Genomic DNA, 56982 nt, shown 5'->3' with positions numbered 1-56982 from the left:
GGACGGTGCGCAGCACCTCCTCGCGGTTGGGCGCGTTGCGCACGACCGCGGTCGCGAACGCCAGGGGGCCCGCCGCACCCCAGCGGGCAGCGGTCCGGCTCGCGTCGGCGACGGCCTCGGCCAGGCGCTCGACGGCCTCCCCGGGAATGGCGGCGCCCGGCTTCACCTGCTCGGCCAGCCGCAGTCGCCATTTGGCGGTGTGGACCGGCAGCGGTACTCCGGCCTCCGCGTCCGCCACAACCAGCCGGACCGTGTTCGACCCCACATCCACCACGCTGATTCGCATGGGCCCGCGTGTACCCACTTCCCGCCGGTCCCACGCGGTCCGGGCGCCGCGCCGGGGCCCCGGCCGCAGGAAACCGGCCGGGCCCCGCACGCGGGCGGCGCGGGCCGTACCACCCGGACGGCGGGCCGCCGCGGACGCCGCCCACCCTGGGCGAACGCCCGCCCCGGTACTCCCGCGAGGCCGCCGCCGCCGAGGGAGAACGACCGCGCCGGGGCCGGTGAAAAGAGGCCGAGACGCTTCCCGGCAGCGGCGAGGGGCCGCCGTCCCCTGGAAAGTGCCCAGCGGACGGCGGCCCCTCGGACCCGGGCGGCTCACCTACCGGTCGGTCACATGTGGACGACCGGTGCCGCGTCCGCGTCCTGCCGCGGCACACCGCGGCGGAAGAGCAGGAGGGTGATCACGGCGCCGGCGGCGAACAGGCCCGCCGACCACCAGAAGGCGGTGGTGTAGCTCTCGATCGTCGCCTGGGCCCGGACCAGCTTGCCGGCCGCGTCCTTGCCGTTGAGGTAGTCGGTCGCGGCGCTCGCGGCGAGCGTGTTCAGCAGCGCCGTGCCGATCGAGCCGCCCACCTGCTGCATGGCGTTGACCGTCGCGGACGCCACGCCCGCGTCCTCGGGCGCCACGCCGCCGGTCGCCAGCTGCATGGCCGGCGGCATCACCAGACCGAGGCCGACGCCGGTGACGACGAGCTGCGGCAGCACGGCGCTCACGTAGCTGGAGCCGACGCCGATCCCGGTCAGCCAGGCCATGCCCGCGGCGGCGACGGCGAAGCCCAGCGGGACGACGGCCTTCGGACCGATCCGCGGCACCAGCACGATGGTGCCCAGCTGGGCGGTCACCATCAGTGCGCCGACCATCGGCAGGAACGCCAGACCGGTCTCGGTGGGGCTGAAGCCGAGGTTGAGCTGCAGGTAGTAGGTGAGGAAGAGGAACACCCCGAACATGCCGGCGCCGGAGATCAGCACCGCCAGGAACGAGGCGGCGCGGTTGCGGTCGAGCAGGATGCGCAGCGGCAGCAGCGGGTGCGCGGCGCGCGTCTGCCACCCGGCGAAGGCGGCCAGCAGCAGCCCGCCCGCGATCAGGAACCCCCAGGTCAGCGGCGAGCCCCAGTCGTGCGTCTCGGCGTTGGAGAAGCCGTAGACCACGCAGAACAGGCCGCCGGCGACCAGCACCGTGCCCGGCACGTCCAGCTTCGATCCGGCGGCGTCCCGGTGGTTGGACAGCAGCAGCCAGCCGCCCGCGAAGGCGCCGACGGCGATGACGACGTTCACGTACAGCGTCCAGCGCCAGTCGAGCGCGTCGGTGAGCACGCCGCCGAGCAGCAGGCCCACCGCACCGCCGGCGCCCGCGATGGCGCCGTACACGCTGAACGCGCGGGCGCGCTCGCGCGCGTCGGTGAACGTGGTGTTCAGCAGCGACAGCGCGGCGGGCGCGAGCAGTGCGCCGAAGGCACCCTGCAGGGCGCGCGCGGCCACCAGCATCCCGAAGCCGCCTGCCGCACCGCCCAGCGCGGAGGCGGCGGCGAAGCCGACCACACCCGCCAGGAAGGCCGTCTTGCGGCCGAACAGGTCGGCGATGCGGCCGCCGAGCAGCAGCAGCGAGGCGAAGGCCAGCGCGTACGCGGTGACGATCCACTGCCGGTTGCCGTCGGAGAAGCCGAGGTCGGCCTGGGCCGAGGGCAGGGCGATGTTCACGATCGTCGCGTCCAGCACCACCATGAGCTGGGCCACGGCGACGACGGCGAGGATCCACCAGCGCCTCGCCGACGCCGCCTGCCGTGCCTGCGGGGCACCCGTGCGGGTGTCCTCGGCGAGAGTCTTCTGGGGCATGGGAGAACCACTCCAGGGCGAAGGAAGGTAAACGAAACCGTTTCGTACATCGCGTAGCTTAGGGCACGCTCCTCGAAACGGCAACGTTTCGCTATCCGGGCGTCCTCACGCCATCTGGCGGCGCACCAGTTCGTGCAGCCGCCCGCCGGTGTCCGCGAGCAGCCGCGCGGGCGGACCCTGCTGGGTGACCAGGCCGGAGACCGGGGCCATGCCGCGGCTCGGTGGCGACTTCTTCACAGCCGTCACGCCATCGTCGCGCGTCAGGACTTGCGGCCGCGGACCCGGATCCGGCGCTCCCGCACCAACGGCGTGCGGAGGGCTGCCGGGGTGTGCAGATCCTCCGCACGCCGTGCCCCGCTCGGGCGTTCGCTGTGCAGATTCGCTGAAGCCACGATTCCGCCGCCGACGGCGGGCGGAGTGTGACGTGCCGGGTGTGGAGCGTGTCAGCCGAGGAGGGCGTAGACCGTGCTCGCGCGCGCCGCGAGTTCGCCGGACGCCTCGTCGGTCATGGTGATGTCGGCGAACGCCATGCGCCGGCCCAGCTTGGTGAGGACCGCCTCGATCAGGACATCCGAGCCCGTCACCGCCCGCTGGAACGACGTCGACTGCTGGACCGTCGTCATCGGCACGAAGGCCCCCCGCGCGGCCGACACCGCGATCACGGTCGACGTGTCCGCCGCCGCCATCAGCGCCTGCCCCGACAGGCCGCCGCCCTCCCTCGCCAGCCGCTGCGACCAGGGCAGCCGCAGGATCGCCCGGTCGTCGCCCAACGCCTCCACGGTCAGACCGAGTTCGAGGACCCATGGGGCGAAGTTGGCAGTGAGGATCTTGTCGGCCTCGGCCGTGCTCATCGTCATATGGGGGATTGTTCCCGACGCGGCCCGCCGGGATGCGGCCGGTGGCCGATTCGGCATGGTGCGCCGCGGGCCGGCAAACGGAATTGAACGCCCCGCTCGACCCGTGCGTACCAACAGCCATCCAGGCGCCCCGAACAGCTGCCGAACGGCGGCACGGACTCCGGTCCCTCAGGAGGTCGAGAAGTTTGAGTCACAAGCGAATTCCGAAGCGCAAGGCCGCGATCGCGGCGGGCAGTGTCGTGGCGCTCGGCGCGGCCGCCATCCTGCTGCCGAACGCCAACGCGTCCCAGGACGGCGCCTCGAACGGCGCCGCCGCCCCCAAGACCCTGAAGGCGGCGGACGCCTCGGATCTCGCCTCGCGGCTGCAGAGCATGCTCGGCGACGCCTTTGCGGGCTCCTACTACGACGCCGGCAGCAAGCAGCTCGTCGTCAACGTCATATCCGGCAACGGCAACAACGCGGTCGTCCAGGCGAAGAAGGCGGGCGCCACGGTCCGCGAGGTCGACAACAGCCTCGCCGAACTCCAGTCCGGGGCACAGACGTTGAAGGCCGACGCGACCATCCCGGGTACCGCCTGGGCCGTCGACCCGAAGACGAACAAGATCGTGGTCACCGCCGACAGCACGGTCACCGGCGCCAAGTGGGACAGGCTCGAGTCGACCGTGCGGAGCCTCGGTTCGGGCATGGCGACGCTGAAGAAGTCCGCCGGCACGTTCAAGACCTTCGTGTCGGGTGGCGACGCCATCTTCGCCCAGGCCGGCGGCGGCACCGTCCGCTGCTCCCTCGGCTTCAACGTCACCGCAAGCGACGGCAGCCCCGCCTTCCTGACCGCCGGTCACTGCGGAGTGGCGGCGGCACAGTGGTCCGACTCCCAGACCGGCCAGCCCATCGCCACCGTGGACCAGGCCACCTTCCCCGGCGAGGGCGACTTCTCCCTGGTGAAGTACGACGATCCGAATACCCAGGCCGCCAGCGAGGTCAACGTCGGCGGCGGGCAGACGGTCCAGATCGCCAAGGCCGCCGAGGCCACCGTCGGCGCGCAGGTCTTCCGGATGGGCAGCACCACCGGCCTGCACGACGGCACGGTCACCGGCCTCGACGCCACCGTCAACTTCCAGAGCGAGACCGACCCGAACGGCGTGGACACCGTCACCGGCCTGATCCAGACCGACGTCTGCGCCGAGCCCGGCGACAGCGGCGGCTCCCTGTTCACGCAGGACGGCAGCGCGATCGGTCTCACCTCCGGCGGCAGCGGCGACTGCACGACCGGCGGCGAGACCTTCTTCCAGCCCGTCACCACCGCACTCCAGGCGACCGGCGCGACCCTCGGCGACGCCGGCGCGGGGGCCGGTGCGGGCGCCGGTGACCAGGCGGGCGGCGGCGACGCGGTCGGCGGCGGGACGGCCGACCCGTCCGCGACGGCCACCGGCCCGTCCGGCGCCGGCCAGACCGGTGCCGGTGACCAGTCCGGTGCCGGTGACCAGTCCGGCGCCGGGGCCGAGGACGGCTCGCAGCTCACCGAGACCCACTGATCGGCCTCACCCGCGGTTCCGGCCGACAGTGGACGGTCCGGCCCTTCGGCGGGAGGGCCGGACCACGCCGTGTCACGCACCGCCCGGCGGCGCCGGCCACCCCTTCGTCCGGAGCAGCAGCAGCGCCACGTCGTCCAGTCGTTCCCGCGCCGCCGCGCTGTGCTGGAGCAGATGGTCGGCCAGCTCCTCCAGAGGCCGGTCGCCCGCCCGTGCCAGCTCCCGCCCCAGGGTGGTGAGGGCGGTGTCGATGTCGACACCGGGCGACTCGACCAGACCGTCGGTGTACAGGACGAGCACCGAACCGGGGGCGAGGTCCACCTCCGTCGCCGGGTAGTCGGCCGAGCCGTCGACGCCCAGCAGCGGACCGCCGGCCAGCTCCAGGACCCGCACCCGGCCGTCCGGCTCCCGCAGCAGGGGCGGCGGATGGCCCGCGCGGGCCATCACCGCGCGCCCGCCCGCCGGATCGAGCCGGAGGTACAGACAGCTGGCGAACAGGTCGGCGCCCAGGTCGATCAGCAGCCGGTCGGTGCCGCGCACGACCTCCCCGGGCGCCTGGCCGACGGCCGTGTAAGCGCGTACGGCGGTACGGATCTGCCCCATCAGCCCGGCCGCGGTGACGTTGTGCCCCTGTACGTCCCCGATCACCGCCGCCGCCCCGCCCGGGGTCGGCATCAGGTCGTAGAAGTCGCCGCCGATGTCCATGTCCTTGGTGGCGGGCAGGTAGCGCGCGGCGGCCTCGACGCCGGGCAACGGCGGCAGCGAGCGCGGCAGCAGCGCCTGCTGCAGACCGTGCGCCAGCCGGTGCTTGGCGTCGTACAGCAGGGCGCGCTCCAGGGCGTGCGCGATCAGCCCGCCCAGGCTGGTGAGGACCGCCCGCTCGTCCGGGGGGAAGGGGTGCGGCCCGGCGTAGGAGAGCACGCAGACGCCCACCGGACGCCCGGAGGCGATCAGCGGCAGGTACGCCCACGCCCCGAAACCCTCCGGTGCCGCGTACCGTGCCGGGTACAGACGCTCCAGGTCCTCCCGGGACTCGAAGAACGCGGGCACGCCGGTGTTCAGCGCCTGCGCGCCCGGCGCCCGCTCGCTCAGCGGCACTGCCTCGAACCGCTCCGCGAGATCCGCCTTCCGGTGACCGTGCTGCCCCAGCACGTGCAGCCGGCCCGCCCGGGAGCCGAGCACGGCCAGGGCCTGGCTGCCCACGGCGGGCGCGATCTCCTCCGCCACGACCCGCAGCACGTCCCGCACGCCCGCCGCCTCGGTGAGTGCGCCGACCAGCGAGAGCACCTGCGAGATGGTGACCAGCCGGGGCGGGGCGTCCCCGGTCCGCGGACCGGTCCGGTTCGTCTCCGCCACGGCCCGCGCCCGGGTGATGTGCAGGCTGATCCCCGTCCTGCCGGGGTGGAGCCGGAACGACAGCCAGTCGCCGGGCGGGCGCAGCACCACGAACGACGTGCTGTGCTGGCTCAGCAGCGCGGCCCGGTACCGGTCCTCGTACACCGGGTCGTCCAGCCAGGGCACCGCCGCCCATAACTGCGCGCCGAGCAGGGCGCCGACCGGCACGCCGATCAGCTCGGCCGCCGCCGCGTTGGCGTAGCGGACCCGCCCGTGCAGGTCCAGGGAGCACAGCCCGTACGGCAGCCGCGCCGCCATCCGCGCCGCCTCCACCGTGCCCAGCGACTCGGCGACCGCGCTCGTCGGTGCGGCCGGCAGGTCGGGCTCCGCGGGCAGCGGGCGGCTCTCCTGCAGAGCCCGCTCCAGCCGTGTCGCCAGCCGGTCGCAGGCCGCGGTCAGGTGGTTGCGGTCCCGTTCGGTCAGCTCCGGCGTGCGCGAGCCGGGCCAGATCAGGAACAGCGCGCCGTAGGGCCTGGCCGCGGTGGCCACCGGCACCGCGGCGAGCGCGAAGGGATACGGCAGCACCACGGAGATACGGGGATAGCGGCGTGCCATCTCCTCCTCACTGCCCACCCAGACCAGTCGGCGCTCGCGCAGGGCCTCGGCCATCGGGATCGGCGCGTTCAGTCCCACCCGCTCCCACGGCGCGGCGAACGCCCGGGGCAGCCCCGCCATCACCGCCATCTCCAGCACCGGCGCGTCGGCCGCCAGCAGGTACACCGCGCCGGAGTGCGCGTGGACCTCGTCCATCATCGACGCCAGCGCCAGGGAGAGCAGCGGGCGGCCCACCCGCCTCCTCGTCGACGCCGGCGCCTGCCCGTCGGACACACCGACCACCTCCTCGCACACGGCCGGGCGACGGGGTCCAGCCTCGAATCTCCCTCGCGACGGCCGGACGCGCACGGTGCGAGCGAGCCGGTCGGCAGGTGACGGGCAGGTTACCGGCACCCGGGTGCCCGCCACGCGGTGAATCCGCCGCTGTACCCCGAAGGCCCCGACCCATGCCCCTTCAGTCGATGCGTGCCGAGATGCGCGCGCGCCATGTTCGCGCCCCCGCGCAACCCGATGGCCGGTTCTGCGCGCCTGAAGACCGTCATGAGCGCCAACAATGGGGCACGCGCTCTCAACACCGTTAAACCGGCGACGGCAGGCTGAAGGGACGGCAGTGATCCGGGTACTTCTGGTGCACGACGCGTGTCTGGTGCGATCGGTCCTGGCGGAGTGGTTACGGAAGGAACCCGACTTGGCGGTGGAGGAAGCGCCGTGGCACAGCGCCCCGGGGCGGGTGCGGGCCCTGCGGCCCGAGGTCTGCGCGGCGGACCTGGAATCCTCGGACTCCGCCGCCCCGCCGCCGCTCGGTGATCTGTGCCCGGAGCTGCCGGGCCGGCCGGCCCCGAACCTGCTCGTGCTCGCCAGCGCGCACCGGCCCGGTCTGCTGAAGCGGGCGGCCGAGGCGGGCGCGCTCGGCTACGTCGACAAGGGCGGCTCGCCCCACCGCCTGGTGCACGGCATACGGCGCGTCGCCCGAGGGGAGCGTTTCGTCGACGACTCGCTCGGCTTCGGCTTCCTCAAGGCCGCCGAGATGCCGCTCACCCGGCGGGAGCTGAGTGTGCTGTCACTCGCCGCCGCGGGGGCCTCCATCGCGGAGATCGCCGGGAGCCTCCACCTGTCGCACGGGACCGTGCGCAACTACATGGCGGCCATCACGCGCAAGACCGGCGCCCGCAACCGCATCGACGCCATCCGCATATCCCAGGGGGAGGGCTGGCTGTGACCGGCCGTCGGGCGCGGGCCCCCAGCTGCCGACCAGCTCGCGGTACAGCTCCGAGGAGCGCAGCAGCTCGTCATGGGTCCCGTACGCCGTCTCCCGGCCGTCCATCACGAGCACGCGGTCCGCGCGGCGGGCCGAGCTGATGCGGTGGGCCACCACGACCAGCGTTCCGCCCGGCCGGCCGGCGAAGGCGCGTTCCGCGCGTTCCTCGGCCGGCGGATCCAGATGGCAGGTGGCCTCGTCGAGCAGGGCGAGCGGGGCCTGCGACAGGTAGGCGCGGGCCAGCGCGATCAGCTGGCGCTCGCCGGCGGACAGCGCGGCCGGGTCCACCTCGGCGTCGGGGCCGCCGAGCGCCTCGACGAGCGGCGTGAGCCCGACCGCGTCGGCCGCCGCGAGCAGCTCGCGCTCGGACACGGGCCGCCGGCGCAGGTGCCCGAGGTTGTCGGCCAGGGTGCCGGTGAACACGTACGCCTCCTGCGGGATGAGCACCCGCCGGGCCGCGGCCGCCGCCGAGGGCACCGGATGCCCGAGCACGCGGATGGTGCCGCGGCTCGGCTCGAGCACCCCCGCTACCAGGGCGGTGAGCGTGGACTTGCCGATTCCGCTCGGCCCGACGACGGCCAGGTGGGAGCCGACGGGCAGCTCGAGGTCGAGGCCGTCGATCACCGGCGCGGCGCGCGGGCCGTAGGCGAAGGCGACGGAGGAGAGGGTGAGGGCGGGGGCGGGAGCGGGAGCGGGAGCGGGGGCGGGGCCGGGGACGGTGCTGCCGGGGCGGCCGGAGCCCCTGGAACCGGCCTCGCTCCCGCCGGAGCCCGCGCGTGCGCCGGGGGCGGCAGGGCCGTCGGGGGCGTCGCGGTCGTCACCGGAGGTGACACGGTCGTCGTCGAGGGTGACACGGCCGTCATCGGGCGCGTCGCGGCCGTCGGGTGTCGTCAGCCGGCGCAGGACCACCGTCAGACGGGAGCCGCTGGTGCCCAGACCGTGGACCAGGTTGCGCAGGGCGGGCAGCAGGGACTGGGTGACGTACGCGAGCGCGCCGACCAGGGCGCCCGTGGTCACGCCGTGCGCCAGCAGCCAGGGCGCCGCGGCGAGCAGCAGCACGATCGGCAGCTGCCCGCCGACCGCGAGGGACGCCACCCGCAGCACGCCGAAGCGGGCGAGGGAGCGGGCGGCCCGCAGCTCGGCCTCCACCCGCGTGCCGGTGTCGGCGGCGATCCGCGACTGCGCTCCCGTCGCCGTGATGTCCCGCAGCCCGGGGCAGACCTCGCCCAGCCGGGCGGCGAGGGCCTCGTCGGCGGCCAGGAACGCCTCCTGCCGCCGAGCCAGCGGGCGCAGCGTCGCCGCGAACAGGGCCACGCCGGCCGCCAGCGGAGGCCCGACGACCAGCAGCAGCACCGGGGCGAGCGAGAACAGGCCGACGAGCGCGCCCGCGGCCGTGAACACGAACGCCCGCGACACCATCACCAGCCCGGCGAAGGTGTCCCGCGCGATCTCCACCTGCTGGGTGAGGCCCGACAGCGCCGCGCCGTCCGCCCGGCGCACCCCGCGCTCGACCACCCGCCGCACCAGCCGGTCCCGCAGCGGCTCGACGAGCGCCGCCACGGCCGCGTAGACGCGCGCCGTCCCGTACGCGCCGAGGACGACGCCGAGTCCGGCCGCACCGAGCCAGACGAGCCCGACGTCCGCGCGCCCCCGCAGGAACCCCTCGTCGAGGGCGCGCGCCGGGGCGTAGCCGGTGAGGAAGGTCTGCGCCGTCTCCAGCCCCGACCACATGCCGAGCCGCGCCACGACCCGCCACCGGCCGCGCAGGAACCGCAGCCCACGCGGCCACACCCCACCGCCCGCCGACCCGCCGCTCGTCACCCCACCGGTCGCCTTACCGCCGCTCGCCACTTGACCGGTCGCTGTCCCGTCGTCCGTCACCTCGCTGGTCGCTGTCCCGTCGTCCGTCACCTCGCTGGTCGCTGTCCCGTCGTCCGTCACCTCGCTGGTCGCCGTCCCGCCATCCGTCACCTCGCCCGTGGCCGCCCCGGCGCTCGTCACTCCGGCGTTCGTCGCCCCGCCGGTCGCCGTCTCGCCGTCCGTGACTGCGCCGGTCGTCGTCTCGCCGTGCGTCACCTGGCCGGTTGCCGTTCCGTCGCTCGTCACTGCGCCGGTCGCTGTCTCCCCGCTTGTCACCTCGCCGGTCGCTGTCTCCCCGCTTGTCACCTCGCCGGTCGCCGTCCCGTCGCCCGTCACCTGGCCATCCGTCACCTGGCGGTCCGTGCCGTCCATCACCTGGTCGTCCGTCACCCGGCCGTGCGGGCAGTTCGTCGCCTCGCCGTCCGTCATTCCGTCGCCCCGTCCGCGAACACGGCTCGGTACTCCGGCAGTCGCCACAGCCGTGCGTGCGGGCCCACCGCTCGCAGCCGGCCCGCGTCCAGCCAGGCCACCGTGTCCGCGCGGGCCGCGGTCGCGGCGCGGTGGGCGACCAGGAGCCGGGTGCGGCCCGAGCCGCGGTCCAGCAGCGCCCGGGTGATCCGGGCCTCGGTGACGGTGTCCAGGCTGGAGAGCGCGTCGTCGAGGATCAGCAGGCGTCCGTCGTGCGCGAACGCCCTTGCCAGGCCCAGGCGTTGGGACTCACCGCCGGAGCGGGGCGCGTCGGCGCAGGCGGTGGCGTACCCGTCGGGCAGCCGGCGCACGAAGTCGTCGGCGCAGGCCGTGCGGGCGGCCTCGCGGATACGCGCGGGGGAGGGGGAGACGAGCCCGAGGCCGATCGCGTCCTCGACCGTGGCGCCCAGCAGCGCGGGCCGCTCGAAGGCGTAGCCGACGGCCCGGCGCAGCTCCTCGTGGGTCAGCTCGCCGAGCGGTACCCCGTCCAGCAGGACCTCGCCCGCCTCTGGGTCGTCGAGGCGTCCGGCCAGGGCGGCGAGCAGCGACTTGCCCGCCCCCGAGCGGCCGACGACCGCGAGGGTCGTCCCGCCCGGCACGACCAGGTCGACCCCGTCGAGCACGGTGCGCCCGCCGCGCCGGGCGGTCACGCCGCGCAGCTCCAGCCGGCCCGGACCGGCCGGCAGCCGGCGCGAGCCGTGGACGGGGGCGGGCTGTGCGAGCACCTCGCCCAGGCGGTCGGCGGCCGCCCGGGCCCGGGCCAGGCTCGCGAACTGCCCGACCAGCACGCCGACGCCGGTCGCCAGCACCGCGTACCGGGAGGCGGCCAGCACCTCGCCGACCGACAGCCGGTGCCGCACGAGCAGCACCCCGGCCACGGCGACGACGCCGAGCTGCAGCAGCGGCGCCACGGCGACTGCCCGGGCGGCGGCCCGGCCCTGCACCCGCCACATGCGGTGCCCGGCGTCGGACAGTTCGGGCAGGGGCCGCAGCACCCGTGCCGCCTCCTTGTCCTGTGTGCCCGCCGCCCGGATCGTGCGGTGGCCGGCGACGGCCTCCGCGAGCGCGGACGCGATCCGCCCCTGCACCCGCTGGTAGTCGGCCACGCAGCGGGTGGTGTCCCGGGTGAACGCCCGCAGCAGCAGCGTCAGCACGGGCGCCCCGGCGAGGAACACCACCGCCAGCCACGGGTCGATGAGGCCGAGCGCCGCCATCCCCCCGAGCGGGCCGGCGAGCGCGGCGAGCAGCGCCGCCCGGGCGGCCGGAGCCGTCCCGGCCTGCGCCGCGTTGCCGACGAGCCGCGCCACCAGGTCGCCGGAGCCGAATCGGTCGGCGGCCCGCGGGCCCACCGCCAGCACATGGCCGGTCAGCCGGCGGCGCAGCCAGGCCGTGGTACGGGCGTCGACGGTGCCGGCGAGCACGCTCTGGCAGGCGTCGAGCAGCGCCAGCAGCAGCACCAGCCCGGCACAGGCGAACACCCAGCCGGTCGCCGGGGCGTGCGCCAGCAGCAGGTCCAGGGTCCGGCCGAGCGCGGCCGGCAGCAGCAGTCCGCCACCGGTGGCCGCCACGCTCACCAGGCACAGGGCCGCGCAGCGGGCCGCGCTGTGGCGGGTGGCGGGGCGCATCACGTCGGGGGCGTGTCCGTCCTCGGCACGAGTGGTCATACGGCCGCGGCCTCGCATCCGGGATCGCAGGAATGCGCGCAGGACCCCGGGCGGCCCCCTCCCCACGGGAGCGGACCGCCCGGAGCCTCAGGCGCTGGGTCGCGTCAGAGACAGAGCAGAACGCTCGCGGCGCTCACGCAGGAGAGCAGGCTCACCGTGCTCGCGCCGCCGTCGGTGTGCTCCTCGGACTCCATCGTCTGCAGGTCGAGCAGTGCCATGTGGGTTTCCTTTCACTGGGGTTGACCCTTGATTCCCTTGATGGGGACGGGGTTGTGTCACGACTCCGTCAGATCGCGGAGCCGCGTTCGGTGGGCCGCCGCAGGGGCGGCAGGAACGGCAGGTGTGCCTCGGTCTCGCCGTCGAGGGCCGCCGCGAGCGCGAGCAGACACCCTGCCGTTCCGGTGGCGAGGTCCATGGACAGTCGCATCATCTGGTTGCCGGGGAAGGCCAGTTGGCCCTCGTACGCCATCGCGTACCAGCCGAGCGCGTCGATCTGCTCGGCGCGGCGCCGGCCGGTGGCGTCCGGGTGCGTGGTGCGGCTGAGGTGCAGGATCATCCCGGCGCGGCCCTGGAAGAGCCCGGACTGCGCGTAGAAGCGGGACGTGGCCGCGGTCAGGATGCCGGCCCGGGCCTTGTCGAACTCGGCGTCGGCGGCGTGGGCGAGGTAGTCGTCGAGGACCATGCCGACGCCGGCACTGCCGTCGCCGAGGTACGGCAGCGTCCGCCAGCCCTCGTCGACCTCCAGTCCGCCGCCGTTCTTCTGGGCGACGCAGAGATCCAGGTCCCGGCGCAGGGCGACGGCGGCCGCGTCCAGCAGGTCCCGCTCGCCGGTCAGCTCGTACTGCCGCAGCAGGAACAGCGCCTGGCCGCTCGCGCCGCGCAGCAGTCCCGCCCGCCGCCGTTCGGCGGCCGGCTCCCCGAGCCGTCGCACCAGGATCCGCGCGGCCTCGGCCGCCCTTTCCCGCAGCTCCGGCTCACCCGTGCGGCGGGCGAGTTCCCCGAGGACCAGCCCCAGCCCGGCGAGGCCGCCGTGCAGGTCGGAGGACAGGTTCTGCCACCGCTCGGCGAGGATGCCCCCGACGATGTCCAGGGCCCGCTGCCGGTGACCGAGCAGCTCCAGGACGTGGGCGACGCCCGCGAGACCGTCGTACAGGCCGAGCGGCGTGCCGGGCGGGGCGGGGTCGGTGCGGGCCAGCAGCCAGCGCTCGCCCTCCTCGTACCGCTCCGCACCGCCCCGGGCCAGCGCGTACAGCACACCGGCCGCGCCGTGGGCGAGCCCGAGCCCGCCGCCGTCGGAGAACTGGGCGACGTCCCCCGGGAAGAGCCGGTCCTCGCGCTCCGGGGTGGCCGAGGCGAGGATCGCCTTGACCATCGAGTCCCGGCTGTGCGGCCAGTCGCCCGGCCGCACGAACGCCGGCGACCCCACGGCCGTGCCCCTGGTGATCTCCGCGACGGCCTCGTCCAGGAAGCCGGCGGGCACGTCGGGGAACTGCTCCGCGATCACCTCGGCCAGATGCGCCGCCTTTCCGCGGTCCACCACGAACAGCGTCGTGACCGGCAGGAACAGGGCGAGCCGCAGGCACGCCAGCGCGTAACGGTCGACGTCGGTGCCGGTCCGGTCGGGCGGGGCGAAGAAGCCGGGGTGGGCGACGACCTGTCGGGCGCCCTCCGCCACCGGTGCGGCCGCCTCGAAGTCGATCAGGTGCACCGACTCCTCGTCCGGGGCGACCATGATGTTGAAGACGTGCAGGTCGTTGAAGACGATCCCGCGCGCGTGCACCGCCTCCACCGCCCGCTCCACCGCCCGGTGGATGCGCACCGCCCACCGTGTGTACGCGGCGACCGCGTCCGGGTCCGGATCGGGCGAGAGCAGCGGATGGCGCAGGGCGAAGAAGGAGTTGAGCGGGCGCCCCTCGAGGAAGTCCATCACCAGGAACCGGTGGTCGCCCAGGGTGAACCAGTCCCGCACCTCCGGAACCACGCCGGTGCCCGCCACCTGCTCGAGCGCCTGCTTCTCCCGCTCCAGCCGGGCGATCGCGTCGGCCCCGTCGGCGGCCAGCCCCGCGTGCGGCCGGCCTTCCTTCAGCACGACCTTCCGGCCGTCCCGGGTGTCGGTGCCCACGTACACCCCGCCGCCGTTGGAGAAGTGCAGCGCCTTCTCGATCCGGTACGGCAGCTCGCCCACCGTCGTGGTGTTGCGGGCCTCCAGATGCGGCTGAAGGAACGACGGCAGCGTCACCCACTCCGGCACCTGGAACGACGGCGCCCGCCGGTCCGGCACCGCCCGCCCCTCGCCGTCCCGCACCGCCAACACCAGCGATCCCCGCTCGTCCACGACGTAGGTGCGCGCGAACGCGCCGTAGCGGACGTACAGCGGACCGTCGTACCAGCGCAGGTCGGTGAGGATGTACGGCCCCTCGAAGCCCTCCAGCAGCCTGCCCAGCTCGCGCAGCACGAGGTGCAGCTGCTCCTCGTCGGCCGGGTAGACGGTGACGAACTTGCCGCTCGTGTCGCGCCCCGCGTACTTGGTGTTGCGCAGGTGCAGCAGGTGCGGACCCGGCACGAACTTGAAGGGGATCCGGCGCGGCACGCAGTAGTCCCACACGATGCCGGCGATCCGCTCCGCGTTCTCCCGGGTCGCCGAGGCGTGGATCTTCCAGCCCTGCGCCGGGCCCGCGAGCGGGCTCCCGTCCGCGGCCTGCGGCGTCAGTGTCAGCCAGTCGCCGATCCGCGCCGCGTCCCAGCCCTCGGGCACCTCGCGGCGGGCCGTCTCGTACAGCGCCGTGTCCTGCCCGGCCGCGGACAGCCGGTCCGGCGTCTCGTAGAAGTGTCTGTCGGCGAGCGCGTACACCTCGTACCGCTTGTCCATCGATCCCCCCTCGGTGGGCCGGTGTCGAGACTTCCAGCCGGCCGGCGGGCCCGACAGTCACGCCTGTCACGAGTGCACGGTGCGATACGCACGGGTCAAGACCTGTTCGGTCTGTTCGAGTGCCGGGGTGCGGGACGGCCGCAGGACGTTCACGGGGGCTGCGCGGGCGCCGGATACGCGCTGTAATGACGAACGTGGTCAGTGAGGGCGCTGCGGAACGCAGAACCGGAAGCCTGCGTGCCGAAGGTGCCCTGAAGGTGCTCATGACCGGCCCGGACGCGCCCGAACGGGTGCGCCGCGTGCTGGAGCAGGCACTCGTCTTCGCCGGGGCGGCGTTCGCCGCCGTGTACGCCCCGTCCGAGGACGGCGACCTGCTGTGCCTGGCCGAGTCGGTGGGCGTGCCCCGGACCCTGTTCGGGCTCCGCGACGGCTACCCCCGCTCCGGCCGCTCCCCGGTGGCCGACGTCCACCGCACCGGCCGCCCGGTCTTCCTCGGGCCCGAGCAGGTCGCCGAGTGCGCCGACTCCCGGCGCACGCCGTCGCCGGAGTTCCACGTCGCGGTCCTGCCGGCGCGCGCCGCCGACGGGGGCGGCGGCTGCCTGGTCGCCGTCAGTGACCGGCCCGGGGGCTTCGGCGCCGAGGACCGCCGCACCCTCGAACTGGTCGCCGAGGCCGTCGCCCTGCCCGCCCCCGAGCAGGCCGCGGAGGGCGGGGCGCTGCCGCCGGGCGCGTTCGTCCTCGCCGCGGACACCGGACGGATCGAGGTCGGCGACGGCATCCTGGAACTGGTCGGCCTCACCCGGGAGGAGTTCGACGGCAAGGCCGAGACGCTGCTCGGACTGACCGTGCCGGAGGACCTGCCCGCGCTGATGTCCGTGGTGGAGGCCGACCACATGCCCGCCGGCGAGCGCGAGCTGGAGTTCCGGGTGCTCCAGCCCGAAGGCCCGCCGAAGTGGTTGCGGCTGCGCGGGCGGCTGCTGCCCGGCGGGGACGGCCGTCCGGTCCGGTTCGTCGGCACGGTCGTCGACGCCTCCACGCTGCGCTCCGACGTCACCGACGTCGCCCGGGTCCAGCGGCTGGCCGCCGCCCTGGCCACCGCCGGCACCGTCCGCGACGTCGGCCAGGCCGTGGTGGCCGCCCTGCGCAAGCCGTTGCGGGCCGACCGGATCGCGCTGGCCGAGCTGGAGGGCGACCGGCTCGTGGTCACCGTCCTCGACCCGCCCGAACCGGAGTCCTGGCCGGAGCTGTGGCGGCTGGAGTGGCGTTCGGAATGGCCCGACGCCCCGGTGCGCGCCATGCCGACCCTGGCTGCCGCGCTGCGCGAGGGCCGCACCCAGATCTGGCCCGCGGGCGCCGCCCTGGAAGCCGCCCTCGCCGGCATCGGACCCGGCGGCCTCGCCGTGCTGCCGCTGCCCGCCGGCAACCGGATGGCCGGCGCCTGCCTGATCGGCTGGGACGCCCCGCACGACTTCAGCCCCGACGAACGCGCGCTGCTCACCGCCTCCGCCGGCCTCGCCGGGCAGGCCCTGATGCGCGCCCACGCCTTCGACGCCGAGCACGAACTGGTCGGCATGCTCCAGCGCCAGCTGCTGCCCCGCCGCCTGCCCCCGCTGCCCGGCGCGGTCGCCGTCGCCCGCTACCTGCCCGCCACCGCCGGCCTGGAGGTGGGCGGCGACTGGTACGACGTGATCCCGCTGCCCGACAACCACGTCGCCCTCGTCATCGGCGACGTCCAGGGCCACAGCACCGCCGCCGCGACCCTCATGGGCCAGATGCGCACCGCGCTGCGTGCCTACGCCGTCGAGGGCCATCCGCCGGACGTCGTCGTCTCGCACGCCAACCGCCTGCTGGCCGACCTGGAGACCGACCTCTTCGCCACCTGCGCCTACGTCGACATCGACATGGAGGAGGGCTCCGCCTGGTACGTCCGGGCCGGACACCTGCCGCCGGTGCTGCGGCACCCGGACGGGCACGCCGAGGTCCCGGACGCCGAGGGAGGACCGCCGCTCGGGGTGCTCACGCAGGCGCGGTTCCCGATGAGCCCGCTCAGGCTGCAGCCCGGGACGGTGATCGCCCTGACCACGGACGGCCTCGTGGAGTCCGCCGGCTCCGACATCGACGAGGGCCTCGCCCGCCTCGCCCGCGAACTCGCCGCCTGCGACCCCGGCGATCTCGGCGCCGTCGCCGACGCCCTCCTCGGCAGCGCCCGCCGAGCCGACGACGTCGCCCTGCTCCTGCTGCGCTACGACGGCATGGCCCTGCGCCCGCTGCGCGAGACATGGACGGTCTGGCGCGTGCCGGAGGCCGCCGGACACGCCCGCCGCTTCACCCGGCGGACCCTGCGCGTCTGGGGCCTGTCGCGGGACGACCTGGACACCGCGCTGCTGGTGGTCTCCGAACTCGTCACCAACGCCCTCGTGCACACCGACGGCCGTGTCCGCCTCGACCTGACCCTGCTCGGTGGCCGGCTGCGCGTCTCGGTCGCCGACGCCTCCCCCCGCACCCCCGTCAAGCCCACCAGCATCGGCTGGGAGGCCACCGGCGGGCGCGGCATCCTCCTCGTCGAGGCGATGTCGCTGTCCTGGGGGACCGTACCGGTCAGCGGCGGCAAGCAGGTGTGGGCGGAGCTCGCGGTCGGCGGTCCGTGACCCGAACGCCGCCGCCGTACCGGCTGAAGGCGCTCCACACGGGGCCTGTGGTGTCCGTGTGCCGCGTTTGGCCGAATCCCTGCCGGGGACTCGTGAGGACACCGCGGACGAGCGGTGGGTCCCGGCCCCGTGCGGGCGGGGAGGCAGAGCGTGCAACAGAAGGAAGATGAAGTGCCGTGACGTCGCAGACCAGTGACAAGCCCGTCGACCGCGATCCCGAGACCGGCTGGCGGGAAGCCCGCCGCCTGCGGGGGAAGAGGGTCGTGCGGACCTGCGTCCCGGCCGTCGTGGACGACAGCCCCACCCGGACGGCGCAACTGGGCCCGGACTGGAACATAGTGCGGGGCGAGGACTGAACACACCCCGGACGGCAGGCGTCACCGCCGCCGTCGGACGCCCCGGCGCGGCATCGCCGTAACGAACCGGCCACATCTGTCCCGATCCCCTTGCCGGGATCGCGGCTAAGGTGAAGCAGATGAAGGCTCTCGTGCTGTCAGGCGGTGCTGGTACACGACTCAGGCCGATCACGCATACGTCGGCCAAACAACTCGTGCCCGTGGCCAACAAGGCCGTGCTCTTCTACGGACTGGAGTCCATCGCGGACGCCGGGATAACCGAGGTCGGCGTCATCGTCGGGGACACCGCCGCCGAGATCCAGGAAGCGGTCGGCGACGGCTCCAAGTTCGGTCTGGAGATCACCTACATCCCCCAGGAGAAGCCCCTGGGCCTGGCCCACGCGGTGCTCATCGCGCGGGACTGGCTCGGCGACGACGACTTCGTGATGTACCTGGGCGACAACTTCATCGTCGGCGGCATCACCGCCCTCGTCGACGAGTTCCGCCGGAACCGGCCGGACGCGCAGATCCTGCTCACGAAAGTGGCGGACCCCCGCTCCTTCGGCGTCGCCGAACTCGACGCCTCCGGTCAGGTGGTGCGCCTGGAGGAGAAGCCCGAGCATCCCAGGAGCGACCTCGCGCTGGTCGGCGTCTACCTGTTCACGCCGGCGATCCACGACGCGGTGCGCGCCATCCGTCCCTCCTGGCGCGGGGAGCTGGAGATCACCCACGCCATTCAGCACCTGATCGACCAGCACGCCGACGTGCGCAGCACCCTCATCGAGGGCTACTGGAAGGACACCGGGAACGTCGTCGACATGCTCGAAGTCAACCGGACGGTTCTGGAAGGCGTCGAGCGGCGCATCGACGGCGACGTCGACGAGGCGTCGGAGACTGTGGGGCGCGTGGTGGTCGAGGAGGGGGCGCACGTGGTGAACTCCCGCCTCGTCGGTCCCGTCGTCATCGGCGCCGGAACCGTCGTCGAGGACTCCTACGTCGGCCCCTTCACCTCCGTCGCGGAGAACTGCCGCATCACCGACAGCGAGCTGGAGTTCTCCATCGTGCTGCGCGACTCCTCGATCAGCGGGGTGGGCCGGATCGAGAACTCGCTGATCGGCCGGCACGTCGAGGTGACGCCGGCCCCCAGCGTGCCCAGCGCCCACCGACTCGTCCTCGGCGACCACAGCAAGGTGCAGATCCACACATGAATCTCCTCGTCACCGGCGCCGCCGGCTTCATCGGCTCCCGCTACGTGCGTTCCCTGCTCGACGACGACGGTCCGGGCGCGCCCCGGATCACCGTGCTGGACAAGCTCACGTACGCGGGCACCCTCGACAACCTCGATCTCGACCACCCCCGTCTCCAGTTCGTGCAGGGCGACATCCGCGACGCCGAGCTCGTCGAAAAGCTCATGGCCGACGCGGACCAGGTCGTGCACTTCGCCGCCGAGTCCCACGTGGACCGCTCGATCACCGGGGCGCAGGACTTCGTGCTGACCAACGTGGTCGGCACGCAGACCCTGCTGGACGCGGCCCTGCGGCACGAGGTACAGACCTTCGTGCACATCTCCACCGACGAGGTCTACGGATCCGTCGAGACGGGGTCCACCACGGAGGAGGCCCGACTGCGGCCCAACTCCCCCTACTCCGCCTCGAAGGCGTCCTCCGACCTGCTCGCGCTCGCCTACCACCGCACCCACGGCCTGGACGTGCGGGTCACCCGCTGCTCCAACAACTACGGCCCGCACCAGTTCCCCGAGAAGGTCATCCCGCTGTTCGTCACCAACCTCCTCGACGGCAAGAAGGTCCCCCTCTACGGCGAGGGACTCAACGTCCGCGACTGGCTGCACGTCGACGACCACTGCGCGGGCGTGGAACTGGTCCGTACCGCGGGCCGCCCCGGCGAGGTCTACAACATCGGCGGCGGCACCGAACTGACCAACAGGGAACTCACCGGCCTGCTGCTCGAGGCGTGCGGCGCCGGCTGGGACCGGGTCGAGCACGTGGCGGACCGCAAGGGACACGACCTGCGCTACTCCGTCGACTGGAGCAAGGCACGCGACGAACTCGGCTACCGCCCGCGCCGCGACTTCACCGCCGGCCTCGCCGAGACCGTCGCCTGGTACCGGGACAACCGCGCCTGGTGGGAGCCGCTCAAGCGGCGCGCGGCGCTGCGCGAGACGTCATGAGGTGGCTGGTCACGGGGGCCGGCGGCATGCTGGGCCGGGACATGACCGACGTGCTCGACCGGCGCGGTGAACAGGTGACGGGACTGGACCGCGGCGCCCTCGACGTCACCCGGTACGACGCCGTCGCCGACGCGGTCGCGGCGCACCGGCCCGACGTGGTCGTCAACTGCGCCGCCTACACGGCGGTCGACGACGCCGAGACGGACGAGGACCGCGCGCTGCGCGTCAACGGCGACGGACCGCGCCACCTGGCCCGCGCCTGCGCCGCGGCCGGCGCCCGCCTGGTCCACGTCTCCACCGACTACGTCTTCCCCGGCGACGCGACCACCCCCTACCCCGAGGACCACCCGCCCGCCCCGCGCACCGCCTACGGCCGCACCAAGCTCGCGGGCGAACGCGCCGTGCTGGAGGGACTCCCGGACACCGGCGTGATCGTGCGGACCGCTTGGCTCTACGGGGTCCACGGCCGTAGCTTCGTGCGCACCATGATGGATCTCGAAGCCCGTCGCGCCACCGTCGACGTGGTCGACGACCAGCGTGGGCAGCCGACGTGGAGCGCGGACGTCGCCGCACGCGTGGCCGACCTCGGCCCGCTCGTGGGCCGCGGGGTGAGCGGTGTCCTGCACGCCACCAGCTCCGGCGAGACCACCTGGTACGACCTGGCCCGCGAGGTGTTCCACGGCCTCGGCGCCGACCCGGACCGCGTCCGCCCGGTCGGCAGCGCGGCCTATCCCCGGCCCGCGCCCCGCCCCGCCTACAGCGCTCTCGCCCACGGCCGGTGGCTGGAACTCGGCCTGCCGCCGCTGCGCGACTGGCGTGCCGCCCTGCACGAAGCCCTGCCTCACATCCGCAAGGAGTCCCTTCGTGAAACGCCATGAGTTCCTGCGGGAACTGCACAAGGTCAGCGCGAACCGCAACTACCTGGAGATCGGTGTCAACGACGGCCGCAGCCTGAAGCTGTCGCGCGTCCCCAGCATCGCCGTCGACCCGGCCTTCAAGGTGGTCACCGAGATCCGGTGCGACGTCCACCTGGTCAAGGCCACCAGCGACGACTTCTTCGCCCGCGACAACCCCCTCGCGCACCTGCGCGGCGGCCGACACCCGCTGCGCAACCTGCGCCGCGGCCGCGCGCCGTTCGGCTACTGGCGGCGCACCACCCTGGACCTGTCGTTCATCGACGGCATGCACCTGTTCGAGTACGCCCTGCGCGACTTCATGAACGTCGAGAAGCACGCGGACTGGTCGAGCGTGATCGTCTTCGACGACATGCTGCCGCGCAGCGTGGACGAGGCGGCCCGCGACCGGCACACCACCGCCTGGACCGGCGACGTCTACAAGGTCACCGAGATCCTGGGCCGCTACCGGCCCGACCTGGTCACCGTCCTCGTCGACACGCAGCCCACCGGGCAGCTCGTCGTCTTCGGCGCCGATCCCCGCAACAGGGTGCTGCACGACAAGTACGACGAGATCATCGCCGAGTACGAGGTCCCCGACCCGCAGAAGGTGCCGGAGGCGGTTCTGGAACGGGTGCGGGCGGTCAAGCCCGAGGCGCTGCTGGAAGCGGACTTCTGGCGCCCGCTGGTGCGGGCCCGCAACCGCGGCCTGCGGCGTTCCCGCGGCTGGGAGCCCCTGCGCTCGGCCTTGGCCCGGCTCGCCGTCAGCCGCTGAACCGGCTCGCCGTCAGCCGCTGGACGGCCTGCCGCGCAGCTCCTCGTACCGGGCGAGGCAGGCCTCGTACGACGGCAGCAGCCCCGTCCGCTCGGCCTCGGCCAGCGACGGGGCCTCGGCGTCCTTCGGCGACAGCACCGGGGTGACGCCCTCGGGCCAGTCGATGCCGAGGTCCGCGTCGAGGGGGTGCACGCCGTGTTCCCGCTCGGGCGCGTAGCCGGTCGAGCACAGGTACACCACGGTCGCGTCGTCGCTGAGGGCCATGAAGGCGTGCCCCAGGCCCTCCGCGAGGAACACCGCGTGGTGGGTGCCGTCGCCGAGGCGCACCGCCTCCCACCGCCCGAAGGTGGGCGAGCCGGTGCGCAGGTCGACGACCACGTCGAGGACGGTGCCGCGCACGCAGGTGATGTACTTGGCCTGTCCGGGCGGCACGTCCGCGAAGTGCACCCCGCGCAGCACGCCCCGCCGGGAGACGGAGCAGTTGGCCTGCGCGAGCGCCAGGTCGTACCCGGTGGCCTCGCGGAACTCCTCGCCGCGGTACCACTCGTGGAAGGTGCCCCGCTCGTCCGGGAAGACCTTGGGCTCCAGCACCCACGCGCCGGTCATCTCCAGTGATCGCACGCTGTCACGCCCTTCCCGCTCGGCTCCGGTCCGGCTTCCTGCCCAGGGCGACGGCGAGCATCCGCCGCGCCCCGCGGACCAGCCGCCGTACGGCGCCGGGCCGGGGGGTCCGCACCACGCCGACCGACCGGCCGTCGCCGCGCAGGGACAGCGGCAGGGGCAGGAAGCGTGGTTCGGCGGCGTCGGGGGCCGGACACAGGGTGGTGCGCCAGGTGGCGCCGCCGAGCTCCGCGACGGGCAGCGCGGCCTCCAGCAGGGCCTCCTGCCGGGCCGGTGACAGGGTGCCGGGCGCGTCCACGGAGGCGTCCGGCGAGGTGAACCTCAGCAGCACCGCGGTCTCGCCGGGGACGTGCAGCGGCACCGGTGCGCGCAGCCTGCCGCCGGAGACGACGGTGTCGTCGGGGGAGAGGCGGTCGAGCCCCAGGCGCTTGCCGGCCCGGTCGACGTCCAGCGAGAGGTCGCCATGCCGGTCGGTCCAGTACGGCAGCACGACCCGGCCCGCGACGACACCCGCCGGCGCGGCCGCGCGGGCCTTGCGCGGACCCGGCCCGACACGGCACTCCTTGGTCCAGCCGCCCAGCCTCACCCGGGCGTGGGCGTCCCACAGCCCGCCGCGCAGCGGCTCGCCGCCCGCCGCCGCGGCCGGGTCGACGGTGGCCGACGCGCGCAGCACCAGCCGGGTCCGCTTGCCGTCGTCCCCGGCCGGCACGATCTCCCGGGTGAGCTCGACGGGCTGGAAGTACTGGGCGGCGGTGGAGCGTTCGCGCAGCAGCAGGTCCGCGGTGGCCGTGCCGAACCGGGCGAAGGAGTCCGCGCACACCCAGGCGATCGCCTCGGCGACGTCCAGCGGAGCGCCGTCCAGCGGGGCGGGCGCCGCGCCGCCCGGGAACAGCAGCGGCGTGCCGCCCGCGGTGAACTCGGCGGCGAACTCGATCCGCAGCGTGCCGTCCGCCCAGGCGACGCGGGCGGGTTCGGCCGACAGGGCGACGCCGGCCTCCCACTCGGCGAAGGCGACGACGTCGTCGTAGCGGTGGGCGGCGATCAGCGCGGCGACGACCTGCTGCGTGGGCTGCAGTCCGGCGGCGACGCCGGGGCCGAAGCGTTCCTTGGCGACGTGGTGGATCTCCTCGAACAGCCCCCGCCGGAAGTCGTCGGGCTGGGCGAGGAAGCGGCGGCCGCGCAGCCGCTCCACCATCTCCACGCGCAGCCAGCGCCGGTAGAGGCCGTCGCGCAGCGGCCCCGGCTCGGTGTACCGCTCGACGACGTCCAGGGCCTCCCGCAGGTTCTCGAAGTACCCGACCGGGTCGAAACGCTGGAAGCCGGCGTTGGAGGAGTCGTCCCGGCGCACGTGGTAGTAGCAGACGTAGTCGCTGAGCACGCTGACGTTGTCCGCGCGCAGGAACGCCTCGGCCACGAAGACGTGGTCCTCCAGCCGCCGCCGGCCCTCGGGGAAGCGCAGGCCGATGCGGTCCAGGAACTCCCGCCGGAACATCTTGTGCGGGGTGAGGCTGTCGATGAGCGGGGCGTTGGCGACGGAGGCGCGGGGCCGGTTGCGGCGGAACAGTTCCACCGGGACGGCCCGGCCGCGGCCGGCCATCTTGCCGACGACGACGTCGGCGCCGTTGGCGACGCCGTAGTCGTACATCCGCTCCAGGGCCTCGTGGCCCAGATGGTCGTCGTTGTCGACGAACATGACGTACTCGCCCCGCGCGGCGGCGATGCCGACGTTGCGGGGCTTGCCCGACCAGCCGGAGTTCTCCTGGTGGATGACGCTCACCCGGGGCTCCTCGGCGGCGAGCGCGTCGAGCCGGGCCGGGGTGCCGTCGGTGGAGCCGTCGTCGACGAAGATCACTTCGTATTCGTCGGGTGGCAGCGACTGCCTCAACAGCGAGTCGATGCAGTCCTCGATGTAGGTCCCCGGGTTGTACACGGGGATGATGACGCTGACCTTGACCGGCATCGGGCTTCCGAGCCCCCTCGGTTCACTCGCCGTGAATGATCGGATACGGGTGGCCAGATGCTAACTCCGCCGAGCGCCCCGTCCCACTCCGGACCGGCTGTGGGAGCGCCTGCCGGGGCCGCGTCGGCCCTGTGTCCTGGCCGGAGACTCCAGTATCCGGGACGTCGCGTCCCGCTCGCCCGACCGGGGGACCCGCCGCGCGCCGCCGCGGCGCCGGGGGTGATCCGGACGACGGGCCTAGGCTGCGCCTGTGCGTCTGCTCCTGATGTCCGACACCCACCTCCCCAGGCGGGCGAAGCGGCTGCCCGCGCGGCTCCTCGCCGAGATCCCGCGCGCCGACGTGGTCCTGCACGCCGGGGACTGGGTGGACACGGCCACCCTCGACCTGCTGGAGGGCCTCAGCCGCCGGCTCGTCGGGGTGTACGGCAACAACGACGGGCCGCAGCTCCGCGCACGGCTGCCCGAGGTGGCGTACGCCGAACTCGGCGGCCTGCGCTTCGGCGTCGTGCACGAGACGGGACCCGCGCGGGGGCGCGAGGCGCGCTGCGCCGCCCGGTTCCCGGACCTCGACGTGCTGGTCTTCGGGCACAGCCACATCCCCTGGGACACCACCGCCCCGACCGGACTGCGGCTGCTCAACCCCGGCTCCCCGACCGACCGCCGGCGCCGGCCGCACTGCACCTACCTGACCGCCGCCGTCGCCGACGGCCGGCTCACGGACGTGGAACTGCACCGGCTGCCCCCGGGGTAGCCGGGCGGGTCCGGACTTACCGTGGAGTCAGCAGTGTTGACTGTGTCCGGACATGGCTCGACTGTAGTGGACATGCCAAACATATGCGCTCGTCTGCTCGCCGTTCTGGTGGTCCTGTGCACAGCCGTCACGGCGACGGGTGCGCCGCCCGCCGCCGCCGCGAGCCTTCCCGGCTCGCTCTGGTTCGACGGGACGCCCCTGACCGTGGCCGACGGCCGTCTCGTCGACGGCACCGGCCGCGAGATCGTGCTGCGCGGCTACAACGTCTCCGGCGAGACCAAGCTGGAGGAGAACGGCGGGCTGCCCTTCGCCTCCGTCGCCGACGCGAGGAAGTCCGCGACCGCGCTGCGTGCCCTGGGAGGCGGCAACGCGGTGCGCTTCCTGCTGTCGTGGGCCCACGCCGAACCCGCACGCGGTCAGGTCGACACCGCGTACCTGGCCGCCGTCACCGACCAGATGCGCGCCTTCCTCGACGCCGGCATCCGCGTCTACCCCGACTTCCATCAGGACCTCTACTCCCGGTATCTCTTCGACGAGGGCAGCTGGTACACCGGTGACGGCGCCCCCGAGTGGGCCGTGGCGGCCGGGGGCTACCCCAAGGAGTCCTGCGGCATCTGCTTCTTCTGGGGCCAGAACATCACCCAGAACAAGGCCGTGCAGCAGGCGCAGTACGACTTCTGGCACAACGCCCACGGCCTGCAGGACGCCTTCCTCGCCACCGCGCAGACGGTCATGGCGTACGTCGAGCAGCATCTCAGCGACGCGGAGTTCGCCGGCGTCGCCGGCTTCGACCCCTACAACGAGCCGTATGCCGGGAGCTACGACTCGGGCCAGACCAGCCGTGCCTGGGAGCAGGGGCTGCTGTGGCCCTTCTACCAGCGGTTCCGGGCCCGGATGGACGCGGCGGGCTGGCAGGACAAGCCGGCCCTCGTCGAGCCCAACCTCTTCTGGAACGCCAACATCGACTCCCAGAAGCAGGAGGGCGGGCTGCTCGACGCCGGCACGCTCGGCTCCCGCTACGTCTTCAACACCCACTTCTACGACCAGAAGGCCATCTCCGGGATCCTGATGTGGGGCAAGGCGGCCGACGGGCAGTACACGAGCGACTTCGGCACGGTCAGGGACCGCGCCGCGGCCGCCGGGACGGCCGCGGTGGTCAGCGAGTTCGGGCACCCGCTCAGCGGCACGGTCTCGGACAAGGCGCCGACCGTCGTCAAGGCGATGTACCAGGCGCTCGACTCCCGGGTGCCGGGCGCGAGCTGGTGGTCGAAGCCGGCGGGTTCCGGCCCGGTGCTCTCCGGCACGCAGTGGCAGTGGGACATCTACAGCGGACGCCACCACGAGCTGATGAACGGCAATTCCGGCAAGGTGCTCACCTCGGGTGACGCCTGGAACGACGAGGACCTGTCCGCCGTCCGCCTCGACGACACCGGTGCCGTGACGCTGCGTCAGGACGCCCGGCTGCTGGACCGGCTCTACCCGAGCGCCACCTCCGGCGCGACGGCCGCCTTCACCTACGAGGACCGCTCCCGCGACGGCTCCACGACCCTGACCTGGAACCCGGTGCCGAGCTCGCTGCCGAACGTGGCCCAGCTCGTGGGATCCGGACGGTACGGGCTGCTGGTGTGGCGCTCGGGCAGCGGCTCGGCGCCCACCGAGCTGCACCTGCCGGCGTCGTTCCCCACGTCCGCCACCACCGTGGTCTCCGACCTGGGCACGGTGTACGCCCCGCCGGAGTACACCGCGGCGACCCCCGTCGCGGTCGCCGCGGAACCGGGCGGCACGGGCAGCCGGCGGCTGCTGCTCACCGACTCCGACGCGGGCGTTCTGCACTACGCGCTGGTGACCGACGGCGCCTCCGCGCCGTCGGCGGCCCTGCTGGGCGCGGCGCGGTCGGAACTGTCGGCGTGGGCGGCGGCGCGGTTCTGACGCACGGAGGTCCCGGGCCCGGCCCGGGACCCCCCGCACGTGCCGGCCGGCTCGTCAGCCCGCCGACGGCCCCGTCCAGTCCGCCTGCACGTGGCCCAGGCGCACCCGCTGCGGGTGGTCGCCGACGGGGACGGACAGGACCTTCTTGCCGGTGGCGAAGTCGATGGCGGTGACCTGGTCGGCGCCGCTCTCGGAGACGATGCAGTCCTTGCCGTCGCCGCTGACGGTGGCCCAGTACGGCTTGGAGGCGGTCACCAGCTCGCCCTCCTGGAGGCTGGCCCGGTCGACGACCGTCGCGTAGTCGTCCATCGTGCCCGCGACGCACAGCTTGGCGCCGTCCGGGCTCATCGAGATGCCGTGGTGGCGCGAGTCGTTGACCCAGGTGGTGCGGTCCTCGCTGGTCGCCGGGTTCTTCGGCAGCGTCTTCACCCGGGTGATCTTGTCGGCGGCGACGTCGTACTCCAGGAAGCCGTTGAAGAAGGAGACCTGGAAGTACAGCTTGGACTCGTCGGGGGAGAAGACCGCCGGACGGACCGCGTCCGAGAAGTTCTTCAGGCCGATGGCGTCCAGCCGGTCGCGCATGTCGATGACCTTGACCTGCTTGTACGTCGTCGCGTCCACGACCGTGATGTGCCGGTCGCCCTTCGTCCAGTCCGCGGACGGGTCGTCGAGCGAGGTGTTCACGTCGCCGATCGACATGTTCCAGATGTACTTGCCGTCCTTGGTGAAGATGTTCTCGTGCGGCTTGTCGCCGGTCGAGAACTTGCCCAGCTGCTTGCCGGTGGCGATGTCCAGCACGTGCACGGTGTTCGCGGTCGACGCGGACACCGCCACCCGGGTGCCGTCGGGGGAGACGGCCATGTGGTCGCTGCGGTAACCGGACACCGCGAAACGCCAGTTGATCTTCCCGGTGGACAGGTCGATCGACACGACGTCGGCGAAACTCGGCCGGGACACCACGACCGACTTGCCGTCCGGCGTGGAGTACATGTCGTCGACGAACTGGTCGTGCCCCTCGCCGACGCCGTTGCGGATCGCCATGAAGTAGATCCACTTGATCGGATCGGCGTTGATCTCCGCCATCCGCTGGGCCTTGTCGGGTACGACATTGATCCGGCCGACCTTGGCGAAGTCGCCGGTGGACTTGATGACGTCGGCGGTTCCGTCCCAGTTGTTGCCGACGAACATCACCTCGCGCAGGCCGGCGGAGGAGGCGTCCGTGGCGGCCGTGGCTGCGGTGGCGGGAGCGGCGACGGTCAGCGCGAGGGCGGCGGCCACGGAACAAAGGTGCCTGGTTCTGAAAGCAGGCATGACGGCTCTCTCCTCTGGAGTGGGGTGATGGGAGCATGCCGAAGTGCGGCTCGGCTGCACACTGAACATGAGGCACGTTCAGATTTGTACTTACTGGAAAGTAAGGAAGGGGACCCCCGCTCCACAAGACTGTGTGCACGACAAAATCATCCGACCGGCCGAGGAGGCCGAACTCGCGCCGGAGAACGGCCACTTCGCATGCTGAAGGCAGTGGGCGCTGTCGTAGCGCCGCGCTGTCGGCACGGCTGGAGCACGACCGCCACGATCACGGCCGTGGCCACGGCCGCGGCGCACGCCAGCAGCCAGCCCGCCGGCAGGCGGCGCCGCAGGCCGCGGTACCTCTCCTCGTCCTCGCCCCGCACCTCACGCGCACGCCGGGCCGTGTGCCCCCGGCCGGAGCGGACGAGTTCGAGGCGGGCCGGGTGACCGACCGGCTCGGCCGGCGCGGGCAGGCGTACGTGTACGACGCCTCCGGCGCCCGCCGGATGCTCATCATGGACCCGGCCACCGGCGCAGTCCTGGGCATGGAGACCACCTTCACCCGCGACCAGGCCGAGTACGGCGTCGAGGCCGGCGACGTCATGGCTGACAGCGCCTGGATGCGCTGGTCACGCCCGGTCCGGGCGGCCGGCCGGGGCCGTGAGAAGCCTCAGGACGTCGCCAGGAACTGCGTCGCCGCCAGTTCCGCGTACAGCGGGTCGGCGGCCACCAGTTCCCGGTGCGTGCCCACCGCACGCACCCGGCCCGCGTCCATGACGACGATCCGGTCCGCCATCGTCACCGTGGAGAGGCGGTGCGCGACGACGAGCACCGTGGTGGTCCGCGCGACGTCGGCCACGGTGTCGCGCAGCGCCGCCTCGTTCACCGCGTCCAGCTGCGAGGTCGCCTCGTCCAGGAGCAGCAGCCGCGGACGGCGCAGCAGCGCGCGGGCGATGGCGACGCGCTGCCGCTCACCGCCCGACAGCTTGGTGCCCCGGTGTCCCACCAGCGTGTCGAGCCCGGCCGGCAGCCGGGCGACCAGACCGTCGAGGCGGGTCGTCTTCAGCACCCGCGCGACATCCCCGTCGTCCGCCTCCGGATTGCCGAGCAGCAGGTTGTCCCGCAGCGAACCCGACAGGACCGGAGCGTCCTGCTCCACGTAGCCGATCGCCGAACGCAGCCGCGGCAGCTCCCAGTCGGCGACGTCGCGGCCGTCGAGGGTGACGGTCCCGGACTCGGGGTCGTAGAACCGCTCGATGAGGGAGAACACCGTGGTCTTGCCCGCGCCGGACGGGCCCACGAACGCGGTCATCCCCCGGGCGGGCACGGTGAACGTCACCCCGTGGTGGACGTACGGGAGGTCGTCGGCGTACCGGAAGCGGACGTCGTCGAAGGCCACCGCGGCCGGCTCGGCGTCCGCCGTGGGCAGCGGCGCGGGGGCGGCCGCCGGCTCGGCGGGCAGCCGCAGCGCCTCCTGGATCCGGGCGAGGGCCGCGGCGCCCGTCTGGTACTGGGTGACCGCCCCGACCACCGCCTGGATCGGCGACATCAGGTAGAAGACGTACAGCAGGAACGCCACCAGCGTGCCCACGTCGATCGAGCCGGTCGCCACCCGCGCCCCGCCCACCGCGAGCACCGTGATGAACGCGATCTGCATCGCCAGTCCCGCCGTGTTGCCGGCCGCCGCCGACCACTTCGCGGCCCGCACGCTCTGCCGCCACGACTCCTCGGCCGCCGCGTGCAGCGTGTGTTCCTCCCGCTGCTCGGCGCCGGACGCCTTCACCGTGCGCAGCGCGCCGAGGATCCGCTCCAGCGAGGCGCCCATCACGCCCACCGCGTCCTGCGCCTGCCGGCTGGCCCGGTTGATGCGCGGCACGATCACCCCGAGCACCGTGCCCGCCAGCAGGATCACGGCCAGGGTGACCCCGAGCAGCACCGGGTCCACCAGCGCCATCATCGCCACGGTCGCCAGCAGCGTCAGCCCGCCCGTGCCCAGGCCGACGAGCGATTCGGTGGTGACCTGGCGCAGCAGGGTGGTGTCGGAGGTGATACGCGCCATCAGGTCGCCCGGCTCGCTGCGGTCGACGGCCGGGACCCGCAGCCGCAGCAGGTACGACGACAGGGCCCGCCGCGCCCCGAGCACCACGGACTCGGCGGTGCGCCGCAGCACGTACGAACCCAGCGCCCCCACCGCCGCGTTGGCGACCACGAGAACCGACATGGTCACCAGCGCGCCGGTGATCGCCCGGTCGTGGGAGAGGTCGTCGATCAGTCCCTTGGCCACCAGCGGCAGCAGCAGGCCGGTGGCCCCGGTCACGAGCGACAGCACGGCACCCGCCAGCAGGGCCCACCGGTGCGGCCGTACGTATCCGAACAGCAGCCGCCAGGCGGGCGGACCGGGCTGGGCCTCTGCGATGCTCACGGCACTCCTTCGGCGGGCGGGCGGAAGGCATCAGGCTACGTGGGCGGCGCTCGCCCGGGTCGTGCGGGATCTCCGCCGGCGCTCCACGCCGTGCCGTTACCGATCAGTCACGCGTAGGGTCGGGAAGCACGGACATCGGCCCACGGAAGGGTTCAGCACATGGCACAGGAAGTACGCGGCGTGATCGCACCCGGCAAGAACGAGCCGGTGCGGGTGGAGACGATCGTCGTGCCCGACCCCGGACCGGGCGAGGCGGTCGTCCAGGTGCAGGCGTGCGGGGTGTGCCACACCGACCTGCACTACAAGCAGGGCGGGATCAACGACGAGTTCCCCTTCCTGCTCGGGCACGAGGCGGCGGGCGTCGTCGAGTCGGTCGGCGAGGGGGTCACCGACGTCGCACCGGGCGACTTCGTGATCCTCAACTGGCGTGCGGTGTGCGGCCAGTGCCGGGCGTGTCTGCGCGGACGGCCCTGGTACTGCTTCGACACGCACAACGCCGGGCAGAAGATGACCCTGACCGACGGCACCGAGCTGTCCCCGGCTCTGGGCATCGGCGCGTTCGCGGAGAAGACGCTGGTCGCGGCCGGGCAGTGCACCAAGGTCGACGCGTCCGTCGCGCCGCAGGTGGCCGGCCTGCTGGGCTGCGGGGTGATGGCGGGCATCGGCGCGGCGATCAACACCGGCAACGTGGGGCGCGGCGACAGCGTGGCGGTCATCGGCTGCGGCGGCGTCGGCGACGCCGCGATCGCCGGGTCCCGGCTGGCCGGCGCGGCGAAGATCATCGCCGTGGACATCGACGACCGCAAGCTCGAGACCGCCCGCGCCATGGGCGCCACCCACACGGTCAACTCCCGTTCCACCGACCCGGTCGAGGCGATCCGCGAGCTGACCGGCGGCTTCGGCGCCGACGTGGTCATCGAGGCGGTCGGCCGCCCGGAGACGTACCAGCAGGCCTTCTACGCCCGCGACCTGGCCGGCACGGTCGTCCTGGTCGGCGTGCCGACCCCGGAGATGAAGCTGGAACTGCCGCTGCTGGACGTCTTCGGCCGCGGCGGCGCGCTGAAGTCCTCCTGGTACGGCGACTGCCTGCCCTCCCGCGACTTCCCGATGCTCATCGACCTGCACCTGCAAGGACGCCTGGACCTGGGCGCGTTCGTCACCGAGACCATCGAACTCACCGACGTGGAGAAGGCGTTCGAGCGGATGCACCACGGCGACGTGCTGCGCTCGGTGGTGGTGCTGTGATGGCCGCGCGCATCGAACGCCTCGTCACCTCAGGCCAGTTCACGCTCGACGGCGGCACCTGGGACGTCGAGAACAACGTGTGGATCGTCGGCGACGACCACGAGGCCGTCGTCATCGACGCCGCGCACGACGCCGACGCCATCGCCGAGGCCGTCGGCGACCGGCGCCTGACCGCCATCGTGTGCACGCACGCCCACAACGACCACATCGACGCCGCCCCCGCCCTGGCCGACCGCACCGGCGCCACCATCTGGCTGCACCCCGACGACCTGCCGCTGTGGAAGCAGACCCACCCCGACCGGGACCCCGACGCCCACCTGCGCGACGGCCTGGTCATCGAGGCGGCCGGCGCCGACCTCACCGTCCTGCACACCCCCGGGCACGCGCCGGGCGCCGTCTGCCTCTATGACCCGCGCCTGGGCGCGGTGTTCACCGGCGACACCCTCTTCCAGGGCGGCCCGGGCGCGACCGGGCGTTCCTTCTCCCACTTCCCGACCATCATCGACTCCATCCGCGACCGCCTGCTCACCCTGCCGCCCGAGACCAGGGTCCTCACCGGCCACGGCGAGGAGACCACCATCGGCGCCGAGGCCCCGCACCTGCAGGAGTGGATCGACCGCGGCCACTGACCGGCCCGGCGCACCGCACCCGTTCCGCGAAAAGCCGCCTGCGGAAAACCGCCTGCGAAAAGCCGACAGAAGGTGTCCGGCTTTCCCGGCACCCTCGACCGCGAGCCCGCACGGCAGTGCGGACGACAGTCACGAGGAAACGGGAGGCCGGGCATGTCCGGACCGCTGAGGGGCAGGGTGGCGCTGGTCGCCGGGGCGACGCGCGGGGCGGGGCGCGGGATCGCGGTGGAACTCGGCGCGGCCGGCGCCACCGTCTACGTCACCGGGCGCAGCACCCGCGCGCACCGCTCCGAGTACGACCGCCCGGAGACGATCGAGGACACCGCCGACCTCGTCACCGAGGCCGGCGGCCACGGCATCGCCGTACCCGCCGACCACCTCGACCCCGCGCAGGTCCGCGCCCTCGTCGACCGCGTCGACGACGAGCAGGGCCGCCTCGACGTCCTCGTCAACGACATCTGGGGCGGCGAGAACCTCTTCGAGTGGGACAGGCCCGTGTGGGAGCACGACCTCGACAAGGGGCTGCGGCTGCTGCGGCTCGCGGTCGAGACCCACGCGATCACCAGCCACCACGCCCTGCCCCTGCTGCTGCGCCGGCCGGGCGGCCTGGTCGTGGAGATGACCGACGGGACCGCCGACTACAACCGCGACACCTACCGGGTCTCCTTCTTCTACGACCTCGCCAAGGCGTCCGTGCTGCGCATGGCCTTCGCCCTCGGCCACGAACTCGGCCCGCGCGGCGCGACCGCCGTCGCCCTGACGCCCGGCTGGCTCCGCTCGGAGATCATGCTCGACCATTTCGGAGTAGGCGAGGACAACTGGCGCGACGCCCTCGAACGCGTCCCGCACTTCGCGATCTCTGAGACCCCGCGCTACGTGGGGCGCGCGGTCGCCGCACTCGCCGCCGACCCCGACGCGGCCCGCTTCAACGGCCAATCCCTCTCCAGCGGGGGGCTCGCCCGCGTCTACGGCTTCACGGACCTCGACGGCAGCCGCCCGGACGCCTGGCGGTACCTGGTCGAGGTGCAGGACGCGGGCAGACCGGCCGACGTGACCGGCTACCGCTGACCGGTCGGGGGCGGGACCGATCGGGAGCTGGACCGGTCGGGGGCGGGACCGATCGGGGGCGGGACCGATCGGGAGCTGGACCGGTCGGGAGCTGGACCGGTCACGGGCGGGACCGGTCGGCGGCCGGTGACCGAGGACCCGTCAGAGGCGGGCGGCAGGAGGCAGCGGCCAGCGCGCCGAGTGGCCCGGCGGCAGGGCCAGATCCTGCCGCACGGCCGCGTAGTAGGCCTCGCGCCCGGCGCGCTGACGGTCCAGCAGCACCTGCCAGCCCCCCGGGTCCCGCCGGCCCTCCCGCAGGAACGCCTCCATCTCCAGTACCGTGACGACCCACTCCCGGCCCTTCTCCACCACGCCGGGGCTGCCCAGCAGGATCAGCGCCTCCCCGTGCGGGTCCCGGGCGGTCTGCGCCTCGGCCAGCAGCGGCTTCGCCTCCTCGGGCGACAGCGGGTGCGGATGGGGATCGTTCCCGAAGTGCGCGGCCAGCCGGTAGTTCAGCGTGACGGTCTGCTTCAACGACCGCGCCCAGTCGGCGTACGCCGCGTAACGACGCTCCTCCCAGCGGGCGGCCTGCTCCCGCCGGAACCTTGCCTGATCCCCGCGCACGACCACCACGTACGAACCGAGCGCACCGATCACCACGCCGATGAGCGCGGGCAGTTGCTGTATGAACGCGGACATGCGGCGCACGCTACCTGCCCTCTTGATCGCCTGGGGAGTAGCGTCGGCGCATGGCTGACACCAAGCGTTTCGAGGGGTACGGAATTCTCGTCACCGGCGCCGCCCGCGGCATCGGCGCCGCCGTCGCCCGGCGGTTCGCCGCGGAGGGCGCGCGGGTGCTGGCGACCGACGCGGACGGCGCGGAGGCGGCCAGGACCGCGGGCGCGCTGCGCGAACAGGGGCTCGCCGTCGAGGCGTTGGCGTGCGACGTCGCCGACCGGCGGTCCGTGGAGGCGGCCGTCGCCCACGCCGTTGACGCCTTCGGGTCACTGGACGTCCTGGTCAACAGCGCGGCCAACTGCACGCCGGACACCCCGCTGTTCGAGGACGGGACGGACGAGGCGTGGGCCCGCGACCTCGACGTCACCCTCACCGGCGCCTACCGCTGCTGCCGCGCCGCCCTCCCGCACCTCGCCGCCTCCGGTCGCGGCGCGGTCGTCGGCATCGGTTCCGTCAACGGCCTGCAGGACTTCGGCGGCCACGCCTACAGCGCGGCCAAGGCCGGACTCGGCTCCCTGACCCGCACCCTGGCCGGGCAGGCGGCCGCCCGCGGAGTGCGGGTCAACCTCGTCGTGCCGGGCACCGTGCGCACCTCGGCGTGGGAAGGACGCGACGACCACCTCGAGGCGCTGCGCCCGCTGTACCCGCTGGGGCGAATCGGCGAACCGGAGGACATCGCCGCGGCCGTCGCCTTCCTCGCCTCCCGCGACGCGGCCTGGATCACCGGCACCTCGCTGGTGGTCGACGGCGGCCTCACCGCCGTCAACACGGGCTTTCACCAGGTCACCGGAGAGCGCGACGGGATCCAGGGGGAGTGACCCACAGCGTCGTCCACCCGGCTGATCGGTGACCGGCGCCGTCGTGGGGCCTGGTTTGGTCACCGTTTCGTCGCAGCTTACGGTGGTCCGCAACCTCTTGCCTGGGTGGATGGTCCAGGTAAGTGACAAGGACCACTCAGGAAGGGAACGTGCCGCCATGGGGGGCATAGGCAGACGGGCAGCCGTCGCATTCGGGATCAGCGGGCTGGTCGCGCCGCTCGCGCTCACGCTGGGCACCGCGCCGGCGCAGGCGGCCACGAGCTGCACCACGAAGACCGGTCCGTACCAGAAGCAGGTGGAGAAGTTTCTCGGCCTGACCGTGGACGGCAAGCAGTCGTCCACCGACTGCAAGGCCATCCAGGCCTTCCAGAACAAGCACGGCATCACGCCGAACATCGGCTACGCGGGGTCCGTCACCTGGGGTGTGATGGATCTCATGAACAAGCAGAAGGCCGTCGGCAGCAACCCCAACAAGGCCGGCAAGTGCCCGGTGAACAAGGGGCGCATCGCCTGCGTGAACCTCTCGCTCCAGCTCAGCTGGATCCAGGACGGCAACAAGCTCGTCTACGGGCCCGTCCCGGTCCGTACCGGCCGCGACGGGTACGAGACCCGCACCGGCCTGAAGAAGATCTACTGGCGGGACATCGACCACGTCTCGAACATCTACAACGTGCCGATGCCCTACAGCCAGTTCTTCGACGGCGGCCAGGCCTTCCACTCGGTCAACCTCAGCATGTGGAACCCGCCGGGCTCGCACGGCTGCGTCAACATGACCACGACGACCGCGAAGAAGTACTGGTCGCTGCTGAAGACCGGCGACGACGTGTTCGTCTACGGCCGCAAGCCGGGCACCTGACGGCAGCAGCCCCCGGCGGCAGCCGCGGGCAGTCGCCGGGAGACGAGGGCGGCCACCGGGGAACCGGTGGCCGCCCTCGGGCCTGTCGTGCCGCTCATGCCGACGGCCCCTGACACGACGTGATCAGCGCCACGGTCCTAAATGCCGGATTTATTCCCTATTATTCGCACCGTCTTCACGGCAGCCCCCGTATGCTTCACACCATGTCCACCACTGTTGAACCTGTTTCCGATCGTTCGGCGGACGAGGTCAACGAGGAGATCCGGGCCCTTTGGCGCCGGTCGGGCGGGACACTGAGCGTCGAGCAGCGCGAGGAATACCAGCGGCTCGTCCTGGAGTGGGCCGCCGTGGCGGCCCCGCACCCGGTGAAGGCGGCCTGAACGCCCGCTGAAGGCGCTCACGCGTCGACGCGCCGTCCCGGGGCGCCCCTGAACCGATGGGCGCCCTCCTCGCACCGACCTCGGCCGTCTGCCACGGCGTCGTCGATTTCACCGGCGGCCTGCTGTCGCGGCGTGCCCACGTCGTCACCGTCACCCTCCTCGGCCGGCTGGGCGGCCTGCTGGGCGCGGTGGCGACGGTGCTGCTGACCGTCGGCTGACGCCGGGGGCGGCGCGGCCGGACGCCTCAGCCCCACGTCGCCGAGTAGTACCGCTGGTAGGCCTTGCGGTCCTGTTCGGCGCGGAGGTAGCGGGTGGCCGCCAGCGCGATCAGGCTGCCGGCGACCACCAGCAGACCCGGCCCGATGTTCCGGGGGTCGGACAGGCGGGCCAGCAGCGTGGAACCGGCCGCGGTGCCCGTCGCCGGTGCGGAGGAGCCGGGCGAGGCGGCGCCCGGTGCGATCGCGCTGCGCGTCGCGGAGGCGGACGGCGCGGGCGTCGGGGAGGCGCCCTGCCCGGAGGCCGCCTGCTTGGACACGATCAGCTGGACGCCGAGCGCCTGCATCGCCTTCGTCACCGGCTGGAAGAACGTCGTGCCGCCCGTGGTGCAGTCACCGCTCCCGCCCGAGGTCACGCCCAGCGCGATGCCCTCGGAGAACAACGGGCCGCCGCTGTCGCCGGGTTCGGCGCACACGTTCGTCTCGATCAGCCCGGTGACCGTGCCCTCCGGGTAGTTGACCGTCGCGTCGAGGCCCGTCACCTGGCCGTCGTGCAGACCGCTGGTGCTGCCGCTGCGGAACACCCGCTGTCCGACGGCCGGATCGCCCACCCCCGTGATCCGCACCCCGTTGCCGTTGCCGATCGCCACCACGTCCGCGCCCTGGCCGGCCGAACCGTTCGCGTACTGCACCAGCGAGAAGTCGCTGCCGGGAAAATCCTGTTGAACGGTCTTGCCGAGCTGCTGCCGGCCCTGGTCGTCGGCGAACCAGAGGGAGCCGGCGGGTCCGCAGTGCCCGGCGGTGAGAATGAAGTCGCTCTGCCCGTTCGTCACGTTGAAGCCCGCCGAGCAGCGACCGGTGGTCGACAGGATCGGCTGCGCCCCGTTGAGGCGGGTCGTGAACTTCCCGGGGCTGCGTTCCATGCGGACGAAACTGCCGATGCCGGAAGCCACTTGGGTCATCCGCGACCAGTCACCGGCCGAGACGGTGCTGTCCGCCCGCACGACGACCCGATTGGACCGGTAGTCGAGCACCCACGCGGTGCCCGCCACGCGCGGAGCCGAACGCAGCGTCGCCGTCGCCGACTTCAGCTCGTTCATGCTGTGCCGCACCATCGTCGCCGTGGCTCCGGCGCGTTCCACCCGGGCGGCCGCCGCCTTGTCGGTCACCGCGACGACCGGGCGGCCGTCCGCGCCGATCCAGGTGCCCGCCGTGCGGGAGGCACCCAGCTCGGCGACGAGCGCGGCACCCGTGCCCGACGACGACCGGGCCGCGCTGAGGGGAACCGCGGACGTGCCGGCGGGTTCCCCCGCCATGGCGGCCTGCGCCACCATGCCCCCGCCCAGCAGAAGTCCGCCGACGGCCGCCAGCCGTGCCACTCGCCGGACGATCCGTCGTCGTGCGTGCCTCATGCCTGGCTCCCGAAACCCCGAACAGCGCGGTATCCCCGCGGAGCGCTCCGGTCGTCGAGCGCCCTCACTCCATACGAGGCCGGGCCCGCCCGCGTTCACCGCGCGGACGGTCCTCTCCACGCTTCGCGGCGACAGGAGTTCCGGGCCGGCTCGGATGCTGTGGCGCCGGAGCGGAAAGCGGTGCGCCACCGCGTCGGCCGGCCATCCGGACGGCACGGTCGGGATCCGCCGAGGGCGCCGGGCCGGCGGACCGCCCGACGAGCGGCGCCCGGCTGCGCTCGTCGCCCCACACCGACGCCGCATCCACGTACGGCCGTAGCAGCGAGGTCAGCGCGGGGTCCGCCCGGCCGTGCAGCTCGTCGGAGCCGATCTTGCGGGCGATCCCGGCGAGGAAGTCCGCGAGCTGCACCCTCGGGTCCTCCCGGGCGGCCACGAGCCGCAGCCCGTCGAGGGTGATCCCGGACCCGCGGGCCGTCTCCTCGATCCACGCGATGCGGTCCGGCGTCAGCAGGTTCTGCCGGTCGTGCACCAGACGGACCCGGCGTCCGCCCCGGGTCCAGTACGCGGCCGTCCTGACGATGGACGGCAGCAGCGGATTCAGGACGGGGATCAGGGGCCGCCCGGCGAGGATCGCGGCCCGGTGGGCTTCCGCGTGCCCGCGGGCCGCCGCGAACCGCTCCAGGACGTCCGCCGCCTCCGCACCGGCCTCCACGCGGCGCAGCAGGCCGACGGCCCGGAAGAACACGTCGACGGGCTCCCCGCCGTTGCGCACGCGCAGCAGGCGGTTGGCCGCGTCGAGGAAGTCCCGCCACAGCACGTCGCCGAACACCCGCGGTCCGGCCCGGAAGAGGGGGAGGGCCGGCCCGCCGTCGCCCAGCAGCAGACCGGCGGTCCGCTCCACGACGAAGAACGACTTCTCCGTGAGGTGCACATGCGCGGCGCCGTGGATCGGCCCGCCGGGCGCGAGCAGCCACTCCAGCACCGCCCGGTGCTTCTCCCGCAGCAGATGGCCGGCCTTGTACTCCTCCGCGGGAGAGCGGATCCGGTCCCGGATCTCCCGCAGGTGCCCGGCCGCCTCCGGCACGGTCAGCCGCACACTGGCGTGGGCGAACACGTCGGTGTTCCCGCCGGTGAGGTTCTCCCCGTCGGAGCCCGACTCGTCGCAGGCGACCTCCAGGACACCGGCGTCCCGCGCAGGCGCGACCGGCGGTCCGTACGCGTCGTTCCCGCTCACGCCGCAGCCCCCTATCTTGAGCCTCATGACCAGGATCCCGCACGAACCGGCCGGTGAACCGAATCCCCTGCGGGTGCTCTCCCTCGACCGACTGCGGCGCCGTACGAGCATGAAGTGGCGCACCCACCCCGCCGACGTGCTGCCGATGTGGGTGGCCGAGATGGACGTCCCGCTCGCCGAGCCCGTCGTCCGCGCGGTCACCGAGGCGCTCGCCCTCGGGGACACCGGCTATCCGGCCGGCACCGGGTACGCCGAGGCGCTCGCGGGGTTCGCCGCCAAGCGGTGGGGGTGGGACGGCGTCGCGGTGGAGCGCACGGCCGTCGTGCCGGACGTCATGCTCGGCGTCGTCGAGATGATCAAGCTGGTCACCGGGCCCGGCGATCCGGTGATCGTGAACCCGCCCGTGTACCCGCCGTTCTTCCAGTTCGTCGAGCACATGGACCGGCGGGTGGCCGAGGCGCCGCTCGGCGCGGACGGGCGCATCGACCTCGACGTGCTGCGGGACGCGTTCGCGCGGGCGACCGCGCACGGACGCCGGGCCGCGTTCCTGCTGTGCAGTCCGCACAACCCGACCGGCACCGTGCACACCGCCGGGGAACTGGCCGCCGTCGCCGCTCTCGCCGACCGGTACGGCGTGCGCGTGGTCGCCGACGAGATCCACGCCCCGCTCACCGCACCGGGCTTCGCCTTCGTGCCGTACCTGAGCGTGCCCGGCGCCGAGAACGGACTGTCGCTGATGTCCGCGTCGAAGGCGTGGAACCTGGCGGGACTCAAGGCCGCGCTCGCGATCGCGGGCCCCGCGGCCGCCGCCGACCTCGCCCGGATGCCCGAGGAGGTCGGCCACGGGCCCAGCCACCTCGGCGTCATCGCCCACACCGCGGCCCTGCGCGAGGGCACCGTCTGGCTCGACGCGCTGCTCGCCGGCCTCGACGACAACCGGCGCCTGCTCACCGCCCTGCTGGCCGAGCACCTGCCCGCGATCGCCCACCGGCCGGGCGAGGCGACCTACCTCGCCTGGCTCGACTGCCGTGCGCTGGGCCTCGGCGACGACCCGGCGGACGTCTTCCTGGAGCGCGGCCGGGTCGCCCTCAACTCGGGCATCCTCTTCGGCACCGGCGGGACGGGGCACGCGCGGCTGAACCTGGCGACCTCCCCGGAGGTGCTCACCGAGGGCGTACGGCGGATGGCCGCGGCACTCGGCTGAGGCAGCCACGCGCACGCACGCGCAGCCGCGCACGGCCCGCGCAGCCGCGCACGGCTTCGCGCACGGCCGCGGACGGCGGGCGCGCCGAGTCGCCGGCGTCCGCACTGCCTAGACTCCTGTCATGGACGACACACCGCTGAAGCGGCTCGGTGAGGGCAAGTACCTGCTGGTCACCAGCTACCGGAAGAACGGCACCCCGGTGGCCACCCCGGTGTGGGTGGTGCGCGACGGCGACACGCTCGGCGTGTGGACGACCGCCGACTCCTGGAAGGTGAAACGGATCAGGGCCCGCCCGGAGGTCCTGGTCGGCCCCTGCGACGTGCGCGGCAACCCGACCGGCCCGCAGATCCCCGCCACCGCGGAGATCACCGACGAGGCGACCCTCGCCCGCTACCGCGAGCTGATCCGGCGCAAGTACGGCGTCCTCGGCCGCCTCACCCTCCTCGGCAGCCGGCTGCGCCGGGGTCTGGACGGAACCGTCGGCATCCGGCTGACGGTCCAGCCCTAGACACCCGCGGCCCCCAGCCGCGCGACGACGACGTACCACCGGGAGGACTGCCGGGTGTCTGGAGCAGGGCAGCGGTGAGGCGGGACGAGGGTGCGGGGGAGGACCCCGCGCGGCGTGTGTTCGACGCGGACCGGGCGGCCGAGCGCATGGGCATCGAGCTGCTGGAGCACGCCGCGGGCCGGGCCGTGCTGCGGATGACGGTCACCGCGCGGATGCTCAACGGCCACGGCACCGCCCACGGCGGATGCCTGTTCCTGCTCGCCGACGCCGCGTTCGCCTGCGCCTGCAACAGTCACGGCCCCGCCACGGTCGCGGCCGGCGCCGGCATCGGCTTCGTGGCCCCCGCCCACGAGGGCGACGTGCTGACGGCGGTGGCCGAGGAACGCACCCTCTCGGGCCGCAGCGGGACATCCGACGTGACCGTGCGGCGCGGCGACCAGGTGATCGCCGAGTTCCGCGGCCGCAGCCGCACGCTCAGGGCCGCGGCCGGACCGCCGGCGCCGGACTGACCAGCCGTCAGGTCCAGGCCCGGTAGGGTTCGTCGACCAGCTGGAACACCGGCTCGCCGCGGACCGGGTCCTTCGCGGTGGACAGCCGCACCCGGTCGCCGCTGTGGATGCCGATCGGCGGGCCCATGACCCGGCCGCGCACGACGAACCCCTCGGCCATCTCCACCAGCGAGACGTTGCGCGCGGCGGGGGTGTTGCGGTGCACCACCGTGGAGTGGCGGACCGTGCCCACGCCCTCGCTGCGCTCCGTGCGCAGGTCGCTGCCCTGGCACACCGGGCACAGCAGCCGGTGGTACATCGCGGTGCCGCACCAGGTGCAGCGCTGGAAGAGGATGCTGTCCGTGTCCCGCGTGCCGGGATCGAGCACGCCCGCCGCGGAGCCGCCTGCCTGACGGGCAACGTTTCCTGAGTGGTGGTACACGCTGGTCCAACTCCTCGCACTCGGCCGGAATCCCACGTGCGCGAAGCACCCGGGCACGGGTGTGCGCGGTCACCGTGCCACCGTGCACAGCGGTAGGGTATGGCACTCAGTGCCATAGGTAAAGGTACTGGGTTCCCTCTTCTTGCGACTCAGTTCCGGCCCTGAGCGGCTTCGATCTCCTGGACCACCCGCCACAGCGGGGCCCCGCGGCGGGCGACGACGACCACCACGTCCTCGGGCTCGTCGGCGTCGGAGCGGCCGCCGGGGGAGCCGAACGCCGACTGGACGTAGCCCAGGGCGTGGTCCAGCGCGGCGCTCGCGTCGCCCTGCCCGCTCGAACGCAGCCAGGAGCGCAGGGCGTTGTTGTGCGCCGCCACCACGGCCGCGGCGATGACGTCGGCCCGCAGGATGCCGTCGCGGCGGCCGGCGAAGCGGGCGCGCAGGTACTCGGCGAAGGTGCGCTCGTAGCGCCACACCACCGACAGTTCGTGCGAGCGCAGCACGGGCACCTGCTTGGTGAGGCGGTAGCGCTGCACGGAGAAGGAGGGGTTCTCGGCGTACATCCGCAGCACCAGCCGGGCCGCCTCGCAGACCCGCCGCACCGGCTCGTCGTCGTCGGCGCTGCGGGCGAGGAACGCCGTCATGTCGGACAGGCACCGCTCGTGGTCGGGGAAGACCACGTCCTCCTTGGAGGGGAAGTAGCGGAAGAACGACCGCCGTCCGACGCCCGCCAGCGCGACGATGTCGTCCACTGTCGTCTGCTCGTACCCCCGCTCCAGGAACAGCCGGAAGGCCGCCGCGATCAGCGCCTCCCGGATGGGCGGCTTCGCGGGCGCCGTCTCGCCCTTCAGGTCGCGACGGTGTGCCGCGTTGCCGGAGCTCATGGACGGGAACGTAGCACTTGGAGCCGCAAATGGCACTCAGTGCACTGCGGCTGGGGAACTGAGTGCACTCCGCTCCGGGAGCGGGTCCCCGCACCCCCTGACGTAACCTTTCCGCACCCCACGCCCCGCCCGGAACCGCACGCCCGAGGAGCCCGCATGTCCTCCGCCCGAGCCCGCCTGCTGTACGTCACCGACCTGTCGTACCCGGCACGCGGACGCCGCTACTGCGACGAGGACATATACCTCACCTCCCGGCTGCGCGAGGACTTCGACCTGGCCCTGGCCCACCCCCGCGACGCGGCCGCGCTGATGGACGTCTTCGACGCCGTCGTCGTCCGCAACAGCGGACCGGTCCTCGGCCACCAGGACGCCTACGACGCCTTCCGCGCGCGGGCGGCGGCCCGCGGGACCCGCGTCTACAACCAGCTCACCGGCAAGGCGGACATGGTGGGCAAGCAGTACCTCGTCGAACTGACCGCCGCCGGGTACCCGGTCATCCCCACCGTCGACCGCGCGGCCGACCTGCCGCTGCTGCCCGCCGCGGACGCGTACGTGGTCAAGCCCGAGCGGGGCGCCGACTCCGCGGGCCTGTCCGTCGTCCCCGCCGGCCGCCTGCCCGAGCTGACGGACGGCGGCGTGCTGGTCCAGCCGCGCGTCGACTTCTCCTACGAGGTCTCCTTCTACTTCGTCGACGACCGCTTCCAGTACGCCCTGTACGCGCCGCGCCCCGACCGGCGCTGGCAGCTCGAGCCGTACGAACCCACCGCCGCGGACCTGGAGTTCGCCCGGCGCTTCATCGCGTGGAACGCCATCGGTCACGGCATCCAGCGCGTCGACGCCTGCCGTGCCCCGGACGGCGGACTGCTCCTCGTGGAACTGGAGGACCTCAACCCCTACCTCTCCCTGGACGCCCTCGACGAGGCCCGCAGGGACGCGTTCGTCACCGCCCTGAAGGAGTCCCTGCACCGCTTCCTCGCCGCGACGGTCTGACCGTCGGCTGAACTCCCGGCGCTCCGGCCGCGTATGTCTTCCCGGGAGACGGGGACCCCTGCCACGGGACGGAAGGAGAGCACTGTGCCCACACCGCGCGCATCCGGCTCACCGGGCGACCGGCCACCCCTGGAACCGGTCCGCGTCCTGCGCATGCGCCGCACCGACGCCCTGGCCGAACTGCTGCGCGACCTGCCCCGGGACGCCGGCTACGAGGCCGTTCCGATGCCCGGGCCACCGGCCGGCTCCGAGGACGCCACCCGGGAGATGCCACCCGTCCGCGACGACGACCGCGCGGGCCCGCCCGGCACCGGCCGGCCCGGCACCGGCCGGATCGGCGCCGGGCCGCGCGGCGCCACGGGTCCCTCCGGCGCCGGGCCGCGCGGCACAGGCCGTGCCGGCGCCGGGTACGTGGGTACCGGATCCGTGGGTACCGGGCCCGCGCGCCCGGATCGCTTCGGTCCCGCTCCCGGTCTCGGTCTCGGTCTCGGTCCCGGCCAGCGCCGCGCCGCCGTCGCCATCGCCGTCGCCGCGGCCGCGCTCGTCGGCTTCGGCGGCGCCCTCCTGCTGCCCGGCCGGCACCACGCCGCGTCGGCCGGCACACCCGCGCCGACCGCGTCCGCCGAGCCGACCCCCACCGCCTCGGCGCCGGCCGAGGGCCAGGCCGATCCCGACGGCACCGGCACCCTGCGCGAGGGCGACAGCGGACCGCGGGTGACGGACCTGCAGCAGCGCCTGCTGCGCATCCCGAACGTCTACGACCACGGGTCCACCAGCGGCCGTTACGACGCCGCCCTCACCGCGGCCGTCGCCCGCTTCCAGCTCTGGTACGGCATCCGGGGCGACGAGACCGGCGTCTACGGCGACGACACCCGCACCGCGCTGGAGTCCCGGACCGCGTCGGGCACCGGCTGACCCGAACGGGCCACACGGCGCGGACACGGCGCGGACACGGCGCCGGGACGGTCCGGCCGCCAGGGCCTGACCCAGGCCTAACCCCGCGCTGCCGGATCCGCGGGCTCGGCCGGGACCCGGATGTCGAGGACGCAGACGTCGTCCCGGTCCTCTCCCTCCAGCACCGCGTCGAGCAGCGGGGCCAGCGAACCGGGTTGGCCGGCCTGTTGGGCGACGACGGCCTCCGCGAGCCGGTCCAGACCCCGGTCGAGCCCCTCGCCGGGCCGCTCGACCAGGCCGTCGGTGTACAGCACGACGCGGTCGCCGGGCCGCAGCAGGCACTCCGCCTCCTCGAACACCGGCGCGGCGGTCGCCCCCAGCAGCATGCCGCGGGGCCGGCCGAGGTAGCTCGCCCGGCCGTCGCGCAGCAGCAGCGGCGGCGGGTGACCGGCCTGGGCCCACACCAGCCGGCGCTCGCCGGGGGAGTAGCGGGCGAGGACCATGGTCGCGGTGCCGTGCGTGTCGCGGGAGTGCAGCAGCAGCGTGTTGAGCCGGACGAGGGCGCCGGTCAGCGACGAGCCGGTGATGACCATGCCCTTGGCCGTGAAGCGGAGCTGGGCCATGGTGGCGACGGCGTCGATGCCGTGCCCGGCGACGTCGCCGACCACGAACAGGGCGTCCCCTTCGGGCAGTTCGAGGGTGCTGAACCAGTCGCCGCCGACGTGGATGCCGGACTGGGCGGGCAGGTAGGCGACTTCGACGCGCAGTCCGGCGAGCCGCACGGGGCTGGTCGGCAGCGGCAGCAGGGCGTGCTGCAGCCGCGCGGCCAGCGTGCGCTCGGCGCGCAGGACGTCGTGCTGGGTGAGTATGGCCCGCTCGCTCTCCACCAGGGCGAGTTCGGCGCTGCGCTGCACGGTCAGGTCCTGGACGACGCCGTGGACCTCGGCGGGCGTGCCGTGGTGGTCGGGCACCGCCTCGGCGACGAGCCGCAGATGCCGCAGCCCGTCCGAGGTCCGCACCCGGAACGGGACGTCGAACGGCCTCGCCTCCCCCAGCAGCCGGTCGAGGGCGTCGGTCAGCGCGGGCACGTCCTCGGACAGCGCCAGGCCCGCGAGCCCGCCCAGGCCGACCGGGCCGCTCGCGGGGTCCCGGCCGAACAGCGCGAACACCTCGGAGGACCAGCTCGCCTCCCCGGTGACCAGGTTCCAGCTCGCCCAGCCCAGGTTGCCCAGCCGCTGCACGTCCGCCAGGCGCTGCCGCTGCCGGTCGGAGGAGCCGTGGCGCACCCAGGTGACGATGAGTCCATCGCCCAGCCGGGCCGCCCGTACCGAGTGGACGGACAGCTCGGCGGCGCCGTCCACGACCTCCTGGTGCGCGAACGGCTCGCTCTCGAACGGCTCGGAGCCGGAGAGCGCGCGGGCGAAGCCCCGCAACAGCGGTTCGTCCGTCAGGGCGGCACAGCATTCTCGCAGCCGCCGGCCGACCAGGTCCACGTGGCTGCTGCCGACCAGGCCGGCGGCCTGCCGGGTCGCGGCGTCGATCCGGTAGTCCTCGGCCTCTCCCGGTCCGGCGGGCAGCGGGGTCAGCAGCATGGCGGCGCCGGGCAGCGCGTCGAACACGGTCTGTACGGCGGCCGCGGCGCTGTCCCCGACGGGGCGCGGGCGCGTCTCGAAGGCGCGCAGCGGGCCGGCGCAGAGCCGGGCGGCGGCCAGCAGCTGCTCCCGCACCCGTGCCGGGAACGGCCCGGTGCGGGTGCGCAGGATGCCGACGCAGGCGTCGGGCGAGTCGCCGTCGGCCGGCAGGGGCAGCCAGGCGCGGGAGCGCCAGCGGCCGGGCGGATCCTCGATCAGCAGGTACCGCCGGCGGTCCGTCTCCACGTCCTCCAGCCAGCGCGGCTCCCCCGACCGCAGCGCGTCGAGCGCGGCGGTCCCGCTCAGCGGGGGAACCTGGCGCCAGCGCGCGGTCAGGGTGTCGTCGACGCCCGCGTGCCCGATCAGTTCGAGTCCCCCGCCGGGCCGCCGAACGTAGATCACGACCGCGTCGGCGCCGGCCTCCGCGGGGAGCTGCTCCAGCAGCCGGCCGGCGAGGTCGTGCGGTGTGGCGGCGCGGGCCTGCGCTCCGCCGAGCAGGCCGAGGGCCGCGGCGCCCTCGTCGGCCGGGACCCGCGAGGCGGGGACGGCGGCGTGGGAGGACCGGCCGCGCGGCCCCTCGACGGGCGGGCCGTCCGGCGGCACCAGGCTCCCGAGGGTGATCCAGCACTCCTCCAGCAGCGTTCGCCGGCCGGTCTCGGCGCGTCGCCGCAGTTCCTCGGCGGCCGCGTCCGGGGAGCAGCCGGTGAGCGCCATCACGGCGCCCTTGGCGCGCTCCAGGACGGCCGACGTCGCCGCCAGGTCCCGCAGTCGTTCCATCTCGGCGCGCTGCCTGGCGACGACCTTGGCCAGCGCCGCCTTGTCCGGCGTCCGGGACTCCGCCGGCATGGAGGGCTCGCTCGTCACGCGTCGAGCATCGCACACAGGACGCGGGTCGATCACAGGGATGCCTGGCCGGACTCCACCCGAAAGCGGTACCCGCGACGCCGGTCCGTGCCCGGCCGGGGTCACTGCCCCGCGCGGCTCCTCGGCGCTCGGGCGGCGGATGCGGCCAGGGCCGCGGCAGACCGCTGAGACATGCCATGACCAGGTACGTCAGCACCGGCGGCGGCACCACCGGGAAGACCCCCGCGACGCGTCCGTGCCGGCCGGCCCGTTCACCGGACCCCGGCCGGGCGGCGAGCCGGCGCGGATCATGCGCCCGCGGGCCGGTGCGCGCTCAGCGGGCCGAGCCGGCCAGGGCCTCGGTGACCGCGCGGACGCTGCGCGCGATGTGCTGCAGCTGCAGCACCTCCGCCGCGTACAGCTTGATGGTGTGCTCGATGACCGACTCCGGCAGGCCCAGCCTCGGCAGGTCGGCGCGGGCCGTCTGCAGGGCGGTGCGGGCGACCCGGATCTCGTTGTGGACCTGGATCTGCGCGTGCCGGGCGAGCAGCACGGGGTGGCGGATGAGGGCCGGGTAGCTGGCGTAGCGCGCCGGCACCAGCTCGCGCAGCCACTTGGCCGCCGAGCGCTCCCAGTCGAAGGAACCGGGCGTCTTGACCTGGCACGGCCAGTCCGGGCTGATGCGCGTCGTCGTCAGGGTCATGATCATCGCTTCCGGGGGTGCGGCGTCGTGAGGGGTGGTCCGACGGGGGCGGGCGGCCCCGGCCTAGGGGATGACCGGGGCCGCCATGGGCGCTCGCACAGGCGAGGCCCGACCGAACGCCCTGGGCGCCGACGCGGGTAGGAGACGGCGGCTTCGGGTGTTCGTGCAGGAGCCCGGGAAGGCGTACGGCGTCCGTGCGGCGGCTGGTGCGGCGTACGCATGGGCGGACCGTGGCTTTCTGCGGGCGGTGCGGGGGAGGGGACGGGGGTGCGGAAACGTGTCTCGGAGTGAGCCGGGGCGCGATCCGTGAGAAGTATTTATATATGCCGTCTGCTTTGCAAGAAGCATGAAAACATTCATGCGCGATGTGTCCGTGAATGTCCCCTTCTGGTATGGGGTGGGGTGACGGGAGGAACGGCGGGGCCGGCCGGGGAGGGCCGGACGCGTCAGTCCCGCAGGAAGAACTGGTGCTGGTCGGAGATCTGCTCGTACGCCTCGAGCCGGGCCTGGGTGCGCTCGGCGTCGGCGTCGGTCATCGCCTGCAGCAGCGCGGCGGCCATCACGCCCGGCGCCGCGTAGGAGTCGAACACCAGACGCGAGCCGGTGCCGGTGGTGAAGGTGACGTCCGCCTCGTCGGCCACCGGCCCGAGCGCCAGGTCGGTCACGAGAGCGACCTTCAGCCCGGCGCCCCTGGCGACCCGCACCGCGGTGAGCGTCTCCTGGGCGTGCCGGGGCATCGAGAAGGCCAGCACCCAGGTGCCGCCGGCCTCACGGGACTGCAGCAGCGCGTCGTAGGCGATGCTGCCGCCCCGGGTCACCAGCCGCACGTCGGGGTGGATGCGGCGGGCGGCGTAGGCGAAGTACTCGGCGATCGAGGCCGAGATGCGCAGCCCCAGCACGGTCAGCGGGGTCGACGCGGACAGCTCGCGGCCGACGTCGATCACCTGGTCGGGGTCGGCGAAGTCGCGCCGCAGGTTCTCCAGGTTCTCGATCTCGGCGTCGACCGCCGCCTGCAGCTCGTTGCTGCCGTTCTCCTCGGCCGCGCCCGGCCCGCCGGCCAGCGTGCCGAGGGCGACCGACTGCAGCTTCTCGCGCAGCGCGGGGTAGCCGCTGAAGCCCACCGCGGCGGCGAAACGCGTCACCGACGGCTGGCTGACGCCGACCCGCTCGGCCAGGTCGGTGATCGACAGGAACGCGGCCTCGGTGATGTGCTCGATCAGGTACTGGGCGATGCGCCGCTGCCCGGGCGAGAGCCGGGGCCGGTCGAACAGCGTCCGCAGCTGGGAGGTCGGGGACGCCTCGGCCTCCGGAGCGGTCTTGCCCGAGGTGATGGCGGATGCCTGTGCGCGTGCCTGCTGTGGCGATGGCACCGGTGCGCCTCCTTTGTCTCGCACAGTGCTTCAACATAGCTCACCCATCGCCTTGACCAGGGCTTGCACCGGCGCTCCCGGCCCGCCGGACGCCACTGCCGGGCCTGTCCACCAGCGCATCGCCTCACCGGCGGTAGATCGTGATCGAGTGACCGACCTCGTCGACGGGGCGGCTGCTCGCGATCAGGCCGGCGAGTCCTCCGCGCGCCTTGGCCACCGCGGAGTCCGACACGACCAGCAGCCCGCGCACCTCGCGCGCGGGGACCTCGCGCGGGTCGGCGGCGTCGATGCCGTAGGAGGACGGCACACCACTGCCCTTGTAGACCAGCCAGATCCGCTCGCCCCGGTAGCGCTCGCGCAGCCGGTCCGCGAGCCGGCCCAGGTCCTGCCCCCAGTCCACGTTCGAGTCGTGCAGCCGCAGATGGGTCCTGGCCGGCCCGCCGAACGCCTCGTTCGCGTACGGCAGGTAGTAGGGATACGTCCGCAGCGAACTCACCGCGACGAACAGCACCAGGGCCCCGGTCGTCCACGGCGCCCACCGCCACCGCAGCGTCGGCACGCAGCCCGCCGCGACGGCGAGGAACATCGGCACGAAGACGGCGTACCGGGTGCCGAGGTCCCGCGACCCGTGCATGGACGCGGCCAGCAGCACGGCCGCCGGCAGCAGCACGTACGGCGCCGCGGGCCGCAGCCGTCGCACCGCGAGCACCGCGACGCCGCCGGCGGCCCCCAGGGCCAGCAGCCCCAGCGGCGTCTTCACCAGCAGCGCGGCCGGCAGGTAGTACCAGCGCGACCCGGTGTACAGGCGGCCGAAGAGGAAGCCCTGCCAGGGCCGGTTCTCCAGGCCGAACTGCACGCGCATCCCGTCCCGGTAGGCCTCGGGGAACGGCAGCAGCCGCACCAGCAGCCCTCGCAGCCCGTGCGCGGCGGGGATGTGCTGCCCGGGCGACCAGCGCAGCCGCGGATCGACCGCTAGATAGGACGCCCATACGACGGCCACGGCGGCGAGCGCCACGACGGCCGCGCCCGCGACGGCCCGCGCCGCCCTGCGGCGGTCCGGCGCTCCGGCGTGCCACACCGCCCAGGCGGCCGTCGCCGCCAGCACCGGAATCGCCGGCAGCGCGCTCATCTTCGTGGCCACCGCCGCGCCGAGGGCCAGTCCGGCCGGGGGCAGGTACCGCCGGGGCCGCCGACGGGCCCGCCACAGCAGCCACGCCGACGTCAGCACGAACCCTGCGGCCGGCACGTCGAGGGTGGCCAGCGACCCGTGGGCGATCACGTCGGGGGAGAAGGCGTACAGGGCGAGCGCGACCACCGCGCCCACCGGACCGGCGAGGTCCCGGGCGAAGGCGAACACCACGAGCCCGAACAGCAGGGTCAGCGCGATCACCGGCAGGCGGGCCCACAGCATCACGCGCCAGGGGTCGTTGCCCGACTCGTACAGCAGGCGCCGCCCGAACCGGCCCTGGTCGCCGGGCGGGGAGGTGCCGACGTGCGGGGCGGCGGCCGCCACCCCCACGGCGACGAGGAGCTTGCCGAGCGGCGGGTGCTCGGGGTTGAGGCGCACGCGGTGCTCGTGCAGATAGTCGGCCGCCGTGCCGACGTACACCGGCTCGTCGATCGTGGGGGTCTGCTGGACGGCGGTCGTCACCATCGCGGCGGCCATCTGCGCGAGCAGTACGGCCACCAGGAGCGGTGTCAGCAGCCGCCGCGCGGCCCGGCGCGGCGGCGCGGCGTCCGGCGCCGGCCGTTCCGGGCCGCCACCCGTCCGCGGGTCCAGGACCGAATGCTGTTCCAACGCGGTCATCCGCTCCGCGGTGACGCCGGCCGCGAGGTGGCGGGAGCGATCGAGGGCCGTCTCATGGCCCCACTCTCGCACCGGCTCCCGCCACCGGCGGCGTCACCGCTTCAGGAGTCGTACCGACAGACCTTCCGCCGTGCAGACGGGTACGGCCCGCAGCGTGGGGGAGTTCAGTTCCACGCGGTCGAACTGACCGCGCAGCACGGCGGCGGCCAGGACGGGCACCGTGCTGCCCGCGGCCGGCGGCCGCTCGGCGTCGAGGCGCAGCGACAGCACGCTGCCCGGGCCCAGCAGCGCCCGCCGGGTCACCTGCAGGGCCGCGTCCTGCCCGGCGCGCAGCGTCACCTCCAGGGCCGCCGACTCCTGCCGGTACCCGCCGCGCACCTCGGCCGGCCGCTGGAGCCGCAGCGTGCCGCCGAGCACCCGCACGTCGCCGTGGCCCAGGGCGTGCGACGAGCCGGCCACCAGCACGCCCTCCGTCACGGTGGTGCCGCCGGCGTAGGTGTTGCGGCCGGTCAGGGTCAGCGTGCCGCTGCCCCGCTTGGTCAGCCCGCCGGCGCCGCCGATGTCGTTGCGCCAGACGTCGGCCGCGGCGAAGCCGCCCGCCGCCGCGTCCAGCGCGACGGTCACGTCGGAGTCGAAGGAGCCGTACCCGTCCGCCGCGGCGAACAGGTTCAGGCGCCCCCACTGCTCGAAGCCGTCCAGCAGGACGTACCCGGAGGGCAGCGCGGTCGTGCGCAGCACCTCGCGCCGCTGCCCGGCGTCCAGGTACGGCAGCCGCGTCTCCAGCAGCACCTCCGCGCCCTTCGGCACGGTCAGCGGCTCGCTGCGGCCGTGCCGGGTCAGCACGTACGTCAGCCGGGGCCGCACCGCGCGGGCGTTGGCGTCCCGGTCCGCGTACGGGTCGGCGCCGGGGGCGGCCGAGTGGGCGTAGGCGTACAGGGTGTCGGCCGTGGCGCCGGTCCGCTCCCGGAAGTACGCCAGGGCCTGGGCGCGGGCCGCGGCCTTGAGCTCCGCGTTCGCCGGGTCGGCCAGGGTGGCGGCGGCCAGCGCGGTGGCCATGACGCGCCCGCCGAGGACGTCGACCGTGGAGTGCATGCCCGCCATGATCCGGGTGTGGCTGAGCTCGAAGGCGCGCGTCACCAGTTCCTGGAAGCGCTCGGGCACGGCGTACGCGAACGCCAGGGCCGCCAGGTGGAAGGCGTTGGTGTGGCCGCTGGGGAAGCCGCCGTCGTCCGCCGGGGAGGTGCTGCGCTGCCGCAGCAGCTGGGGGGCGACGACGACCCGCGAGTCGTACACGGGGTAGCCGAGCTCGTCCTTCGCGCCGGTGTCGACGACCTCGCTGTCCTCGTTCATGCGCCACGGGCGCGGGTACTGGAAGGCGTACTTGGCCGGGTTGCCGGAGGCGAACGGGCCGCGCACCGTGTCGACGAGCTCGGCCACCTTGCCGAGGGCGGAGTCGTGCGCGCCGGCGCCGAGCGCGGAGCCGGCGGGGGCGTCGGCGGGCACCGCGTCGCTGATGGTGGTCGCGGGCGTGCCGTCGGGCGCGCTCGTGATCGACGTGACCGCCTTCGCGCCCTCCTTGTACAGCCCGGCGAGCGGACCCAGGCCCGCGATCATCGCGTAGCTCTGGTGCTGGCGGTCGTAGAGGAACGCCTCCTTCGCCTGCGCGTCCGTGCGCGCGGCGGTGAGCTGCGCGCAGTAGCGCATGTTGGCGCGCAGTACCTCCGGCCGCAGCGGCGTGCCGGTGTTCCACGCGCCGCCGGTCTTCCACACCTCGGCGAAGCCGCCGAGGGCGCGCACGACCGCGTTGGTCTCGGGCGTGAGGTTCGCCAGGACGTTGCTCTTGTAGTCGTCGACGAACGCGGCGGCGGCCGGGGTGCCGGCCGGGGTGGCCGCGGCGGCCGGCCACGCGGCGACGGCGGGCACGGCGAACGCTCCGGCCGTGACGCCGAGGGAGGTCATGAGGAACTTCCGCCGGTCGACGGCGAGCCGGCCGGCCGGCGAGGAGGACTGGTGCGAGGGGGACGGGTGCCCGGCTGGGGACGGCATGCGCGTGCCTCTCTTCGGTTCCGCGGCCGTGCGGCCGGGGAGGGGATCGGGGGAGGGAGCGACGTGTTCGCGTGGGTGCGGACACGGTGGATCCGGTGCGTTTCGTGGTGCTCGAGCGAAGATCTACGGCCGGGCGCTGTCGGGCCGGCGTGGGAGCGGCGACGGCGAGATGGCCCGCGGGTGAACCCGCGCCGTGCGGTTCACACGATCGAACGGGCCAGCGCTACGGCGCCCTCGACCGGCGCCCCGCGCAGCGGCTGCGGCCGTGCGCCGGGCACGGAGGCGGCGAGCGCCGAGGTGAACGCGTCGTAGAGCGAGGGCTGGCCGAGGACCGTGCCGCCGGCGACGACCACGTCGTCCACCGCGACGCCGCGCGCGGCGAGCCGTGCGACGAGCGCGGCCAGGCAGCGGCCGCCCTCGGCGATCACGGCGCGGGCGAGCGCGGAACCGGCGTCGGCGGCCGCGAACACGACCGGCGCGTGCCGGCCCCACTCCGCTGAGACGTCCGTCGCGGCCTCCAGCGCGGCGCCCAGCGCGGGCACCTCGGGGACGCCGAACGCCTCGACGAGCCCGAGCGCCAGCGGGTCGGGCGGCTCCCCGCGGTCGTGGGCCGCCCATACGGCCCGCGCCGCCTCCCGGACGAGCCCGGCCGAGCCGCCCTCGTCGCCCAGCACCGCGCCCCAGCCGCCCACCTGGACGGGGCTGCCGTCGGCGAGCCGGCCCACCGCGACCGAGCCGGTGCCGGCCACCAGGCCGACCCCCCGGTCCAGACCGGCGGCGGGCACGAGCAGTTCGGCGTCCCCCACGACCAGCGCGGGGGTGCCGAAGTGCAGTTGCAGGGCGGTGCGGACCGAGGCGCACTGGCGCGGGGTCTCGCAGGCGTGTCCGCCCACGGCCAGCGCGGACGGGCGGGCGCCGGCGGGCAGTGCCTCGGCCACCAGGGCGGCCAGCCAGCCGGCGGCGGCCACCGGGTCGTGCGGCCGCCAGCCGCCGCTCGGGCGGACGTGGTCGGCGACGCGGGCGTTCCCCACGACGGCGCGCAGATGCGTCTTCGTGCCGCCCACGTCGATGCCGACCACCAGGGGCAGGGTGTCCTGCACGGATCCTCTTTCGTCGTTGCGCGGAAATGCAACGGTGGGCGAACCATGCCTGGAAGAACAGCAGTTGAAGCGGTCAGGAAGCCCCGGGACAGGCCTCGTGCGGTCACGGCAGGCGAGTACCGTGAACTTCGTTAGGAAGTTAACTAACGAAGTACAGTGCGTCAAGAGGCGTCGCACAGCCGGCCGCCGGGACGACCGTCCGGGCGGCCGCGCGGCCGGCCGCGACGCCTGGGCATCCATCGCCGCCTGCCGCGGAACCGTCCCCGCGGGACGCGGCCCCTGACCCGTGGGGGAACTGTGGAACACGACATGGCGGAAGCCCCCCGCCTGACCGAGAGCGCGAGCGCTGTGTTCGCCGTGCTGGCCGAGGCCGGCAGCGCGACCCGGCCCCAGCTCGCGACCCTGGCGGGCCTGTCCAAGCCGACGGTGTCCTCCGCCGTCGCGGAACTGGAGAGCGCCCGCCTCGCCGCCCACTCCGGCACCGCCTCCAGCGGCACCGGCCGCTCCGCCGCCGTCTACGGCCTAGGACCGGCCGCCGGCGCCGTGCTCGCCGTCGATCTCGGCCCCGCCGTGACACGGGTGCGCGGCTGCGCCCTGGACGGAGCCCTGCTCGCCGAGACCACCGCCTCGCGCGAGGAGGCCGCCGACGCCGTGCGCGGGGCCCTCGCCGCACTGCCCGCCGACGCCCCCCTGCGCGCCATCGTCGTCGCCGTCGGCGACGTCACCGAGTGGGACCGAGAAGGCGCCGGCATGCGCCCCGCGACCGCCAAGGCCGGGCCGGTCTACGACGCCCTCACCGTCGCGCTGCCGCCCGGGGTGCCCGTCCACCTGGAGAACAACGTCAACTGCGCCGCGCTCGCGGAGCTGCACGAGGGCGCTGCCCGCGGCCGGCGCACCTTCGGCTACCTGCGCATCGGCGTGGGCATCGGTCTCGGCATCGTCATCGGCGGCCACGTGCTGCGCGGCGCGAACGGCGCCGCGGGCGAGCTGGCCCGGCTGCCGTACCCGTGGGACGAGGGCCGCGAGCCGCGCCGGGAGGCCCTGGAGGAGTACGTCGGCGCCCGCTCGCTGCTGCGCCGGGCCGCGCACGCCTGGCAGGACGCCGACGGGCCGTGCCCGCGCACCGCCGAGGAGCTGTTCGCGCTCGCCGCCGAGGGGCGGGCCGCCGCCCGCGCGGTGGTCGCCCGCCACGCCGCCGACGTGGGACGGCTCGCCGCCGCGGTGGCGGCGGTGCTGGATCCGGGGCTGATCGTGCTCGGCGGCAGCACCGGCGCGGACCCGCAGCTGCTGCCCGGTGTGCGGGCCGAGCTCGCGCGGCTGAGCTGGCCCACAGAGGTGGTCAGCAGCACGGTCGGTGACCTGGGTACGGTCGTGGGCGCCGCCCGGCTCGCGGTCACCCGGGGAGTCCAAACCGTGACCGAGGCGGCGCGAACGAAGGATTGACGCCTTCGGACTCGGTCTGCCAATGTCCGGACAAGCGCTTTCTAAGCCGGTCGGGAACACCGGCTTGGGGTTGGCGTCCCGCCCGTACGCGACGTACGGGAGCCGCACGAGGGCGTGCTTGTGCGACGACGGCCCTCTGGCCGGGGATCCCACCCGTGAAGGCGACGCGGCCGGGCGAGGCCGCGCCCCCGGAAAGCGAAAAATCCTCGCACAATGCACCAGTGCCGCTTCAGTCGGCGCCGTGCTCCGTCCCCTCCGACGAAAAAAGGTATCGAAGATGACCAATGTGGGTGTGCGGCGCTCCCGCCGGCTCGGCCGCGGCGGCATACGCCGCGTGGTTCCCCTCGCTGCCGTCGCCGCGGCAGGTGCCCTGCTGCTCTCCGCCTGCGGCTCGGGTTCCGGGTCCTCGGGCGGCACCTCCAAGTCGCTGACGTTCTGGATCTCCACGGTTCCGGGGCAGGACGCGGGCTGGAAGAAGCTGGTGGCGCAGTACAAGAAGGAAGCCGGCGTCAAGGTCAAGCTGGTCAACATCCCCTACGACGGCTACACGACGAAGCTGCACAACGCCGCGCAGGCGAACTCCCTGCCCGACGTGGCGGCCGTGCCGGCGCTGGACCCGATCTGGTCGAACAAGCTGATCGACCTCAGCTCCATCGCCAACGACAAGGCGAACAACATCAACGCCAACTTCCTGGCCAAGGACTCGTCCGGGAAGGTGCTGTCGATCCCCTCGGACGTCACCGCGTCCGGCCTGTTCATCAACAAGTCGCTGTTCGAGAAGGCCGGGGTCTCCTTCCCGACCTCGCCGCAGAAGACCTGGACCTGGACCGAGTTCATCAAGGCGGCGAACAAGGTCCGCGAGAAGACCGGCGCCAAGTACTCCCTGACGTTCGACCAGTCGCCGTCCCGGCTGCGCGCCATGGTGTACGAACTCGGCGGCAAGTACGTCCACGCCGACTCCTCCGGCAAGTTCTCGGTGGACGCCGCGACCAAGAAGGCCGTGAACACCTTCGTCGGATGGAACGACGACAAGATCATGCCGAAGTCGGTGTGGACCAGCGGCGCCGACCCGTCGGCCATGTTCCAGAGCGGTGACGTGGTCGCCTACTGGTCCGGCGTGTGGCAGGTCGCCGCCTTCTCGGAGAGCATCAAGAAGTTCGACTGGGCGAGCGTCCCGACCCCCGCCCAGCCGGTGCAGGCCAGTGACGTCAACAGCGGCGGCATGATGGTCGGCTTCAACAACAACGGCGCCGCGGCCACCGCCGCGAAGAAGTTCATGGCCTGGCTGTACGAGCCGGACCACTACACCGAACTGTGCGCGGCGTCCGGGTTCCTGCCCGTCGAGAGCGGTCTGAGCCCGAAGTACCCCTTCAAGTCCGAGGCGGCGCAGGCGGCGTTCAAGCTCTACAACGAGGAGATCCCGCTCTACGCCCCGATCTCGGGCTACTTCAACAGCGCGCAGACGAACTGGGTGCTGAAGGGCAAGAGCCTCACCGAGGACCCGACCAAGACGGAGCTCGGCAAGGCGATCAACGGCCAGCAGTCGGCCGAGAAGGCCCTGGAGAACATCGTGGCCGGCTACAACCAGCAGGTCGGCGGCGCATCGTAGGCCGCAGGGCCGGGCGGCGGGCCGATACCCCCCCGCCCGGCCCTGGGCGCCCACGTGATGCCGG

The 56982-nt window shown here is 73.9% G+C and carries 47 protein-coding genes and 2 pseudogenes (1 of these 49 only partly in view); 25 read left to right on the top strand and 24 right to left on the bottom strand.

Features of this window, described 5'->3' with window-relative positions; genetic code table 11:
- The 4 genes from AB0G63_RS17275 to AB0G63_RS17260 form a co-directional block, all read right to left on the bottom strand.
- Positions 1–286: the 5' end (the start) of a Ppx/GppA family phosphatase gene (locus AB0G63_RS17275; RefSeq protein ID WP_360750675.1), read on the bottom strand. It extends 722 nt beyond the left edge of the window; 286 of the gene's 1008 nt are visible here — the first part of the coding sequence; the start codon lies at positions 284–286; its stop codon lies beyond the left edge, outside the window.
- A 326-nt stretch (positions 287–612) separates the two neighbouring features.
- Positions 613–2115, bottom strand: coding sequence for an MFS transporter (locus AB0G63_RS17270; protein WP_360750673.1), 1503 nt, complete (start codon positions 2113–2115; stop codon positions 613–615).
- A 105-nt stretch (positions 2116–2220) separates the two neighbouring features.
- The gene (locus AB0G63_RS17265) at positions 2221–2361 is read right to left on the bottom strand and encodes a hypothetical protein (protein ID WP_360750671.1); all 141 of its coding nucleotides are present in this window, start codon (positions 2359–2361) and stop codon (positions 2221–2223) included.
- Between the two features lie 197 nt (positions 2362–2558).
- On the bottom strand, positions 2559–2972 hold the full coding sequence (locus AB0G63_RS17260; RefSeq protein ID WP_360750669.1) for a PaaI family thioesterase: 414 nt from the start codon (positions 2970–2972) through the stop codon (positions 2559–2561).
- A 185-nt stretch (positions 2973–3157) separates the two neighbouring features.
- Between AB0G63_RS17260 and AB0G63_RS17255 the strand changes: the two genes are divergently transcribed.
- Positions 3158–4504 (top strand): S1 family peptidase, encoded by a 1347-nt coding sequence (locus AB0G63_RS17255; RefSeq protein WP_360750667.1) that lies wholly within the window; start codon positions 3158–3160, stop codon positions 4502–4504.
- A 72-nt stretch (positions 4505–4576) separates the two neighbouring features.
- Here AB0G63_RS17255 and AB0G63_RS17250 read toward each other — a convergent pair whose 3' ends face one another.
- A complete protein-coding gene (locus AB0G63_RS17250) occupies positions 4577–6733 on the bottom strand; it encodes a SpoIIE family protein phosphatase (RefSeq protein ID WP_360750665.1) in 2157 nt (718 codons plus the stop codon).
- A 271-nt stretch (positions 6734–7004) separates the two neighbouring features.
- Here AB0G63_RS17250 and AB0G63_RS17245 point away from each other — a divergent pair.
- Positions 7005–7586: pseudogene (locus tag AB0G63_RS17245) on the top strand (response regulator transcription factor); the annotation flags it as partial.
- On the opposite strand, the gene AB0G63_RS17240 reads toward AB0G63_RS17245, so the two are convergent.
- The 4 genes from AB0G63_RS17240 to lanKC all read right to left on the bottom strand — a co-directional run bounded on the left by AB0G63_RS17240 (position 7512) and on the right by lanKC (position 14570).
- Positions 7512–9998 (bottom strand): ATP-binding cassette domain-containing protein, encoded by a 2487-nt coding sequence (locus AB0G63_RS17240; RefSeq protein ID WP_360750663.1) that lies wholly within the window; start codon positions 9996–9998, stop codon positions 7512–7514. The pseudogene AB0G63_RS17245 and the gene AB0G63_RS17240 sit on opposite strands and share 75 nt — an antisense overlap.
- Positions 9995–11701, bottom strand: a complete 1707-nt coding sequence (locus AB0G63_RS17235) for an ABC transporter ATP-binding protein (protein WP_360750661.1) — start codon at positions 11699–11701, stop codon at positions 9995–9997. The genes AB0G63_RS17240 and AB0G63_RS17235 overlap by 4 nt, the downstream gene beginning before the upstream one ends.
- 104 nt (positions 11702–11805) lie before the next feature.
- The gene (locus AB0G63_RS17230) at positions 11806–11919 is read right to left on the bottom strand and encodes a SapB/AmfS family lanthipeptide (RefSeq protein ID WP_360750659.1); all 114 of its coding nucleotides are present in this window, start codon (positions 11917–11919) and stop codon (positions 11806–11808) included.
- A 68-nt stretch (positions 11920–11987) separates the two neighbouring features.
- A complete protein-coding gene (lanKC, locus tag AB0G63_RS17225; protein ID WP_360750657.1) occupies positions 11988–14570 on the bottom strand; it encodes a class III lanthionine synthetase LanKC in 2583 nt (860 codons plus the stop codon).
- A 185-nt stretch (positions 14571–14755) separates the two neighbouring features.
- Here lanKC and AB0G63_RS17220 point away from each other — a divergent pair, with 185 nt between their 5' ends.
- The 6 genes from AB0G63_RS17220 (at position 14756) to AB0G63_RS17195 (ending at position 21409) form a co-directional block, all read left to right on the top strand.
- The gene (locus AB0G63_RS17220; protein WP_360750655.1) at positions 14756–17218 is read left to right on the top strand and encodes a SpoIIE family protein phosphatase; all 2463 of its coding nucleotides are present in this window, start codon (positions 14756–14758) and stop codon (positions 17216–17218) included.
- Positions 17219–17394: 176 nt separating this feature from the next.
- Entirely contained in the window at positions 17395–17574 is a 180-nt protein-coding gene (locus AB0G63_RS17215; RefSeq protein WP_360750653.1) for a hypothetical protein, read from the top strand.
- Between the two features lie 119 nt (positions 17575–17693).
- Positions 17694–18761, top strand: a complete 1068-nt coding sequence (locus AB0G63_RS17210; protein WP_360750651.1) for a glucose-1-phosphate thymidylyltransferase — start codon at positions 17694–17696, stop codon at positions 18759–18761.
- On the top strand, positions 18758–19741 hold the full coding sequence (gene rfbB, locus AB0G63_RS17205; protein WP_360750649.1) for a dTDP-glucose 4,6-dehydratase: 984 nt from the start codon (positions 18758–18760) through the stop codon (positions 19739–19741). Before AB0G63_RS17210 ends, rfbB begins: the two co-directional genes overlap by 4 nt.
- Positions 19738–20619 carry a dTDP-4-dehydrorhamnose reductase gene (gene rfbD / locus AB0G63_RS17200; RefSeq protein WP_360750647.1) on the top strand — a complete coding sequence of 294 codons (882 nt, stop codon included), beginning with the start codon at positions 19738–19740 and terminating at the stop codon, positions 20617–20619. The genes rfbB and rfbD overlap by 4 nt, the downstream gene beginning before the upstream one ends.
- Positions 20606–21409 carry a class I SAM-dependent methyltransferase gene (locus tag AB0G63_RS17195; protein WP_360750645.1) on the top strand — a complete coding sequence of 268 codons (804 nt, stop codon included), beginning with the start codon at positions 20606–20608 and terminating at the stop codon, positions 21407–21409. The genes rfbD and AB0G63_RS17195 overlap by 14 nt, the downstream gene beginning before the upstream one ends.
- 12 nt (positions 21410–21421) lie before the next feature.
- On the opposite strand, the gene rfbC is transcribed toward AB0G63_RS17195, so the two are convergent.
- Both rfbC and AB0G63_RS17185 read right to left on the bottom strand, forming a co-directional pair.
- Positions 21422–22030, bottom strand: coding sequence for a dTDP-4-dehydrorhamnose 3,5-epimerase (gene rfbC / locus AB0G63_RS17190; protein ID WP_360750643.1), 609 nt, complete (start codon positions 22028–22030; stop codon positions 21422–21424).
- Positions 22031–22034: 4 nt separating this feature from the next.
- Positions 22035–23990 (bottom strand): glycosyltransferase family 2 protein, encoded by a 1956-nt coding sequence (locus tag AB0G63_RS17185; RefSeq protein WP_360750641.1) that lies wholly within the window; start codon positions 23988–23990, stop codon positions 22035–22037.
- 250 nt (positions 23991–24240) lie between these two features.
- On the opposite strand from AB0G63_RS17185, the gene AB0G63_RS17180 reads away from it, so the two are divergent.
- Positions 24241–24741: a metallophosphoesterase gene (locus AB0G63_RS17180; protein WP_360750639.1), complete on the top strand. Its 501-nt coding sequence runs from the start codon at positions 24241–24243 to the stop codon at positions 24739–24741.
- Positions 24742–24813: 72 nt separating this feature from the next.
- Positions 24814–26670, top strand: a complete 1857-nt coding sequence (locus AB0G63_RS17175; protein ID WP_360750637.1) for a cellulase family glycosylhydrolase — start codon at positions 24814–24816, stop codon at positions 26668–26670.
- A 54-nt stretch (positions 26671–26724) separates the two neighbouring features.
- Here the strand turns inward: AB0G63_RS17175 and AB0G63_RS17170 are convergent, their stop codons facing one another.
- A complete protein-coding gene (locus tag AB0G63_RS17170; RefSeq protein WP_360750635.1) occupies positions 26725–27981 on the bottom strand; it encodes a YncE family protein in 1257 nt (418 codons plus the stop codon).
- Positions 27982–28397: 416 nt separating this feature from the next.
- On the opposite strand from AB0G63_RS17170, the pseudogene AB0G63_RS17165 reads away from it, so the two are divergent.
- Positions 28398–28586: pseudogene (locus tag AB0G63_RS17165) on the top strand (hypothetical protein); the annotation flags it as partial.
- Positions 28587–28630: 44 nt separating this feature from the next.
- On the opposite strand, the gene AB0G63_RS17160 reads toward AB0G63_RS17165, so the two are convergent.
- Positions 28631–30382: an ABC transporter ATP-binding protein gene (locus tag AB0G63_RS17160; protein WP_360750633.1), complete on the bottom strand. Its 1752-nt coding sequence runs from the start codon at positions 30380–30382 to the stop codon at positions 28631–28633.
- A 159-nt stretch (positions 30383–30541) separates the two neighbouring features.
- Here AB0G63_RS17160 and AB0G63_RS17155 point away from each other — a divergent pair, with 159 nt between their 5' ends.
- From AB0G63_RS17155 to AB0G63_RS17145, 3 genes are all read left to right on the top strand, one after another.
- On the top strand, positions 30542–31627 hold the full coding sequence (locus tag AB0G63_RS17155) for an S-(hydroxymethyl)mycothiol dehydrogenase (RefSeq protein ID WP_360750631.1): 1086 nt from the start codon (positions 30542–30544) through the stop codon (positions 31625–31627).
- Positions 31627–32256, top strand: a complete 630-nt coding sequence (locus tag AB0G63_RS17150) for an MBL fold metallo-hydrolase (RefSeq protein ID WP_360750629.1) — start codon at positions 31627–31629, stop codon at positions 32254–32256. The genes AB0G63_RS17155 and AB0G63_RS17150 overlap by 1 nt, the downstream gene beginning before the upstream one ends.
- Before the next feature lie 153 nt (positions 32257–32409).
- Positions 32410–33324 carry an SDR family oxidoreductase gene (locus tag AB0G63_RS17145; protein WP_360750627.1) on the top strand — a complete coding sequence of 305 codons (915 nt, stop codon included), beginning with the start codon at positions 32410–32412 and terminating at the stop codon, positions 33322–33324.
- A 141-nt stretch (positions 33325–33465) separates the two neighbouring features.
- On the opposite strand, the gene AB0G63_RS17140 is transcribed toward AB0G63_RS17145, so the two are convergent.
- Entirely contained in the window at positions 33466–34002 is a 537-nt protein-coding gene (locus AB0G63_RS17140) for a hypothetical protein (RefSeq protein WP_360750625.1), read from the bottom strand.
- A 50-nt stretch (positions 34003–34052) separates the two neighbouring features.
- Between AB0G63_RS17140 and AB0G63_RS17135 the strand changes: the two genes are divergently transcribed.
- The 4 genes from AB0G63_RS17135 to AB0G63_RS17120 all read left to right on the top strand — a co-directional run bounded on the left by AB0G63_RS17135 (position 34053) and on the right by AB0G63_RS17120 (position 36313).
- Positions 34053–34859, top strand: a complete 807-nt coding sequence (locus tag AB0G63_RS17135; protein WP_360750623.1) for an SDR family NAD(P)-dependent oxidoreductase — start codon at positions 34053–34055, stop codon at positions 34857–34859.
- Between the two features lie 157 nt (positions 34860–35016).
- Positions 35017–35715, top strand: coding sequence for a L,D-transpeptidase (locus AB0G63_RS17130; RefSeq protein WP_360750752.1), 699 nt, complete (start codon positions 35017–35019; stop codon positions 35713–35715).
- A 191-nt stretch (positions 35716–35906) separates the two neighbouring features.
- A complete protein-coding gene (locus AB0G63_RS17125) occupies positions 35907–36095 on the top strand; it encodes a hypothetical protein (RefSeq protein WP_360750621.1) in 189 nt (62 codons plus the stop codon).
- 56 nt (positions 36096–36151) lie between these two features.
- Positions 36152–36313 carry a hypothetical protein gene (locus AB0G63_RS17120; RefSeq protein WP_360750619.1) on the top strand — a complete coding sequence of 54 codons (162 nt, stop codon included), beginning with the start codon at positions 36152–36154 and terminating at the stop codon, positions 36311–36313.
- A 26-nt stretch (positions 36314–36339) separates the two neighbouring features.
- Here AB0G63_RS17120 and AB0G63_RS17115 read toward each other — a convergent pair whose 3' ends face one another.
- Both AB0G63_RS17115 and AB0G63_RS17110 read right to left on the bottom strand, forming a co-directional pair.
- Positions 36340–37722 (bottom strand): S1 family peptidase, encoded by a 1383-nt coding sequence (locus AB0G63_RS17115; RefSeq protein WP_360750617.1) that lies wholly within the window; start codon positions 37720–37722, stop codon positions 36340–36342.
- A 64-nt stretch (positions 37723–37786) separates the two neighbouring features.
- On the bottom strand, positions 37787–38956 hold the full coding sequence (locus AB0G63_RS17110) for a hypothetical protein (RefSeq protein ID WP_360750615.1): 1170 nt from the start codon (positions 38954–38956) through the stop codon (positions 37787–37789).
- A 25-nt stretch (positions 38957–38981) separates the two neighbouring features.
- Between AB0G63_RS17110 and AB0G63_RS17105 the strand changes: the two genes are divergently transcribed.
- The 3 genes from AB0G63_RS17105 (at position 38982) to paaI (ending at position 41177) form a co-directional block, all read left to right on the top strand.
- Positions 38982–40160, top strand: coding sequence for an aminotransferase class I/II-fold pyridoxal phosphate-dependent enzyme (locus tag AB0G63_RS17105; protein ID WP_360750613.1), 1179 nt, complete (start codon positions 38982–38984; stop codon positions 40158–40160).
- A gap of 121 nt (positions 40161–40281) precedes the next feature.
- Positions 40282–40668 carry a PPOX class F420-dependent oxidoreductase gene (locus tag AB0G63_RS17100; protein ID WP_360750611.1) on the top strand — a complete coding sequence of 129 codons (387 nt, stop codon included), beginning with the start codon at positions 40282–40284 and terminating at the stop codon, positions 40666–40668.
- Between the two features lie 146 nt (positions 40669–40814).
- Positions 40815–41177: a hydroxyphenylacetyl-CoA thioesterase PaaI gene (paaI, locus tag AB0G63_RS17095; protein WP_360750750.1), complete on the top strand. Its 363-nt coding sequence runs from the start codon at positions 40815–40817 to the stop codon at positions 41175–41177.
- A 7-nt stretch (positions 41178–41184) separates the two neighbouring features.
- On the opposite strand, the gene AB0G63_RS17090 is transcribed toward paaI, so the two are convergent.
- Positions 41185–41598 (bottom strand): zinc ribbon domain-containing protein, encoded by a 414-nt coding sequence (locus AB0G63_RS17090; RefSeq protein WP_360750609.1) that lies wholly within the window; start codon positions 41596–41598, stop codon positions 41185–41187.
- 149 nt (positions 41599–41747) lie between these two features.
- The gene (locus tag AB0G63_RS17085; RefSeq protein WP_360750607.1) at positions 41748–42482 is read right to left on the bottom strand and encodes a TetR family transcriptional regulator; all 735 of its coding nucleotides are present in this window, start codon (positions 42480–42482) and stop codon (positions 41748–41750) included.
- 156 nt (positions 42483–42638) lie between these two features.
- Here AB0G63_RS17085 and AB0G63_RS17080 point away from each other — a divergent pair, with 156 nt between their 5' ends.
- Both AB0G63_RS17080 and AB0G63_RS17075 read left to right on the top strand, forming a co-directional pair.
- Complete coding sequence (locus AB0G63_RS17080) at positions 42639–43472, top strand: hypothetical protein (RefSeq protein ID WP_360750605.1); 834 nt, start codon at positions 42639–42641, stop codon at positions 43470–43472.
- Positions 43473–43556: 84 nt separating this feature from the next.
- Positions 43557–44387: a peptidoglycan-binding domain-containing protein gene (locus tag AB0G63_RS17075; RefSeq protein WP_360750603.1), complete on the top strand. Its 831-nt coding sequence runs from the start codon at positions 43557–43559 to the stop codon at positions 44385–44387.
- Between the two features lie 77 nt (positions 44388–44464).
- Here AB0G63_RS17075 and AB0G63_RS17070 read toward each other — a convergent pair whose 3' ends face one another.
- From AB0G63_RS17070 to AB0G63_RS17045, 6 genes are all read right to left on the bottom strand, one after another.
- A complete protein-coding gene (locus AB0G63_RS17070; RefSeq protein WP_360750748.1) occupies positions 44465–46843 on the bottom strand; it encodes a SpoIIE family protein phosphatase in 2379 nt (792 codons plus the stop codon).
- A gap of 331 nt (positions 46844–47174) precedes the next feature.
- Positions 47175–47549 (bottom strand): hypothetical protein, encoded by a 375-nt coding sequence (locus AB0G63_RS17065; RefSeq protein ID WP_360750601.1) that lies wholly within the window; start codon positions 47547–47549, stop codon positions 47175–47177.
- A 440-nt stretch (positions 47550–47989) separates the two neighbouring features.
- A complete protein-coding gene (locus AB0G63_RS17060) occupies positions 47990–48913 on the bottom strand; it encodes a MurR/RpiR family transcriptional regulator (RefSeq protein ID WP_360750599.1) in 924 nt (307 codons plus the stop codon).
- A gap of 124 nt (positions 48914–49037) precedes the next feature.
- A complete protein-coding gene (locus tag AB0G63_RS17055) occupies positions 49038–50720 on the bottom strand; it encodes a phospholipid carrier-dependent glycosyltransferase (protein WP_360750597.1) in 1683 nt (560 codons plus the stop codon).
- A gap of 93 nt (positions 50721–50813) precedes the next feature.
- Complete coding sequence (locus AB0G63_RS17050; RefSeq protein ID WP_360750595.1) at positions 50814–52766, bottom strand: phosphatase PAP2 family protein; 1953 nt, start codon at positions 52764–52766, stop codon at positions 50814–50816.
- Between the two features lie 200 nt (positions 52767–52966).
- Positions 52967–53866, bottom strand: a complete 900-nt coding sequence (locus tag AB0G63_RS17045; protein WP_360750593.1) for a BadF/BadG/BcrA/BcrD ATPase family protein — start codon at positions 53864–53866, stop codon at positions 52967–52969.
- A 309-nt stretch (positions 53867–54175) separates the two neighbouring features.
- Between AB0G63_RS17045 and AB0G63_RS17040 the strand changes: the two genes are divergently transcribed.
- The gene (locus AB0G63_RS17040; RefSeq protein ID WP_360750591.1) at positions 54176–55309 is read left to right on the top strand and encodes an ROK family transcriptional regulator; all 1134 of its coding nucleotides are present in this window, start codon (positions 54176–54178) and stop codon (positions 55307–55309) included.
- A 277-nt stretch (positions 55310–55586) separates the two neighbouring features.
- Entirely contained in the window at positions 55587–56918 is a 1332-nt protein-coding gene (locus AB0G63_RS17035; RefSeq protein ID WP_360750589.1) for an extracellular solute-binding protein, read from the top strand.
- Positions 56919–56982: the final 64 nt, after the last annotated feature.

The organism is Streptomyces sp. NPDC020996 (assembly GCF_040641355.1).
In the GTDB taxonomy this organism is placed as follows: domain Bacteria; phylum Actinomycetota; class Actinomycetes; order Streptomycetales; family Streptomycetaceae; genus Streptomyces.
Note: the sequence above shows the minus strand (reverse complement) of the source record. Positions and strands in the feature narration are given on the sequence as shown.

Bases quoted from the DNA above. Each gene is read 5' to 3' on its own strand.
- AB0G63_RS17040 (WP_360750591.1), top strand. From the start codon at position 54,176: ATGGCGGAAGCCCCCCGCCTGACCGAGAGCGCGAGCGCTGTGTTCGCC.
- AB0G63_RS17105 (WP_360750613.1), top strand. From the start codon at position 38,982: ATGACCAGGATCCCGCACGAACCGGCCGGTGAACCGAATCCCCTGCGG.
- AB0G63_RS17155 (WP_360750631.1), top strand. From the start codon at position 30,542: ATGGCACAGGAAGTACGCGGCGTGATCGCACCCGGCAAGAACGAGCCG.
- AB0G63_RS17050 (WP_360750595.1), bottom strand. From the start codon at position 52,766: ATGCCGTCCCCAGCCGGGCACCCGTCCCCCTCGCACCAGTCCTCCTCG.
- AB0G63_RS17175 (WP_360750637.1), top strand. From the start codon at position 24,814: ATGCCAAACATATGCGCTCGTCTGCTCGCCGTTCTGGTGGTCCTGTGC.
- rfbD (WP_360750647.1), top strand. From the start codon at position 19,738: ATGAGGTGGCTGGTCACGGGGGCCGGCGGCATGCTGGGCCGGGACATG.
- AB0G63_RS17240 (WP_360750663.1), bottom strand. From the start codon at position 9,998: ATGACGGACGGCGAGGCGACGAACTGCCCGCACGGCCGGGTGACGGAC.
- AB0G63_RS17145 (WP_360750627.1), top strand. From the start codon at position 32,410: ATGTCCGGACCGCTGAGGGGCAGGGTGGCGCTGGTCGCCGGGGCGACG.
- AB0G63_RS17185 (WP_360750641.1), bottom strand. From the start codon at position 23,990: ATGCCGGTCAAGGTCAGCGTCATCATCCCCGTGTACAACCCGGGGACC.
- AB0G63_RS17055 (WP_360750597.1), bottom strand. From the start codon at position 50,720: ATGACCGCGTTGGAACAGCATTCGGTCCTGGACCCGCGGACGGGTGGC.
- AB0G63_RS17220 (WP_360750655.1), top strand. From the start codon at position 14,756: ATGACGAACGTGGTCAGTGAGGGCGCTGCGGAACGCAGAACCGGAAGC.
- AB0G63_RS17080 (WP_360750605.1), top strand. From the start codon at position 42,639: ATGTCCTCCGCCCGAGCCCGCCTGCTGTACGTCACCGACCTGTCGTAC.
- AB0G63_RS17125 (WP_360750621.1), top strand. From the start codon at position 35,907: ATGCTTCACACCATGTCCACCACTGTTGAACCTGTTTCCGATCGTTCG.
- AB0G63_RS17150 (WP_360750629.1), top strand. From the start codon at position 31,627: ATGGCCGCGCGCATCGAACGCCTCGTCACCTCAGGCCAGTTCACGCTC.
- lanKC (WP_360750657.1), bottom strand. From the start codon at position 14,570: ATGGACAAGCGGTACGAGGTGTACGCGCTCGCCGACAGACACTTCTAC.
- paaI (WP_360750750.1), top strand. From the start codon at position 40,815: ATGGGCATCGAGCTGCTGGAGCACGCCGCGGGCCGGGCCGTGCTGCGG.
- AB0G63_RS17170 (WP_360750635.1), bottom strand. From the start codon at position 27,981: ATGCCTGCTTTCAGAACCAGGCACCTTTGTTCCGTGGCCGCCGCCCTC.
- AB0G63_RS17035 (WP_360750589.1), top strand. From the start codon at position 55,587: ATGACCAATGTGGGTGTGCGGCGCTCCCGCCGGCTCGGCCGCGGCGGC.
- AB0G63_RS17115 (WP_360750617.1), bottom strand. From the start codon at position 37,722: ATGAGGCACGCACGACGACGGATCGTCCGGCGAGTGGCACGGCTGGCG.
- AB0G63_RS17120 (WP_360750619.1), top strand. From the start codon at position 36,152: ATGGGCGCCCTCCTCGCACCGACCTCGGCCGTCTGCCACGGCGTCGTC.
- AB0G63_RS17070 (WP_360750748.1), bottom strand. From the start codon at position 46,843: ATGCCGGCGGAGTCCCGGACGCCGGACAAGGCGGCGCTGGCCAAGGTC.
- AB0G63_RS17270 (WP_360750673.1), bottom strand. From the start codon at position 2,115: ATGCCCCAGAAGACTCTCGCCGAGGACACCCGCACGGGTGCCCCGCAG.
- AB0G63_RS17235 (WP_360750661.1), bottom strand. From the start codon at position 11,701: ATGACCACTCGTGCCGAGGACGGACACGCCCCCGACGTGATGCGCCCC.
- AB0G63_RS17260 (WP_360750669.1), bottom strand. From the start codon at position 2,972: ATGACGATGAGCACGGCCGAGGCCGACAAGATCCTCACTGCCAACTTC.
- AB0G63_RS17085 (WP_360750607.1), bottom strand. From the start codon at position 42,482: ATGAGCTCCGGCAACGCGGCACACCGTCGCGACCTGAAGGGCGAGACG.
- AB0G63_RS17230 (WP_360750659.1), bottom strand. From the start codon at position 11,919: ATGGCACTGCTCGACCTGCAGACGATGGAGTCCGAGGAGCACACCGAC.
- AB0G63_RS17065 (WP_360750601.1), bottom strand. From the start codon at position 47,549: ATGATCATGACCCTGACGACGACGCGCATCAGCCCGGACTGGCCGTGC.
- AB0G63_RS17140 (WP_360750625.1), bottom strand. From the start codon at position 34,002: ATGTCCGCGTTCATACAGCAACTGCCCGCGCTCATCGGCGTGGTGATC.
- rfbB (WP_360750649.1), top strand. From the start codon at position 18,758: ATGAATCTCCTCGTCACCGGCGCCGCCGGCTTCATCGGCTCCCGCTAC.
- AB0G63_RS17210 (WP_360750651.1), top strand. From the start codon at position 17,694: ATGAAGGCTCTCGTGCTGTCAGGCGGTGCTGGTACACGACTCAGGCCG.
- AB0G63_RS17100 (WP_360750611.1), top strand. From the start codon at position 40,282: ATGGACGACACACCGCTGAAGCGGCTCGGTGAGGGCAAGTACCTGCTG.
- AB0G63_RS17135 (WP_360750623.1), top strand. From the start codon at position 34,053: ATGGCTGACACCAAGCGTTTCGAGGGGTACGGAATTCTCGTCACCGGC.
- AB0G63_RS17130 (WP_360750752.1), top strand. From the start codon at position 35,017: ATGGGGGGCATAGGCAGACGGGCAGCCGTCGCATTCGGGATCAGCGGG.